Annotated in this window: 45 protein-coding genes and 2 pseudogenes (2 of these 47 running past the window's edge); 24 read left to right on the top strand and 23 right to left on the bottom strand. The window is 72.9% G+C overall.

The window, feature by feature from the left end:
* Positions 1–467 (bottom strand): annotated as a pseudogene (locus ACIQAK_RS17465) (hypothetical protein); its annotated part reaches 439 nt to the left of the window's first position; the annotation flags it as partial.
* Positions 464–3205, bottom strand: a complete 2742-nt coding sequence (locus tag ACIQAK_RS17460) for a prenyltransferase/squalene oxidase repeat-containing protein (RefSeq protein WP_401848294.1) — start codon at positions 3203–3205, stop codon at positions 464–466. The gene ACIQAK_RS17460 and the pseudogene ACIQAK_RS17465, both read right to left, overlap by 4 nt.
* Before the next feature lie 235 nt (positions 3206–3440).
* Between ACIQAK_RS17460 and pgm the strand changes: the two genes are divergently transcribed.
* Positions 3441–5081 (top strand): phosphoglucomutase (alpha-D-glucose-1,6-bisphosphate-dependent), encoded by a 1641-nt coding sequence (pgm, locus tag ACIQAK_RS17455; protein ID WP_366389489.1) that lies wholly within the window; start codon positions 3441–3443, stop codon positions 5079–5081.
* 43 nt (positions 5082–5124) lie between these two features.
* Here pgm and ACIQAK_RS17450 read toward each other — a convergent pair.
* From ACIQAK_RS17450 to ACIQAK_RS17425, 6 genes and pseudogenes are all read right to left on the bottom strand, one after another.
* A pseudogene (locus tag ACIQAK_RS17450) lies at positions 5125–5559 on the bottom strand (transcription termination factor Rho); the annotation flags it as partial.
* Between the two features lie 155 nt (positions 5560–5714).
* Entirely contained in the window at positions 5715–5954 is a 240-nt protein-coding gene (locus tag ACIQAK_RS17445) for a phosphopantetheine-binding protein (protein WP_366389490.1), read from the bottom strand.
* Positions 5951–6583, bottom strand: a complete 633-nt coding sequence (locus ACIQAK_RS17440; RefSeq protein WP_366389491.1) for an isochorismatase family protein — start codon at positions 6581–6583, stop codon at positions 5951–5953. Before ACIQAK_RS17440 ends, ACIQAK_RS17445 begins: the two co-directional genes overlap by 4 nt.
* A 48-nt stretch (positions 6584–6631) precedes the next feature.
* Positions 6632–8275, bottom strand: a complete 1644-nt coding sequence (locus ACIQAK_RS17435) for a (2,3-dihydroxybenzoyl)adenylate synthase (RefSeq protein WP_366389492.1) — start codon at positions 8273–8275, stop codon at positions 6632–6634.
* Complete coding sequence (gene dhbC, locus ACIQAK_RS17430) at positions 8272–9477, bottom strand: isochorismate synthase DhbC (protein ID WP_366389493.1); 1206 nt, start codon at positions 9475–9477, stop codon at positions 8272–8274. The genes ACIQAK_RS17435 and dhbC overlap by 4 nt, the downstream gene beginning before the upstream one ends.
* A 90-nt stretch (positions 9478–9567) precedes the next feature.
* Positions 9568–10398 carry a 2,3-dihydro-2,3-dihydroxybenzoate dehydrogenase gene (locus tag ACIQAK_RS17425; protein WP_366389494.1) on the bottom strand — a complete coding sequence of 277 codons (831 nt, stop codon included), beginning with the start codon at positions 10396–10398 and terminating at the stop codon, positions 9568–9570.
* A 102-nt stretch (positions 10399–10500) separates the two neighbouring features.
* Between ACIQAK_RS17425 and fhuB the strand changes: the two genes are divergently transcribed.
* On the top strand, positions 10501–12894 hold the full coding sequence (fhuB, locus tag ACIQAK_RS17420; protein WP_366389495.1) for a Fe(3+)-hydroxamate ABC transporter permease FhuB: 2394 nt from the start codon (positions 10501–10503) through the stop codon (positions 12892–12894).
* A gap of 14 nt (positions 12895–12908) precedes the next feature.
* Positions 12909–14192 carry an enterochelin esterase gene (gene fes, locus ACIQAK_RS17415; protein ID WP_366389496.1) on the top strand — a complete coding sequence of 428 codons (1284 nt, stop codon included), beginning with the start codon at positions 12909–12911 and terminating at the stop codon, positions 14190–14192.
* A gap of 112 nt (positions 14193–14304) precedes the next feature.
* Here the strand turns inward: fes and ACIQAK_RS17410 are convergent, their stop codons facing one another.
* Genes ACIQAK_RS17410 through ACIQAK_RS17400 form a run of 3 tightly spaced genes read right to left on the bottom strand, consistent with a single transcriptional unit; the run spans position 14305 to position 23317 of the window.
* A complete protein-coding gene (locus tag ACIQAK_RS17410) occupies positions 14305–15771 on the bottom strand; it encodes a DHA2 family efflux MFS transporter permease subunit (protein ID WP_366389497.1) in 1467 nt (488 codons plus the stop codon).
* Positions 15768–15974: an MbtH family protein gene (locus tag ACIQAK_RS17405; protein ID WP_366389498.1), complete on the bottom strand. Its 207-nt coding sequence runs from the start codon at positions 15972–15974 to the stop codon at positions 15768–15770. Before ACIQAK_RS17405 ends, ACIQAK_RS17410 begins: the two co-directional genes overlap by 4 nt.
* Positions 15975–15979: 5 nt before the next feature.
* A complete protein-coding gene (locus tag ACIQAK_RS17400) occupies positions 15980–23317 on the bottom strand; it encodes an amino acid adenylation domain-containing protein (RefSeq protein WP_366389499.1) in 7338 nt (2445 codons plus the stop codon).
* Positions 23318–23454: 137 nt separating this feature from the next.
* Here ACIQAK_RS17400 and ACIQAK_RS17395 point away from each other — a divergent pair, with 137 nt between their 5' ends.
* Positions 23455–24663 carry a M20 family metallopeptidase gene (locus ACIQAK_RS17395; RefSeq protein ID WP_366389500.1) on the top strand — a complete coding sequence of 403 codons (1209 nt, stop codon included), beginning with the start codon at positions 23455–23457 and terminating at the stop codon, positions 24661–24663.
* Between the two features lie 66 nt (positions 24664–24729).
* On the opposite strand, the gene ACIQAK_RS17390 is transcribed toward ACIQAK_RS17395, so the two are convergent.
* Positions 24730–25743, bottom strand: a complete 1014-nt coding sequence (locus ACIQAK_RS17390) for an iron-siderophore ABC transporter substrate-binding protein (RefSeq protein ID WP_366389501.1) — start codon at positions 25741–25743, stop codon at positions 24730–24732.
* A 149-nt stretch (positions 25744–25892) separates the two neighbouring features.
* On the opposite strand from ACIQAK_RS17390, the gene ACIQAK_RS17385 reads away from it, so the two are divergent.
* Positions 25893–26684, top strand: coding sequence for an ABC transporter ATP-binding protein (locus ACIQAK_RS17385; protein ID WP_366389502.1), 792 nt, complete (start codon positions 25893–25895; stop codon positions 26682–26684).
* Positions 26685–26767: 83 nt separating this feature from the next.
* Here the strand turns inward: ACIQAK_RS17385 and meaB are convergent, their stop codons facing one another.
* The 3 genes from meaB to ACIQAK_RS17370 are packed head-to-tail and all read right to left on the bottom strand — an operon-like array spanning position 26768 to position 31875.
* Entirely contained in the window at positions 26768–27763 is a 996-nt protein-coding gene (meaB, locus tag ACIQAK_RS17380; RefSeq protein WP_366389503.1) for a methylmalonyl Co-A mutase-associated GTPase MeaB, read from the bottom strand.
* 12 nt (positions 27764–27775) lie between these two features.
* On the bottom strand, positions 27776–30013 hold the full coding sequence (scpA, locus tag ACIQAK_RS17375) for a methylmalonyl-CoA mutase (protein ID WP_366389504.1): 2238 nt from the start codon (positions 30011–30013) through the stop codon (positions 27776–27778).
* The gene (locus tag ACIQAK_RS17370) at positions 30013–31875 is read right to left on the bottom strand and encodes a methylmalonyl-CoA mutase family protein (protein ID WP_366389505.1); all 1863 of its coding nucleotides are present in this window, start codon (positions 31873–31875) and stop codon (positions 30013–30015) included. The genes scpA and ACIQAK_RS17370 overlap by 1 nt, the downstream gene beginning before the upstream one ends.
* A 290-nt stretch (positions 31876–32165) precedes the next feature.
* Between ACIQAK_RS17370 and ACIQAK_RS17365 the strand changes: the two genes are divergently transcribed.
* The 3 genes from ACIQAK_RS17365 to ACIQAK_RS17355 all read left to right on the top strand — a co-directional run bounded on the left by ACIQAK_RS17365 (position 32166) and on the right by ACIQAK_RS17355 (position 33863).
* Positions 32166–32687, top strand: coding sequence for a DUF6325 family protein (locus tag ACIQAK_RS17365; protein WP_366389506.1), 522 nt, complete (start codon positions 32166–32168; stop codon positions 32685–32687).
* A 93-nt stretch (positions 32688–32780) separates the two neighbouring features.
* Positions 32781–33578: a tyrosine-protein phosphatase gene (locus ACIQAK_RS17360; protein WP_366389507.1), complete on the top strand. Its 798-nt coding sequence runs from the start codon at positions 32781–32783 to the stop codon at positions 33576–33578.
* A 99-nt stretch (positions 33579–33677) separates the two neighbouring features.
* Positions 33678–33863: a hypothetical protein gene (locus ACIQAK_RS17355; protein WP_401848281.1), complete on the top strand. Its 186-nt coding sequence runs from the start codon at positions 33678–33680 to the stop codon at positions 33861–33863.
* 67 nt (positions 33864–33930) lie between these two features.
* Here the strand turns inward: ACIQAK_RS17355 and ACIQAK_RS17350 are convergent, their stop codons facing one another.
* Together ACIQAK_RS17350 and ACIQAK_RS17345 are read right to left on the bottom strand one after the other, a co-directional pair.
* Complete coding sequence (locus tag ACIQAK_RS17350) at positions 33931–34599, bottom strand: hypothetical protein (protein WP_366389508.1); 669 nt, start codon at positions 34597–34599, stop codon at positions 33931–33933.
* Positions 34596–35180 (bottom strand): hypothetical protein, encoded by a 585-nt coding sequence (locus tag ACIQAK_RS17345; protein WP_366389509.1) that lies wholly within the window; start codon positions 35178–35180, stop codon positions 34596–34598. Before ACIQAK_RS17345 ends, ACIQAK_RS17350 begins: the two co-directional genes overlap by 4 nt.
* A 201-nt stretch (positions 35181–35381) precedes the next feature.
* Here ACIQAK_RS17345 and ACIQAK_RS17340 point away from each other — a divergent pair, with 201 nt between their 5' ends.
* Entirely contained in the window at positions 35382–35876 is a 495-nt protein-coding gene (locus ACIQAK_RS17340; protein ID WP_366389510.1) for a GNAT family N-acetyltransferase, read from the top strand.
* A gap of 10 nt (positions 35877–35886) precedes the next feature.
* Here ACIQAK_RS17340 and ACIQAK_RS17335 read toward each other — a convergent pair whose 3' ends face one another.
* Positions 35887–36267: a VOC family protein gene (locus ACIQAK_RS17335; protein ID WP_366389511.1), complete on the bottom strand. Its 381-nt coding sequence runs from the start codon at positions 36265–36267 to the stop codon at positions 35887–35889.
* 225 nt (positions 36268–36492) lie between these two features.
* Here ACIQAK_RS17335 and ACIQAK_RS17330 point away from each other — a divergent pair, with 225 nt between their 5' ends.
* Entirely contained in the window at positions 36493–37026 is a 534-nt protein-coding gene (locus ACIQAK_RS17330; RefSeq protein WP_366389512.1) for a DUF6328 family protein, read from the top strand.
* Between the two features lie 6 nt (positions 37027–37032).
* Here ACIQAK_RS17330 and ACIQAK_RS17325 read toward each other — a convergent pair whose 3' ends face one another.
* Together ACIQAK_RS17325 and ACIQAK_RS17320 are read right to left on the bottom strand one after the other, a co-directional pair.
* Entirely contained in the window at positions 37033–37857 is an 825-nt protein-coding gene (locus ACIQAK_RS17325) for a VOC family protein (RefSeq protein ID WP_366389513.1), read from the bottom strand.
* 158 nt (positions 37858–38015) lie between these two features.
* A complete protein-coding gene (locus ACIQAK_RS17320; RefSeq protein WP_366389514.1) occupies positions 38016–38369 on the bottom strand; it encodes a DUF6479 family protein in 354 nt (117 codons plus the stop codon).
* Positions 38370–38457: 88 nt separating this feature from the next.
* Here ACIQAK_RS17320 and ACIQAK_RS17315 point away from each other — a divergent pair, with 88 nt between their 5' ends.
* The 8 genes from ACIQAK_RS17315 (at position 38458) to ACIQAK_RS17280 (ending at position 48400) form a co-directional block, all read left to right on the top strand.
* Complete coding sequence (locus ACIQAK_RS17315) at positions 38458–39423, top strand: LLM class F420-dependent oxidoreductase (protein WP_366389515.1); 966 nt, start codon at positions 38458–38460, stop codon at positions 39421–39423.
* An 89-nt stretch (positions 39424–39512) separates the two neighbouring features.
* Positions 39513–39902 carry a hypothetical protein gene (locus tag ACIQAK_RS17310; protein ID WP_366389516.1) on the top strand — a complete coding sequence of 130 codons (390 nt, stop codon included), beginning with the start codon at positions 39513–39515 and terminating at the stop codon, positions 39900–39902.
* 86 nt (positions 39903–39988) lie between these two features.
* Positions 39989–40549: a 2Fe-2S iron-sulfur cluster-binding protein gene (locus tag ACIQAK_RS17305; protein WP_366389517.1), complete on the top strand. Its 561-nt coding sequence runs from the start codon at positions 39989–39991 to the stop codon at positions 40547–40549.
* Entirely contained in the window at positions 40546–41556 is a 1011-nt protein-coding gene (locus ACIQAK_RS17300; RefSeq protein ID WP_366389518.1) for a xanthine dehydrogenase family protein subunit M, read from the top strand. The genes ACIQAK_RS17305 and ACIQAK_RS17300 overlap by 4 nt, the downstream gene beginning before the upstream one ends.
* 61 nt (positions 41557–41617) lie before the next feature.
* Entirely contained in the window at positions 41618–43714 is a 2097-nt protein-coding gene (locus ACIQAK_RS17295; RefSeq protein ID WP_366389519.1) for a xanthine dehydrogenase family protein molybdopterin-binding subunit, read from the top strand.
* A gap of 167 nt (positions 43715–43881) precedes the next feature.
* The gene (locus tag ACIQAK_RS17290) at positions 43882–44340 is read left to right on the top strand and encodes an ATP-binding protein (protein WP_366389520.1); all 459 of its coding nucleotides are present in this window, start codon (positions 43882–43884) and stop codon (positions 44338–44340) included.
* Positions 44341–44529: 189 nt separating this feature from the next.
* The gene (locus ACIQAK_RS17285; protein WP_366389521.1) at positions 44530–45942 is read left to right on the top strand and encodes an NADP-dependent succinic semialdehyde dehydrogenase; all 1413 of its coding nucleotides are present in this window, start codon (positions 44530–44532) and stop codon (positions 45940–45942) included.
* A 79-nt stretch (positions 45943–46021) separates the two neighbouring features.
* A complete protein-coding gene (locus ACIQAK_RS17280; protein WP_366389522.1) occupies positions 46022–48400 on the top strand; it encodes a phosphoketolase family protein in 2379 nt (792 codons plus the stop codon).
* Positions 48401–48614: 214 nt separating this feature from the next.
* On the opposite strand, the gene ACIQAK_RS17275 is transcribed toward ACIQAK_RS17280, so the two are convergent.
* Complete coding sequence (locus ACIQAK_RS17275) at positions 48615–49730, bottom strand: chemotaxis protein (RefSeq protein ID WP_366389523.1); 1116 nt, start codon at positions 49728–49730, stop codon at positions 48615–48617.
* A 152-nt stretch (positions 49731–49882) separates the two neighbouring features.
* Here ACIQAK_RS17275 and glsA point away from each other — a divergent pair, with 152 nt between their 5' ends.
* Positions 49883–51286 carry a glutaminase A gene (gene glsA / locus ACIQAK_RS17270; RefSeq protein WP_366389524.1) on the top strand — a complete coding sequence of 468 codons (1404 nt, stop codon included), beginning with the start codon at positions 49883–49885 and terminating at the stop codon, positions 51284–51286.
* On the opposite strand, the gene ACIQAK_RS17265 is transcribed toward glsA, so the two are convergent.
* Positions 51249–52067, bottom strand: a complete 819-nt coding sequence (locus ACIQAK_RS17265; RefSeq protein ID WP_366389525.1) for an endonuclease — start codon at positions 52065–52067, stop codon at positions 51249–51251. The two genes, glsA and ACIQAK_RS17265, sit on opposite strands and share 38 nt — an antisense overlap.
* Positions 52068–52342: 275 nt before the next feature.
* On the opposite strand from ACIQAK_RS17265, the gene ACIQAK_RS17260 reads away from it, so the two are divergent.
* From ACIQAK_RS17260 to ACIQAK_RS17250, 3 genes are all read left to right on the top strand, one after another.
* On the top strand, positions 52343–52555 hold the full coding sequence (locus ACIQAK_RS17260; protein ID WP_366389526.1) for a hypothetical protein: 213 nt from the start codon (positions 52343–52345) through the stop codon (positions 52553–52555).
* A 149-nt stretch (positions 52556–52704) separates the two neighbouring features.
* Positions 52705–53859, top strand: coding sequence for a methyltransferase (locus ACIQAK_RS17255; protein ID WP_366389527.1), 1155 nt, complete (start codon positions 52705–52707; stop codon positions 53857–53859).
* Between the two features lie 100 nt (positions 53860–53959).
* Positions 53960–55138: an acyl-CoA dehydrogenase family protein gene (locus ACIQAK_RS17250; protein ID WP_366389528.1), complete on the top strand. Its 1179-nt coding sequence runs from the start codon at positions 53960–53962 to the stop codon at positions 55136–55138.
* Positions 55139–55272: 134 nt separating this feature from the next.
* Here ACIQAK_RS17250 and ACIQAK_RS17245 read toward each other — a convergent pair whose 3' ends face one another.
* The gene (locus ACIQAK_RS17245) at positions 55273–56166 is read right to left on the bottom strand and encodes a S1 family peptidase (RefSeq protein WP_366389529.1); all 894 of its coding nucleotides are present in this window, start codon (positions 56164–56166) and stop codon (positions 55273–55275) included.
* A gap of 722 nt (positions 56167–56888) precedes the next feature.
* Between ACIQAK_RS17245 and ACIQAK_RS17240 the strand changes: the two genes are divergently transcribed.
* Entirely contained in the window at positions 56889–57314 is a 426-nt protein-coding gene (locus ACIQAK_RS17240) for a helix-turn-helix transcriptional regulator (RefSeq protein WP_366389530.1), read from the top strand.
* 5 nt (positions 57315–57319) lie between these two features.
* Positions 57320–57671, top strand: partial view of a VOC family protein gene (locus tag ACIQAK_RS17235; protein ID WP_366389531.1) — the 5' portion only. The gene runs 65 nt beyond the window's last position; 352 of the gene's 417 nt are visible here — the first part of the coding sequence; the start codon lies at positions 57320–57322; its stop codon lies beyond the right edge, outside the window.

Here is a 57671-nt window from a genome sequence, read left to right as displayed (position 1 = left end):
AGGTCCACGCTGCCCGGCCGGGGCCGGTAGCTCATGGCGCCGAGCTGGCTGTACTCCCAGGTGTTCTTCCCGGGGTTCGCGTGCCAGTACGACCAGTAGGCGGAGGCGGGCGGAGTGAGGACGCAGTCCTCCTGCTGGGGCGTCGGGTACTGCTTGCCGCCCTGGTGGCCGCTGTGGCCGATCCGGCAGATGAACGCCGGCCCGTCGTGCCCGGTGCCGGTGGTCTGCCAGCCGCCCTGGTTGAGCAGCTGGTAGCCCGTGGTCGGCGTCGTACCGCACGAGCGGTAGACGGGACCGCCCCAGTGACTGAAGTCGACGGCCAGGACGACGCCCGACGAGGTCGTGCACCGGCCGATCGGCTGCGGCGCCGCCGCTGCCGGGGAGGCGGGCGCGAGGAGCGCCGCACCGGTGAGACCGAGGACGGCCAGGGCATGGCCGAGGGTCCGGCGGAAGAAGCGGGTCCTCACAGGTCACCGCCCGCGGCCGTACGCCGGTTGCGGGCGGCCACGACCGTGCCGCAGCCCGCCAGGACGAGTGCGGCGGCCGCTCCCGCGAGACCGAGCGCCCGCACACCGGTCGAGGCGAGACTGCCGCCGGGACCACCCGCGTCCACGACGGTCCCGCCCGTGCTGTCCCCGGGCGTGACGATCACCGGGGCGGAGGAGGAGGGCACCGGATTCGGCGTCGTACCGTCCAGGCTGCGGGCCAGCACACCGAAGGAGATGCCGGTCGCACCGCTCACGGCCTGTGCGGAGGCGCGGAGGTTGGAGCCCCGCTGGCCCTTCTTGGCCGTGTTGAAGCCGCCGTCCTTGTTCTGCTGCGAGGCGAGGAACTTCACCGCCTTCCCGATCTGCTCGCCGTACTTCCCGGCGTCCAGGGACAGGCCCTGCACGGCCAGTGCGGCCGAGTTCACCGAGTTGCCGGAGGCGCCCGGGAACCCGCCGTCCGGCAGCTGCCGGGACGCGATCCAGGTCAGCGCCTTGTCCACGGCGCCGGCGTGGGCCTCGCCGGGGGTGAGGTCCAGCGCCATCGCGGCCATCGCGGTGGAGTCCACGTCCGAGTCGCCCGTCGTGGGGATCAGGCTCGGCCAGGCTCCCGAGGGATGCTGAAGCCCCGCGAGATAGGCGATCGGCCGCTCGGCGGCCCGCGCCTCGCCCGCCCGCACCTGGGCCATGATGCCGAGGGCCTGGCCGAAGACGGACTGCGCGTAGGTGTAGGCCCCCTCAGCGTCGCAGCTGACGTCCGGTTCGGCGCTCCTGCCGGCACAGACGGCGTCGGCCAGACCGGCGATCAGGTCCTTGCCGCCGAAGTCGCGCGGGTCGCGGTCGACGACCTGGGCGAGCAGGGCCGCCTTGCCCATCGAGCCGCCCATGGCGTACCGGGTGCCGACCTTGGTCCAGTCGTGCAGCGTACGGGCCTCGCGGTCCTTGCCGCCCTGGTCGAGGAAGTCCACCATCGTGCGCAGCGTGTCGTTGTCGTGGCCGGTCGCGGCCAGCGCGAAGGCGCCGTCGATGGTGAGGCCGACGTCGGCCCGCCCGATGGTGCCTTGCGCGTCGTCGTAGTAGCGGCCCCGCAGGAGGTTGACGGGGCTGGTGAGGAAGGCGACGCCCCTTTCGAGGTTCGGACCGCCGGCCGGCGGCCTCGTCGTGGCCGGCGGGGGAGCGGTCGGCGGCTCGGTGGGCTCGGGCGCCCTGGTGGTCAGGGTGACGAGGTCGGTGCCGCTGCCCGCCAGCACGGCGGGGGCCGTCGCGTAGAGGGCGCCGTCCGTGGCCCCCTCGTCGATCCCGAAGCCGCCGCCCGCGAGTTGCTCCCGCGACAGCCACCAGACCGCGGCGTCGGCGGCACGGACCTCACCGAGCGCGCGCAGCGCCTGCGCCGCGTAGGCGGTGGCCGGGACGGAGCCGGTGGTGGCCCCGTTGGACGGGGGGTAGGCCCCGCTCCTCAGCTGCGCCTTCTTCAGGTACGCGAGCATCCGGGCGACGGCGGTGTCGTGGCCGCCGGCCTCGGCCAGCACCTGGGCGACCAGGCCGGTGGTCATCGGGTCGCCGTCGCAGTACTCACCGGCGCTGATGAGGATGCTGGTCACCGAGCCGTCGTCGCAGATCAGCTGGGTCAGCCGGGTCACGGTCCCGGCCGGCGGCACGACCCCGCCCCGCAGCGGTGCCAGCACGGCCAGCGCCTGGCCGTCCCCGTACGTGGCGCCGTGGAAGTCGCCCTTCGCCGTGCACCCCGGGGCGGGGCCGGCCGGGCACACGTTCTTCTTCCGGTCGCCGAGCAGGTCGTGCCCGCCGACGTCGCGCGGGTCGCCCTCGGTGATCTCCGCGAGCAGCGCCAGCCGGGCGGCGGCGGTGGCGTCGGGCGCCTCCCTCGGGCCCGCCGGGTAGGCGTACGCGTCGGTGCCGGCGGCGAGGCGGGCCACCACCTTGTCCAGGGCCGGACTCCTGCCGCCGGCGGCGGCGAGCGCGTACGCGGCTTCGGTGGTGAGGAGGTAGTTCGGGGACTCGGAGCCCTCGTCCACCACGTGGGTGCCGCCGCGCAGCTGCTTCGCCACCCAGCGGGCCGCCGCCGGCACGTCGATCTTCCCCACGGGCACGCTCGGGCCGTCCGTCGGATCCGTCGGGTCCGGCGGGACGCCGCCGCCCGCGCGGACGTCGTCGGGGGTGAAGGCGGGCCGGCCGGTGGAGCCGCCGATGTCCGTGCCGCCGAACACCCAGGCGTCCACGTCCCCCGCCTCGGGCGTGCGGCTCATGGCGCCGAGCGAGCTGTAGGACCAGTTCGCCTGGCCGGGCGAGGCGATCCAGTACGACCAGTAGGCGGTGGCCTGCGGGGTGAGGACGCACTTCTCGGTGCGGGGAGTCGGGTACCGCGTACCGGAGTTGAAGGCGCCGTTGCCGATGCGGCAGATGAAGGCGGGCCCGTCGTGCTGGGTGCCCTCGGTGGTGAACCCGCCGTCGCGCAGGAGCTCGTAGCCGGTGGTCGGGGTGGTGTCGCAGCCGCGCACCACCCCGCCGCCGAACGGGCCGAAGTCGACCGCCACGACGGCGCCACGGGTGGCCGTGCACTGATCGAGGGGATCGGCCGCCGCCGGAGCGGCGCCGGTGACGAAGGCCACGCTCGCGGCGAAGGTCACCGCCGCCGCCGAGAACAGCGAGAGGAGTCTCCTGCCGGCCGTGCGCCGGTCGTGTTGCTGGACCTTCGGCGACAACGTGAAGCGTCTGCAGGGCCGCTGACCCCCGAGCCCACCGTGCCCCCGGTCCCGCCCCGGACCGGGGGCGCGGTGCTGTCCCGGCCGGGCCGCGACGGGGGGAAGGCGTGAACCCGTCACGCACCGATGCGGGGCAAGGGGACAGAATCGGGTACGGATCGGGGTGATCGTCCGCCCCGGGACGGCGGCCCGTTCCCCCCGGGCCGGTGATGACGAAGAAGCAAGAGGAGACCCGATGGTGCACGCACGGGCCGGGCAGCCGGCGCAGTCAGCGGACCTGGTCGACGTGGCACGGCTGGTGACGGCCTACTACGCCCTCCACCCCGATCCGGCCGAGCCCGCCCAGCGGGTGGCCTTCGGCACCTCGGGCCACCGCGGCTCCGCCCTAGCCGCGGCCTTCAACGACGACCACATCGCCGCCACCACCCAGGCCATCTGCGACTACCGGGCCCGCCAGGGCACCGATGGGCCGCTCTTCCTGGGTGCCGACACCCACGCCTTGTCCGAGCCGGCCCGGGTCACCGCCCTGGAGGTCCTCGCCGCCAACCGCGTCACCGCCCTCATCGACAGCGAGGACGGCTACACCCCCACGCCCGCCGTCTCGCACGCCATCCTGACGTACAACCAGGGGCGCACCGAGCACCTGGCCGACGGCATCGTGGTCACCCCGTCGCACAACCCGCCCGCCGACGGCGGCTTCAAGTACAACCCGCCGAACGGCGGCCCGGCCGCCTCCGACGCCACCTCCTGGATCCAGGACCGGGCCAACGCCCTCATCGAGGCCGGGCTCGGGGAGGTCCGCCGGATCCCGTACGCCCGCGCGCTGGCCGCCGACACCACCGGCCGGTACGACTTCCTGAGCCGTTACGTCGACGACCTGCCCTCCGTCCTCGACCTGGACGCCGTACGGGACGCGGGCATCCGGATCGGCGCCGACCCGCTCGGCGGCGCCTCCGTCGCGTACTGGGGGCGCATCGCGGAGCGGCACCGGATCGACCTCACGGTGGTCAACCCGCTCGCCGACCCCACCTGGCGGTTCATGACGCTGGACTGGGACGGCAAGATCCGGATGGACTGCTCGTCGCCGCACGCCATGGCCTCGCTGATCGAACAGCGTGACGCGTACGCCATCGCCACCGGGAACGACGCCGACGCCGACCGGCACGGCATCGTCACCCCCGACGGCGGCCTGATGAACCCCAACCACTACCTGGCCACCGCCATCGACTACCTCTACACCCACCGCGAGGGCTGGCCCGCCGGAACGGGCATCGGCAAGACGCTGGTCTCCTCCTCCATGATCGACCGGGTCGCCCACGACCTCGGCCGCACCCTGGTGGAGGTCCCGGTCGGCTTCAAGTGGTTCGTCGAAGGACTGTACGACGGCAGCCTCGGTTTCGGCGGCGAGGAGTCGGCCGGCGCCTCGTTCCTGCGCCGCGACGGCCGGGTCTGGACCACGGACAAGGACGGCATCCTGCTGGCCCTGCTCGCCTCGGAGATCACCGCCGTCACCGGCTCCACCCCGTCCCAGCGGTACGCGCAGCTCACCGCCCGCTTCGGCGACCCCGCCTACGCCCGCGTCGACGCGCCCGCCACCCGCGAGGAGAAGGCAGTCCTGGCCCGGCTCTCCCCGCGGCAGGTCAAGGCCGACACCCTGGCGGGCGAGCCGATCACCGCCGTCCTCACCGAGGCGCCGGGCAACGGAGCCGCGATCGGCGGCCTCAAGGTCTGCACCGACAGCGCCTGGTTCGCCGCCCGCCCCTCGGGCACGGAGGACGTCTACAAGGTGTACGCGGAGAGCTTCCAGGGGCCCGGACACCTCGGCCAGGTCCAGGAGGAGGCGCGCGCCCTGGTCTCGGAGGCGCTGGGCAGCTGAGTCCGTATGCCTTCGAGAGCCGGCCGCTTCGCGCGGCGGGCCCTCAGGCGCCCGGCACGGTGGGCTGTACCTGGCGGAGTAACGTGGCGTTGTCCGGGGTGCGGCGGACCTTGTCCAGCAGCGCCTCCAGGGCGCCATGGCCGTCCCGGGCGTGCGGGGCGCGGCGCAGCGCCCGTACGGTGGCCGGCTCGGCGGCGCCCGTCAGGAGCTCCTCGCGGCGGGTGCCGGAGCGGGCGATGTCGACGGCCGGGAAGACCCGCCGGTCCGCGAGCGGGCGGTCCAGGCGCAGTTCCATGTTGCCGGTCCCCTTCAGCTCCTCGAAGAAGAAGTCGTCGGCGCGGGAGCCCGTCTCCACCAGCGCGGTCGCCAGGATCGTGAGCGAGCCGCCCTCCTCGGCGGAGCGTGCCGCCCCGAACAGCTTCTTGGGGCCGGCCAGGGCCGCCGCGTCGACGCCGCCGCTCAGGGTGGCCGCCCGCGCTGGTGTCCAGGAGCCCGGCGGCCCGGACGGGGCGCGGCTCACGTACGACGGGGCGTTCGAGGTACGGCTCACCGGAAAACGCGCCGAGGCGGTGCGGCCCCGGTGCTGCCGGGTCCGCACCGCCCTCGGAAGAACTGTCTGCTGCCGCCGTCCGCTCAGGCGGTCACCCCGAGCAGCGGCGCCCAGGCCTCCAGGGCCGGCTTCTCGGCGAGATCGGCGAAGGCCACCTCGATCCCGTGGTCGCGGCGCCAGGCGGCGGCCAGGGACATCAGACGGACGGAGTCGAGCCCGTAGTCGGCGAGGTTCTCGTCGAGCGGGATCTCCTCCGGCTCCTCGCCGAGGATGTCGGCGACATCGGCGCGCAGCTGCTCCAGCGTCAGGGCCACAGCGGTCACTTCCCTTCGAAGACGGCTCGGGTGGTGGTGACGACGGCACACTTGCCGGCCGCCCAGCGCAGCGCCATCGCGTGGTCGTCGGCGGAGAAGTCCGCCACGGCGTCGGCCACCACGAACGCCTGGATGTCCTGCATCCAGGCGTCGCACGCGGTCATCAGGACGCCGATGTGGGCGTAGACACCGGTGAGGACGATCTGGTCGCGGCCCTGCTCGCGCAGCCGCTCCAGCAGATCGGTGCGGACGAAGCCGCTGTACTTCCACTTGGTGATGACGGTGTCGCCGCCCTCGGGCGCGACCTCGTCCGCGATGGCCGCCGCGTGCTCGTCGGCGGGCAGGCCGGGGCCCCAGAAGTCCTGCTGGAGCCCGCGCTCCCCGGCGCTCTGGCCGCCGGGCTGCGCGGTGTAGAGGACCGGCACGCCCAGGCGCGCCGCCTCCTTCTTCAACTCGGCGACATGCGCGAGGAGCTCGGGCACGGGAGCGGCCTGCCGGTCGTACGCCGACAGGAAGTAGTTCTGCAGGTCGTGCACGAGGAGCACGGCGCGCGCCGGGTCGACGGTCCAGTCGACCCGGTTGGCGGGCAGCTCGTCGGCGGCCGGCATGGGGTAGGGGGTGATGGCGGGCAGAGCCATGGTGGAGAGGGTTCCGTTCGAAAGGTGCGGGGACGTGCGGCGGAAACGTCAGAGGGCGGGAGCGGGAGTGGGAGCGGCGGTGCGGGCGGCGGCGTTGCGCAGGTCCTTCTTGGAGACCTTGCCGACCCCGGTCTGCGGGAACGCGTCGACGAACTCGACCCGGTCCGGCACCTTGTAGGCGGCCAGGCCCCGTTCCCGTACGAAGCGTTTGATGGCCACCGCCTTCAGCGGACCGGCGCCCGAGCGCAGGATCACGTACGCGCAGACGCGCTCACCCAGATACGGGTCCGGCTCGGCCACCACATTGGCGTCGTGCACGGCCGGGTGGGCGAGGATGTGGTTCTCCACCTCCTCGGCGGCGACCTTCTCACCGCCCCGGTTGATCTGGTCCTTGGCACGCCCCTCCACGACGATGTGGCCGGTCTCCGTGACCCGCACGACATCGCCGGTGCGGTAGAAGCCGTCCTCGGTGAAGGAACGGGCGTTGTGCTCGGGGGCGTTCCAGTAGCCGCGGATCGTGTACGGGCCCCGGGTCAGCAGGTGCCCCGTCCCGCCCGGCGCCACCTCGCGGTCCTCGTCGTCGACGACCAGGATCTCGTCGTCCGGCGAGATGGGCCGTCCCTGCGTGGTGACGATGGTCTCCACCGGGTCGTCCAGACGCGTGTAGTTGACCAGCCCCTCCGCCATCCCGAAGACCTGCTGGAGCGTGCAGCCGAGCGCGGGACGCACCCGGCGGGCCGCCTCCTCGCTGAACTTGGCGCCGCCCACGAGCAGCACGTCCAGGCTGCTGAGGTCGTGCGCGGAGCCGGGCGCGGCCTCGGTCCACAGCAGGGCCAGCGGCGGCACCAGGCCCGTGATGGTCACGCCCTCGCGCTCGATCAGCGGGAAGGCCACCTCGGGCGAGGGCTGCGGGCAGAGCACCACGCGCCCCCCGGCGTACAGGGTGCCGAGCGAACCGGGGGAGGAGAGCGGGAAGTTGTGGGCGGCGGGCAGCGCGACCAGGTAGACGCTGTTCTCGTCGACCCCGCAGATCTCGTTGGAACCCCACAGCGAGTAGATGTAGTCGTCGTGGGTGCGCGGGATCAGTTTCGGTACGCCGGTGCTGCCGCCGGAGAGCTGGAGGAAGGCCAGGTCGTCGGGGCGCGGCCCGCCGTAGCCGACCGGCTCCTCGGCCACCTCGGCCAGCGCCTCGAAGTCGCCGGGGTCCCCCTGGGCGACGAACACATGCCTCAGCGTGGGGACCTGGGCGCGGGTCTTCGCCGCCAGCTCCCGGTAGTCGTAGCCGCCGCTCTCGGCCGCGATGACGTAGGCGACCGCCCCGGTGAACTCGCAGAAGTAGGCGATCTCGGTCTCACGGTGGGCGGGCAGCGCGAAGACCGGCAGCGCGCCGATCCGGAACAGCGCGAAGACGACCTCGAAGAACTCGGCGATGTTGGGGAGTTGCACCACCACGTTGTCGCCTTTGGCGATGCCGCGGGCGAGGAACCCCGCCGCCAGCCGGTCGGCGCGCCGGTCGAGATCGGCGTAGGTCCACCGGCTCCCGGCCGCCGGGTCGACGATCGCGATCCGGTCCGGGTGCTCCTCGGCGCGCTGCCGCAGCATCTCGCCGAAGGTCTCCCCGCGCCACCAGCCGGCCGCCCGGTACTTCTCGGCGAACTCGGCGGGCCAGGTCGGTGCCGCTTGCGTACTCACAGCTCGGCTCCCACGGCGCTGAGGAAGGTGCGGAACTTGGCGCCGGTCTCGGCGGTCTCCGCCTCGGGCTCGGAGGCGGCGACGATTCCCGCGCCCGCGTAGAGGCGCAGCGTGCGTTCCTCGGCCTCGGCGCAGCGGATCGTGACGACCCATTCGCCGTCGCCGTGGGCGTTCCCCCAGCCGACGACACCGGTGAAGAAGCCGCGGTCGAACGGCTCGGTCTCCGCGATGACCTGACGGGCCGTCTGCGTCGGCGTGCCGCACACGGCGGGCGTCGGGTGCAGCGCCATCGCCAGGTCCAGCGCCGAGGTGCCGGGGGAGGAGAGGGTGCCGGTGACCGTGGTGGACAGGTGCCACATGGTCGCCGTGCGGATCAGCGTCGGCCGGGCCGGGACGGTCATCCCGGTGCAGTGCGGGGCGAGCGCCTGGTGGACGGCGTCCACCACGACGGCGTGCTCGTGGAGGTCCTTGACCGACTCCAGCAGCGTCGCGGCGCGGCGGACGTCCTCGGCGAGGTCGTCGCTGCGCGGGGTGGACCCGGCGAGCGGGTTGGCGACGACCTGGTTGCCGTGGCGGGAGACGAGCAGCTCGGGGCTGGCGCCGATCAGGGTGCGGGCGGGACCGGTCGGCAGGGCGAAGGTGTAGCCGGACGGGTCGCGACGGGCCAGGCGCTGGAGCATCGCGGGCAGGTCGAGCGGGACGCCGGAGGTGAGTTCCAGAGTGCGGGCCAGCACCACCTTGCTGAACTCGCCACGCCACATGCGGGCCACGGCGGCGGCGACGCCCTCGCCGTAGACCTCGGGCGCGGGCACCGGGCGTATCCGCCAGTCCGCGGTGGCGGAGAGGCCGGCGGGCAGGGCGATGAGCGGGTCGGAGGCGAGCGGCGGGGCGGTGCGCACCGACGCCGGCACGTTGAGCGCGGCGGGTGCCGTGTGGTCGAACGGGATGGCGCCGATCACCACGGGCGATTCCTGTCCGGCGGCGACGGCCTCGGCCAGGGTGGCGTCCACCCGGTCGGTCAAGGGTCTCTCGTCGTGCGGGACTTCGCGCCCCGGTCCGCGTGCGAGCAGGGTGCGTCCGGGCGTGGCGAGGAACGTGTCGCCCGGTGCGTAGGCGTCCAGGAGCGATGTGGCCGCTCCTACGGCGGGGTGGGCCGGATCGGCCGGGGGGACGTGCGTGGCGACCTGGGATGCCGTCGACACGGGGACTCCATTCTCGATGGTCCCGTCAGCGGGTGCGGGGGGCTGGTGGGAGGGTGAAGTGGGTCAGAGGGAACGTGCGGGGGCCGCCGGTCAGCGCAGGGTCGCGCCGCCGTCGACGTACAGCTCCTGGAGCGTGATGTGGCGGGCGCGGTCCGAGGCGAGGAACGCCACCGCGTCGGCGATGTCGGAGGGTTCGGCGATCCGGCCGAGCGGTATGCCGGTGCGGTACGTCGACGGGTCCCCGTCGATCACCCGCGCCTCGGCGCCCGGGTCGGTCCACAGCGCACGCTGCATGGCGGTGTCGGTGGAGCCGGGGGCGACGACGTTGCAGCGCACGCCGCTGCGGGCGAGTTCGAGGCCCAGACACTTGGTGAACATGGCGGCGGCCGCCTTGGAGGAGGCGTAGGCGGCCATGCCGGTACGCGGAATCCCGGCGGCGTTGGAGCCGACGGTGACGACGCAGCCGGCCTTCCGGGCCGCCATCAGCGGGGCGACGCTCTGCGAGACGTGGAAGACGCCGGTGGTGTTCACCGCGAAGGTGTCCGCCCAGTTCTGGGTGGAGAGCCCGGTCGCCGGACCGGTGCGCAGGATGCCCGCGACGTTCACCAGGATGTCCACCGGGCCCAGTTCGCGTTCGACGCGGGCCACGGTGTTCTCCACCGCGACACGGTCCGTGACGTCCATCACATACGATTCCAGACAGCCCGCCGACCGCTCGCCCGCCGGCAGTTTCTCCTGCCGCCGGGGCCAGTCGGCGGCCAGCGCCTCGATGCTGTGGCCGGCCCGGTCGGTGGCGGCCACCTGGGCGCCGAGGTCGGCGAGCAGTTCGGCGACAGCGGCTCCGATGCCCTGTCCGGCACCGGTCACCAGGGCCGTGCGGCCCTCGAACTCGCCACTTCTGCCCGGTATGTGCTCAGGCATGAAACAACCTCCCCCTGGGTGTTAGGTAAGGGTAACCTAAATTGAAACGACTGCCCAGAAGGGTGTCGAGCCGTCGATATGCGGTTAGGTTAGCCTCACCTTATGCAAACGCCGCACGCGGGGGCCACGGCCTCGGCTCCCGAACATGACTCCTCGACCGCCCAGTTGGACGGAGGGGAGAGCGAACGGAGGGCGAAGACACCGCCCGCCGAAGCGGAGGAACCCGCTCCGGAACCCGGCTCCAGACCCGGTTCCGTACCCGGTACGGAGACATCCCCTGGTACGGAGACATCCCCGGGTACGGAGACATCCCCGGGTACGGAGGCGGCCGTGGGCGCGCCTGCGACCGGTCGCCGGACCGTGGCGTTCGCCGTCGCCGGTCTCGCCGTGGCCGTCCTCCTGCTCAGCGGCCTCTCCCTCTCCATCGGCGCGGGCGAGGTCGGCGTCGGCGGCGTGCTCGACTATCTGCTCGACCGGGACGGGGCCCGCGACAACGCCCGCCTCTCCCTCGTCGTCGGCGACCTGCGCCTCCCGCGCACCCTCACCGCGCTGCTCGTCGGCGCGGCGCTCGGGGTGGCCGGATGCCTGCTCCAGGCGGTCACCCGCAACCCGCTCGCCGAGACCGGGCTGCTCGGCGTCAACGCGGGCGCCTCCCTCGGCGTCGTGGCGGGCATCGCGCTCCTCGGCTTCGACTCCGGTTACGCCTACCTGGTCTGTGCCTTCGTCGGTGCGGTGGTCGCCAGCGGCCTGGTCCTCCTCATCTCCGGACGGCGCGGCGGCGGCTCTCCCATGCGCCTGGTGCTCGCCGGTGCCGCGCTCGGCGCCACCTTCGGCGGGCTCACCAGCGTCATCGTCGTCAACTCCGCCGAGACCTACGACAGATTCCGCTTCTGGGTCCTCGGCTCCCTCGCCGGGGTCGAGGGCTTCGGCGAACTCGGCCGCCTGGCCCCCGTCCTCGCCATCGGATTCCTCGTCGCCCTGCTCGTCGCCCGCCCGCTCTCCGCCCTCGCGCTCGGCGACGACCTGGCCCGCAGCCTCGGCCACCGGCCGCCCGTCATCCGCACGGTCGTCGCCGTCGGCGTCACCCTCCTGACCGCCTCCGCCGTCGCGCTCGCCGGGCCCATCTCCTTCCTCGGCCTGCTCGCCGGATTCCTCGCCCGCGCCATCGCCGGCACCCGGCTGGCCGCCCGCCTCCTGCTCGCCGGACTCATCGGCGCCTGCGTGCTGGCGATGTCCGACGTCGCCGCCCGCGTGGTCTCCCGGCCCTTCGAAGCCCCCGTCTCCGTGATCGTCGCCCTCATCGGCGCCCCCGTCCTCATCGCCATCGTCCGCTCCCAGCAGCTGGCCACGATGGGCATGACGGAACCGGCCACCGAGGAGCGCGCCCCCGACCGCCCGCGCCGCCTCAAGCTCGCCCTGCCCCGCCCGAAGGGCCGTACTCCCAAGGCCGTTCGCGTCCGTCCGCCGGACACCCTCGTCGTCCGCCGCGGCCCGGTCTCCCTGCTGGTCACCCGGCGCGCCGCCCTCGCCGCCCTCGCGCTCGCCGCGGCCCTGCTGCTCGCCGTCGTCCTCTCCGCCTACGCGGGCCAGAGCGAGATGGGCGTGGCTCGCACCTTCCGCGCGGTCTTCGGCCAGGGTGACCGCTTCGACGTCCTGCTCGTCCAGAACTTCCGTCTCGGCCGCATCGTCGCCGGACTCACCGCCGGCGCCGCCCTCGGCCTCGCGGGCTGTCTCACCCAGACCCTGGCCCGCAACCGCCTGGCCACCCCCGAACTCCTCGGCGTCAACGACGGGGCCACCGCCGCCGTCCTGCTCTCCGTCACCCTCAGCGCCACCGGCACGTTCGGCGCCTGGTGGGCCGGACCGATCGGCGCCCTGGTCGCCGTCGTCGTCGTCACCACCGTCTCCGGCGGCCTCGGCCAGCGCGGCTACCGCGTCCTCGTCGTCGGCCTCGCGATGTCCGCCCTGGCCTCCGCCATCACCCAGGTCGTGCTCTCCCGCCGGTCTCTCAGCTCCGCCGGCTCGCTGTACGTCTGGACCTCCGGCAGCCTCAACGGACGCAGCTACTCCGTCGCCGTCCCCGTCCTCATCGGCCTCGCGGTCCTCGTCCCCATCAGCCTCGCCGTCGCCCGCCACCTGGGCGTCCTGCGCTTCGACGACGCCACCGCCTCCTCCCTCGGCTCCGCGCCCGGCCGGGTCCGCGCCCTCGCGCTGCTGCTGGCCGTCGGCCTCGCGGGCCTGGCGGTCGGCATCTGCGGTCCGGTCGGCTTCGTGGCGCTCGCCTCACCCGTCATCGCCTCCCGGCTCGCCGGCCCCCTGCGGGTCCCGCTGGTCGGCTCGATGCTCACCGGCGCCGTCCTCGTCGTCGCCGCCGACACCCTCGGCCGGATCGTCTTCGACGGCGTCGAACTCCCCGTCGGCATCGTCACCACCGTCCTCGGCGGCCCGTTCCTGCTCTGGGTCCTCCTCGGCCGCTCCGCCGCCACCCGCGTCTGAAAGGCGGCCCGCACATGACCTACCCACCGCGCCGCAACCCGCCCGCCCCTCCCGTCCCCGCGGGACCGACCCGAACCGAGGTGACAGCCGTGCGAAGCCCGCTGCTGCGTACGCTCCTTGAGGATGTACGCGCGGGCAAGCCCGACGCGGAGGAGGCGTTCTGGCGGTACGTCTCCGAAACCGGCGCCCCGCTCGTCGAACCCGACCCCGAGGGCGAGGCCGACCACCGGCTGGTCACCTTCGTCCGCCGCGAGGACCCCGCCCGCCCCGCCACCCACGTCCTGGCCCTGGTCCACACGGTGACCGACAAGGACCGGCACGCCGGCGACCTCGCCCCGCACCTGATGGAACGGGTCGAGGGCACCGGGGTCTGGGCCATCAGCCACCGGCTGCGCACCGACCACCGCGCCTCCTACCAGTTCCACGCCACCTGCGGCACCCGCGAGGACGCCCTGCGCGCCGACCGCCCCTCCTGGCGCCGGGTCCTCGACCAGGCGGAGCCCGACCCGCTCAACACCGGGGTCCCGCTGCCCTCCCGCGACGGCCGCAACCCCGCCTCCGTCCTCGAACTCCCCGAAGCGCCCGACCAGTCACGCACCCGCCGCCGCGACGACGTGGACCGGGGCGAGAGCCTCGACACCGAGGTGGACGGCCGCCGGATCACGGTCCACCTCCCGCCGGGACACCGCCCGGACGGCGGTCCGTACGCGCTCGCGGTGCTGCTGGACGGCGAGATGTGGGGGCCGGTGCTCGGCGTCGGCGACATCTTCGACAACCTGCACGCGGAGGGCGAACTCCCGCCCACCGTCGCGGTCCTGGTCGACACCATGGGCCGCCGCATGCAGGATCTGGCGTGCAGCGCCCCCTTCGTCGACTGGCTGGCCGACACCCTGCTGCCGTGGGCGGAGCGGGAGTACGGAGCCGGGGCGGACGCCGCCCGGACCGTCGTCGCCGGCCAGAGCGCGGGCGGTCTCACCGCCGCCTTCGCCGCGTTCCAGCGGCCCGACCGCTTCGGCCTCGCCCTCTCCCAGTCCGGCTCCTTCTGGTGGCCCGACGACGACCGCGACGGTGAATGGCTCACCGGCCAGTACGCCTGGGCGGAGCGCAGGCCCGTCACCCTCCATCTGGAGGTCGGCCGGCAGGAGTGGATGCTGCTGGAGGAGAACCGCAGGTTCCGCAACATCCTGCGGGCCCGCGGCTACGACGTGCGCTACCGGGAGTTCAACGGCGGCCACGACTACGCCTGTTGGCGCGGCGGCCTCGCGGACGGCCTGGCGGCCCTGCTCGGCCGTCCGTAACGCATCCGCACCCCTCCGCCCGGAACGCCGAAAGGGGCGGGGCGGCATCCCCCTCCGGATGCCGCCCCGCCCCTTCGCCGTACCCGCTCAGGCCCGGAGAGCCTCGCGCTCATCAGCCCTTGACGGCCGGTGCCTCTTCCGCCGCCAGCCCCTCGCTCGGCGGCGGCGGCGCGTCCTCGTCGAAGAAGGGCGGCGGCTGCGGAGCCTCGCGCGGCAGCCGCAGCGCTATCAGCGCCCCGGCCGCGACGAGCGCCGCCGTCACCCAGACCGCCGTACGGTAGGGGCCCGGGTCGTCGGCGGCCTCCGTCACATGGCCGCCCCCGATCACCGCCGCACAGGCGGCGATGCCCAGCGCACCGCCGAGCGTGCGGACGATCTGGAACAGGCCCATGGCCTGGCCCATGTCGGCGGGCCCGATCGACTCGAACCCGGAGATCTGCACGGTGAGCACCGCCGTACCGAGCACCAGACCGATCAGGAACATCAGCCCGCGCACGCTCCACGCGTTCTCCGCCACGCCCGGGATCGCGAGCGTCGCGAAGACCGCCGCCGCGACCAGCAGCGCCGGTACGGTCAGCAGCCGCGGGCCGAGCCGCGGCAGCAGCCGGTCCACCACCTGCGAGGCCAGCATCAGCCCCACCGCCTCCGGGAAGACGCTCAGCCCGGCATCGAGCGCCGAGGCGCCCAGGCTCGCCTGGTAGAGCAGCGGGAAGACGAACAGCACGCCCATCAGCCCGGCCGCGGTGACCCCGGCCAGCGCCGAGGCCGACCCGTACACCCGGTCGGCGAGCAGCCGCAGCTTCAGCAACGGCGTCTTCGCCCGCACCTGGTGGAGAACCGCCGCCACCAGCAGGACGGAGCCCAGGGCGGCGCTGACGGCGACGGCGGGCCGGGTCCAGCCCTGCGAGGGGCCGAAGCCGAGCGCGTACACCAGCAGCCCCAGCGCCGGGGTGGCCAGCCAGAAGCCCACCGTGTCGAACTTCCCCTCCGGGCCCTCGACATGCTCGCGCAGACCCAGGACGCCCAGCAGCACCGCCGCCGCACCGATCGGCACGTTCACGAAGAACAGCCAGTGCCAGGAGAGGTGTTCGGTGAGCAGCCCGCCCAGCGGCGGACCGAGCGCGGGCATCAGCGCCGTCGGCACGATCAGCACCTTGGCCAGCTTCATCCGCTCGTGCGGCGGGAACGCCCGGAACAGCAGCGTCATCCCGACCGGCGTCAACAGCCCTCCCGCCAGGCCCTGTACGGCCCGCGCCACCACCAGGGTGGTCAGGTCGGGCGCCAGACCGCAGACCGCCGAGGCGATCGTGAACGCGGTCAGCGCGCCGAGGAAGACCCGCTTCGTCCCGAACCGGTCGCCCAGCCACCCCGCCACCGGCAGCCCCACCGCGAGCGCGACCAGGAAGGCCGTCTCGACGGTGTTGGCCGCCGACAGGGGGCGGCCGAAGTCGCCCGCGATCGTGAACAGCGCCGGGTTCACGATCGTCGAGTCCAGGCCGTTCATGCACATCGCGGCCGTGTACACGAGGACGACGGCGATCCGGGGACGTATCCGGGGCCGGATCAGCAGCCCGCTCACCGGGCGGTGGTGGCGGCGACGGGGCCGGCCCAGTGCGCGCTGATCCAGTCCAGCGCCTCCTGGCGGACGCACGGACCGTGCGCCGTCGACCAGCCCGCGGGCACCGGCGCGAACAGCGGCCACAGCGAGTGCTGGCCCTCGTCGTTGGTCAGGACGAGGAACTCCCCGTCCGCGTCGAAGGGGTTGGCGGGTGCGTCACTCATCGGTGTCACTTCTCCAGCTCGGTGAGTCGGTCGGCGACCACGCCAGCGATGTGCGCGATCGGTTCGGGCAGGGTCATGTCCTTGTGCGAGCAGGCGACGTTCGTGTTGTCGATGCGCCCGCTCACATAACGAGTCCAGGTCTCCGGCGTCAGGGTGTCGTCGATGGTGTCCACCGTGGCCCGGAAGAACAGCACATCGCCGTGGAACACCCGGTGGTCGTAGGCGCGTACGAGGTCGTTGGTGTTGAGGTACACCTCGCCGAGCGCCTCGATCTTCGCGGCGGAGAGCGCGGCCAGGGGGGAGCCCTCGCGGCGCAGCACCTCCACCACGTTCGCGGTCGTCAGCTCCTTGTCGCCGAGGCTCTCGGGGCCGTAACCGCCCATGGTGAGCAGCGATTCGAGCGCCTCGGCCTGGTCGGGCACCGGCAGGTCGCGGAAGCCCTCGGCGGGGTACGCGTCGAGGATCGCCAGCAACTCGACCTCGTGGCCCGCCTCTTGAAGCACCGCCGCGATCGCGTGGGCGATGATCCCGCCGGTCGACCAGCCGAGCAGCCGGTAGGGCCCCTCCGGCTGGACCTCGCGGATGCGGGAGGCGTAGTGGGCGGCCAGCTCCTCCAGCGTGGTCGGCAGCGGCTCGTCCGCCGTCGCCTCACCGACGCCCTGGGCCTGGAGCCCGTAGATCGGCACGTCGGCCGGGAGATGGCGGATCAGACCGGCGTAGCACCAGCTCAGACCGCCCGCCGGGTGCACACAGTGGACGGGGGAGCGGTCGCCGGGGCGGGCCGGCCGCAGCGGCAGCAGGACGTCCAGCGGGTCCTCCTCGCGCGAGACGTCCAGTGCCGCGTCCAGCGCGGCGGGTGTCGGCGCCTGGAAGACCGTGCCGATCGACACCTCGATGCCGAACGCGGACTTGATCCGTCCCGCGAGGCGCACCGCGAGCAGTGAATGGCCGCCCAGGTCGAAGAAGTTGTCCTCCACCCCGGCCGACGGCAGCCCCAGCACCTCCGCGAAGATCGAGCAGAGCTGCTCCTCGCGCACGGTGCGCGGTGCCCGGCCCCCGCCGCCCACCGGACCACCCGGCGCGGGCAGTGCCTTGCGGTCCAGCTTGCCGTTGCCGGTCAGCGGCAGCCGGTCCAGCACCACCACCGCGGAGGGCACCATGTGCACGGGCAGCACCGCCGCCGCGTGCTCGCGCAGCTCGGACGGGACCGGGTCGGTGCCGGGCGCGGGAACCACGTACCCGACCAGCCGCTTGTCGCCCGGCGCATCCTCCCGGACCACGACGGCCACATCCGCGACCTCCGGATGTGCGGCCAGCACGGCCTCGATCTCGCCCAGTTCGATCCGGAACCCGCGGATCTTCACCTGCTGGTCACCGCGTCCGAAGTACTCCAGCGCCCCGTCGGCACGCCGCCGGGCCAGGTCGCCCGAGCGGTACATCCGGGCCCCGCTCTCCCCGAAGAGGTGCGCGAACGGGTCGGCGACGAAGCGCCCCGCCGTCAGGTCCGGCCGGCCCAGATAGCCGAGGGCCACACCCTGACCGGCGACGTACATCTCGCCGGTGACCCCGGGCGGGACCGGCTGGAGCCGGTCGTCCAGCACATAGACGCGCAGGTCGGGGATGTTGACCCCGATGGTGCTGGAGACCGCGGAGGCGGCCGTCTCCCGGTCGAGCGCCAGGTAGGAGACATGGACCGTGGTCTCGGTGATGCCGTACATGTTGACCAGCGTCGGCGCGTTCTCCTGGTGGCGCGTGTACCAGTCCGCGAGCCGCCCCAGCTCCAGCGCCTCACCCCCGAACACCACATACCGCAGCGCCAGGTCGCGCCCGGGGGCTTCCCGGTCGGCGGCGGCCAGCTGGTAGAACGCGGAGGGCGTCTGATTGAGGACGGTCACCTGCTCATCGGCCAACAGCCGCAGGAACGCCTGCGGGTCGCGGCTCGTCAGATGCGGTACGACGACGACCCGGCCGCCGTAGAGCAGCGCGCCCCACAGCTCCCACACCGAGAAGTCGAAGGCGTAGGAGTGGAACAGCGTCCACACGTCGTCCGGACCGAACGCGAACCAGTGCTCGGTCGCCGTCATCAGCCGCGTCACATTGTGCTGGGTGACCACAACGCCCTTGGGGCGACCGGTGGATCCCGAGGTGTAGATGACGTACGCCGGGTCCTGCGGGCACAGCGGCCGCGTCCGGTCCGCCTGGCTCAGCGGCCCGTCCGGGTAACCCGCCGCCTCGTCCACCGTGATCAGCGGCAGCTCGTGCGCGGGCAGCCGGTCCGCCGTCGCCGCGTCCGTGATCAGCGCGGCCGGACGGGCGTCCTCCAGCATGTACGCCAGCCGGTCCGCCGGGTAGTCCGGGTCCATCGGCAGATAGGCGGCGCCCGACAGCGACACCGCGAGCAGCCCCGCCACCAGGTCCGGCGAGCGCGGCAGCGCGAGCGCCACGATGGAGCCGGGGCCGATGTCACGGGCCGCGAGCAGCCGCGCCAACGACTGAGCGCGGGAGGAGAGCTGCGCGTACGTGAGCGACTCGCCCGCACAGCTCACGGCCACCCGGTCCGGGTGACGGCGCGCCGCCACCTCGTAGACCTCCGCGAGGGTGAGCGGCACCGGGCGGTCCGCGGGTACGCCGTTGGCCTCGACCAGGGCGCGGTGCACCTCGTCCTCACCGAGCACGGGCAGCAGCCCGACCGGCGTCTCCGGCTCCGTGGCCGCTGCGGTCAGCAGCCGGGCCAGCCGGTCCGCGAGCGCCTGGGCGGTCGCCCGGTCGAAGAGGTCCGTGCGGAACTCCAGGAAGCCGGCGATCCCGCCGTCCGCCAGCTCACCCGCGTTCAGGGTCAGGTCGAACTTCGCGGTGCCCGACGGTACGGCGGCGAGCCGCGCGGTGGCGTCCGGACCGAAGGCGGCGGGCCCGTCCGCGATCGACTGCCAGGCCAGCATGACCTGGAACAGCGGGTGCCGGGCCAGCGAGCGCGGCGGGTTCAGCGCCTCCACCAGGTGGTCGAACGGCAGCGCGTCGTGCTCGTAGGCGGCGAGCGTCGTCGTCCGCACCCGGTCCAGCAGCGCGCCGAAGCCGGGGTCGCCGGAGGTGTCGGTGCGCAGGACGACGGTGTTGGTGAAGAAGCCGACGAGCCCGGCCGTGGTGTCGTCGTCGCGGCCCGCCACGGGGGTGCCGAGCGGGATGTCGGTGCCGCAGCCGTGCCGGGTGAGGAGGGCGGCGAGGCCCGCCTGCACGGTCATGAAGACCGTCGCGCCGTGCGCCCTGGCCAGTCGGCGCAGCGCCTCGTGCGTGGCGGCGTCGAGCGCGAAGGGCACGGTGTCGCCCGCCGAGGTGGCGACGGGCGGCCGGGGCCGGTCGGTGGGCAGCTCCAGCTGGTCCGGCAGCCCGGCCAGCGCCTCGCGCCAGTGGGTGAGCTGGGCCTCGGCGAGCGGGGTCGGCTCGGCGGGGGTGCCCAGGAGCTGCTGGAGCCGGGCGGCGTGGTCGACGTACTGGCCGGCCAGAGGTGTGAACTCCGGGGCGTGGCCGGCGACGCGAGCGGTGTAGGCCGTGGCGAGGTCGCGGGCCAGAGGTGTGGTGGACGCGCCGTCGCCCGCGATGTGGTGGAGCAGCAGGAGCAGGGTGTGGTGGTCGGGCGACTCGCTGAACAGGACCGTGCGCAGCGGCGGCTCGGCGGCCAGGTCGAAGCAGTACCGCACCGCCTCGGTGAGATCGCTGCCGGGCTCCGCGAGACGCAGCACCGGACGGGCCGCCTCATGGCCCGGCGGAAGAATGACCTGGTGAGGAGCGTCGTCCCCGGCCGCTCCGGGGGCGTTGTCAGTGGGCGGATATACCGTTCTCAGTGTCTCGTGACGGTCCACCAGGTCGTGCAGGGCGAGCTGGAGCGCGTCCCGGTCCAGGGGGCCGTTGACGCTGAGGACGAGCGGGATGTTGTAGGTCGGGCTGGGGCCTTCGAGGCGGTGCAGGAACCAGAGCCGCTGCTGGGCCGGAGAGAGCGGGAGGGGACCGGTGCGGGGGAGCGGGGAGAGCGGTACGGACGCGATGGCCGCGCCACTGCGGGTGCGGACCTGGGCGGCGATGGCCGCGGCGGTGGAGTGGCGGAAGACGTCGGCGATGGAGAACGGGACGCCGAAGTGCTCGCGGACGCGGGCGGCCAGCCGGGCGGCGAGCAGGGAGTGCCCGCCGAGGTCGAGGAAGCCCGCCTCGGCGGCCGGGGGCTCCGCGATACCGAGGACGTCGGCGTAGAGGCCCCGCACGATCTCGGTGTGCGGGCCGCTCTCACCGACGACCTCCGCCCCGATGGCGGGGGCGAGCGGTTCGGGGTCGGGCAGGGCGCGGTGGTCCAGCTTGTCGTTGGCGGTACGGGGGAGGGCGTCCAGCAGCGTCACGGTCGCGGGGACCATGTGCTCGGGCAGGGCGGCGGCCAGGTGGTCGCGGAGGGCGTTCGGGGCGGGCGGCGCCTCGCCGTCCTTCGACGGGACGGCGTAGGCGAGGAGCCGCTTGCCGTGCCCGGTCTCCCGGGCGATGACGGCGGCCGCCGCGACCTGCGGGTGGGCGGCCAGCCGGGCCTGGATCTCGCCGAGTTCGATCCGGAAGCCGCGGATCTTCACCTGGTCGTCGCCGCGGCCCAGGAACTCCAGCGTGTGGTCCTCGCGGCGCCGCACCAGGTCCCCGGTGCGGTACATCCGGCCCCCGGACGTGCCGTGCAGCGCCCCGAACGGGTCGGCGACGAACCGCTCGGCGCTCAGGTCGGGGCGGCCGAGGTAGCCGAGGGCCAGGCAGGGCCCGGCGACGTACAGCTCGCCGGTCACTCCGGCGGGGACGGGACGCAGGGAGGAGTCCAGGACGTAGACCCGCGAGCCCCGCACGGGTCTGCCCTCGGGCCGGTCGGCGGAGTCGCCGGGGAGCCAGTAGTAGGCGTCGACGGTCGTCTCGGTGGGCCCGTAGAGGTTGACCGGGTGGACGGCGTCGGCGGCGGTCAGCCTCGCCCAGAGGGCCGGGGGCACGGCCTCGCCGCCGACGACCAGATGGGCGGGGTGGTGGCGCCCCTCGTCCAGCAGGCCTTCGGCGATGAGCGCTTCGGCGTAGGAAGGGGTGACATCGAGGTAGTCGACACGGTGGGTGTCGACATACGCGGAGAGGACCGCGGGGTCCCGGTAGGCGGCGTCGTCCAGCAGGTGCAGCTCATGGCCGTGGACCATCCACAGCAGCGGGTCCCAGGACGCGTCGAAGGCGAACGAGGCGCTGTGGCCGACTCGGAGCCGCTCCCGGCCGGTGCGGGCGACGGCCGGGGCGATGTGGTCGGTGAGGTGGCCCGCGCCGAGATTGGCGAGTGAGGCGTGGCTGACGAGGACGCCCTTGGGGCGCCCGGTGGAACCGGAGGTGTGGATGAGGTAGGCGGGGTCACCGAGCGCGGGCCCGGTGGGGAGCGGCCCGTCGGGGCAGCCGGCGAGGGCGTCGGCCGTCGCGGGCTCGTCGAGCGCGACGGTGGCCAGGCCGTACGGCGGCAGCGCGGCCAGCGTCGCGGCCGTGCCGACGACGCGGACGGGCCGGGCGTCCTCCAGGACGGCCAGCGTCCGGGCGGCGGGGTGGCCGAGGTCCAGCGGCTGGCAGACCAGCCCCGCCTTGAGCACGGCGAGCAGGGCCACCACCATGTCGGCGGTCCGGGGCAGCGCCAGCGCCACCGTGGCACCGGTCCCGGCCGAAGCCCCGGCCCCGGCCCCCGCCAGCAGGTGGGCCAGCCGGTCCGACGCGGCGTCCAGCTCGGCGAAGGTGAGGGTGGCACCGGTGCCCGCGTCGGCCTGCGCCTTCCCGGCACCGGCGTCGCTCCCGGCCGTGTCCGCCGACTTTCCGGCGCCCCGGAACGTCCCCGCGACGGTGGAGCGCACGGCGACGGCCTCAGGCGTCAGCGCGGCCTGCGCGGTGAACGCCTGGGGGACGGTCAGGGCGACGGCCGGCTCGGTGCGGCCCGCCGTGGCCTCGCGCACCTGGTCGCCGGTGAGCAGGTCCAGCGTGGCGACCGGCCGGTCCGGGGCGGTGAGCAGCAGCTCGGTCAGGCCGTCGAGATAGCGCAGCCAGGTCTCCTCATGGGCGGCGAGCCCCGCCTCTCCGTACGCGGTCGGGTCGGCGTCCAGCGTGAGCCGGAGCCCGCCGTCCGGCCCCGGGGCCGCGCCGACCGCCAGGCTCTCCACGGGGCCGGCGGCGAGGTTGCGCACGGTGCCGGGGAGCCCGGCGAAGTCCAGGGCGCTGTCGAAGGCCTTGATGTTGACCATCGGGCCGGTCAGCGGCGCGTCGGCCGACTCCAGGGCCAGATCGCGGCGGAGGTCGGCCTGCGGGTAGCGCTGGTGGCGGCGGACCGCGCGGATCTCCAGCACCACCCGGCGCAGCAGCTCCGCCCCGGTGTCCTGCGGGCGCACCGCGATGCGCAGCGGCAGCACGTTGACCGTCATGGCCGGGGTGCGCAGGGCGGCCGGGCCGCGCCGGTTGGTCAGCGGCAGGCCCAGCACCACGTCCTCGGTGCCGGTGAGCCGGTGCAGATGTCCGGCGGTCGCGGCGACGACGAGCTCGGCCCAGGTCGCCTTCGCGACGCGCGCCGCCCGGGAGAGCCGGTCCAGGGTGCTCGCGGGGAGGTCGGTGATCCGGTGCAGGAGGCCGCCGACGGCGCAGGCGTCGGAGGTGACGGGCGCGGCCTCGGGGGAGTACCCGGCCATGCGCTCCGCCCAGAAGGCGCGGTCCTCCGCGTACTCGTCACCGGCCAGATACGCCGTCTCGTCGTCGGTCAGCTCGCTCAGCGGGGCGAACCGGCTCTCGGGCGCGGCCTCTTCGGTGACGGCGGCCGAGTAGAGCTCGGCGACGCGGCGTCCGAGCAGCGAGAGCGCGTAGGCGTCGACGGCTATGTGGTGGACGCGCTGGTACCACCAGTGGCGGGTCTCACCGACGCGGATCAGCGCCTGCGTCATCAGCCCGTCGGCGGAGGCGAGGTCCACCGGCCGGGCCAGATCCTCCCGCATCCACGCCTCGGCCTGCTCCTCGGTCAGTTCGAGCCGGTGGACGACGAGTTCGGTGTGCGTGACGTGCTGCACCGGTGTGCCGTCCGCCTCGGCCAGCCGCACGGCCAGCGTGTCCGCCTCGCCGACAGCCTGCCCGAGCGCCCCGGTGAACAGGTCCCCGTCGAGCGGCCCGTCGATCTCCACACAGTCGGCCGTGTTGAGCTCCGTGCCGAGCGGTGCCAGTTGGTGTGCGTAATAGATGCCCGCCTGGGCGGCCAGGAGGGGCAGCGCCAGGGAGGGAGGGCCGCCGGGGTGCGCTGCCGAAGAGCTGGTCGGGCGGTTCGGACGCTCATACATGTGTGTGACGACTCCCCTGAAGGACAACGGACACCGGGCCACCAACCTCCCGGCATGCACTTAGGTAAGGCTAAGTTAACCTATTTCCAACACCGCAGGCGACCGTCCCCGGACGGTCCGGAACGCCAGGAGAGCCCATGACCGTCCTCGGAACCGAATGCGCCGCGACCCAGGACGGCGAGCGGCTCGGTGCCCTGCGGACCGCCGTCCGGGACACGGTCACGAAGAACGCGCAGGCCCTGCTCGACCTGAGCCGCCGCATCCATGCCGACCCCGAGACGGCCTTCGAGGAACACCGCTCCGCCGCTCGCTGTGCCGGACTCCTCGCCGCGCACGGCTTCGAGGTCACCGCGCCCGCCCACGGTCTGGAGACGGCCTTCCGGGCCACGATCGGCTCGGGACCCGTCACCGTCGCCATCGCCTGCGAGTACGACGCGCTCCCGGGCCTCGGCCACGCCTGCGGTCATAACCTGATCGCCGCCGCCGGGGTCGGCGCGGCGCTCGGCCTCGCCCCGTACGCGGACGAACTCGGCCTGACGGTCCGGGTGATCGGCACACCCGCCGAGGAGCGCGGGGCGGGCAAGGCACTCCTCCTGGAGGCCGGGGCGTTCGACGGGGTGGACGCCGCGATGATGGTCCACCCCTGCCCCTTCGAGCTGGCCGACTTCCGCTCGTTCGCCCTCGGCACCCTGGACGTCACCTACACCGGCCGCTCCGCCCACCCCAGCCTCAACCCGCACGAGGGCCGCAACGCCGCCGACGCGCTCACGGTCGCCCAGGTCGCCCTGGGCCTCCTGCGCCAGCAACTGCCGCCCCAGTGGCGGGTCCACGGCATCACGACCGCGGCCGGGACCTCTCCCAACGCGATACCCGACCGGGCCACCGCCACGTACGAGATCCGCGCGCTCGCCGCCGAGGACCTGCGGGAGCTGCGGCAGCGCGTCGAGGACTGCTTCCGGGCCGGAGCGCTCGCCACGGGCTGCGAAGTGACCCTGGAGCAGCCCGAACCCGACTACCTCGACTTCCGGGGCGACGCGGAGCTGCTCCGGCTCTGGACCGCCAACGCCCGCGAGCTCGGCCGCGCCGAGTCCGTCGAGCGCCCGCCCTTCGCCTGTACGGACATGGGTAACGTCTCGCACGTGGTGCCGTCCATCCATCCGGTGCTGGACATCAGCGGGGGCACCTGCGGGCCGCACGAGCCCGGGTTCGTCGCCGCCGCGGTCTCGCCGGCGGCCGAACAGGCCCTGCTGGACGGCGCGGTGGGCATGGCCTGGACCGCGGCGGACTTCGCGGCGGCCCGAACGGCCGTCCGCACGGCCGCCCGCACGGCCGACCCGACGCTCTGACCTGGCCCCGGCCCCGCGGCCCGGCCCGGAGCCCCGGGCCGGGCCGAACGGCGTGGCGGCGTACGCCTACTTGGCGGAGAGCGCCTTGACGTAGTCGTTCATCACGACGTCGGCCGCCAGCGGTCCGCCGCGGGTGGACCACACCGAGCCGTCGACCGTCACGACCTGCTTGTTCTTGACGGCGCCGAGCTCCTTGTAGGCCGGCTTGTCCTGGACGTCCTTGAGCGCCTTGGCGCCGTCCGAGGTCAGTGTCGACAGGAACAGCCAGTCGCCGTCGATCTCGTTGATCTTCTCCAGGCTGAGCGACGGCGTGTGCGCGTTGCCGTCCTTGTCCTGGGACTTGGGCCGCTTCAGCCCCATCTCCAGGGCGACACCGCTGGCGAACTGCTTGTTCTCCATCCAGCTCGGCCCGTCCGGGTTCCAGCGGACGATGGAGACCTCGGCGCCCTTGTTCTTGCCGAGCTTCTCGCCGGCGGCCTTGGCGGCGGTCTCGTGGTCGGTGATGAACGTGTTGGCCGCGTCCAGCTTGTTGACGGCGTTGCCGACACCGCGGAAGAACAGCTTCCAGTCGTCGGTCGGCGCCATCGTCACCAGCGTGGCCGGGGTGATCTCGCGGAGCTGCTTGAGCACCTGCTCGTCCTGCATGTCACCGGCGAGGATCAGGTCGGGCTTCGCGGCGACGACCTTGTCCATGACCGGCTGGAGCAGGTTGCCGACGACGTTGATGCCCTCGACCCTGTCCGCCAGGTAGGCCGGCGGCTTGTCCAGGCCCTGCCCGTTGGTGATGCCGACCGGCTTGATGTCCAGGGCGAGCACCGCGTCCAGGTCCTCCTGGGTGAGCGTCACGATGCGCTTCGGCTCCGCGGGTATCTCCACGGCCGCCCCCGTGGCGTCCTTGACGGTCCGCGTCTTGGGGGAGGAGGAGTCCGCCTTGGCGGACGTGTCGCCGGACGGCTTGCCGCTGCCGGAGTCGGAGCTCCCTCCGCAGGCCGTCAGGAGGAGGACTGCGGCGCCGAGCGTGGCGACGGCCTGGGCCGCTCTTCGGGAGGCGGTGCGGACGGGGCGGTGGTGCAGGGTCATCAAGGGCTCCGGAATCAACGGGACATGAAGCGACGAGGGTCTTTCGGCAGCACGGGGGCCACCGACGACCGCTCGGCGGGCTAAGGTTAGCCTTACTTTAGTGGTGTCAGGCAAGGTGATGCCCCATTTCTTCGGAAAGGCCGGTCCTCGTGGACATCCGTGTTGAACAGCTCACCGCTGGATACGCCGGTCATACCGCCGTGGACCGTGTCGACCTGACCGTCGGATCGGGACAAGTGGTGGCGATCGTGGGCCCCAACGGCTGCGGGAAGTCGACCCTGCTGCGCTGCGTGGCCCGCCTCCACCAGCCCCGCTCGGGCCGCGTGTTCGCCGGCGACGCCGACGTGTGGCAGCTGCGCCAGCGGGAGGCCGCCCACCGCATCGCCCTGCTGCCCCAGGCCCCGCAGGCCCCCGAAGCGGTGACCGTCGCCGGACTCGTACGGTACGGACGCCACCCGCACCAGGGGCTGTTCCGCCAGTGGTCGCACGAGGACGAGAAGGCGGTCACCCGCGCCCTGGAGGCGACCGGCACGACTGGCCTCGCCGACCGCCGCCTCGACCAGCTCTCCGGCGGCCAGCGCCAGCGGTGCTGGCTCGCCATGGCCCTCGCCCAGGAGACCCCGATCGTCCTCCTCGACGAGCCCACCAGCGCCCTCGACATCGGCCACGCCGTCGAGGTGCTGGACCTGGTGCGCGAGGTCGCGGCACAGGGCCGGACCATCGTCATGGTCGTCCACGACCTGGCCGGAGCCGCCCGCTACGCCGACACCCTGGTCGCCATGCGTGCGGGGCGGATCGTCGCCTCCGGGCCGCCGCGCGAGATCGTCGACGCCGCCCTGGTGCGGGAGCTGTACGGCATCGAGGCCGAGATCCTCACCGCGACGTCCGACGGCGCCCCCGTCGTCGTACCGACCGTGAGCGCGCCGCCCGTAGCCGTCTGAGCCCCCGCCGGACGGCAGCCCCCGGAAAACGCCGATGGGCCCCTCCGTCCAGGGGCCCATCGGTCCGTTCCGGGGTTCAGCGCTCAGGCGGGCTCGTCGCCCCGGAACACCCGCAGGATCTCCTCGGCCGCCAGCGTCGCCGTCAACGTGCCCTCGCGGACCCGCTGTTCGAGCTCCGGAGCCAGCTTCCGTACCGCCGGGTGGTTGCGCAGGCTGTCCAGCAGCTCGTCGCGGACCATGGTCCAGGTCCAGTCCACCTGCTGGTCGCGGCGCTTGGCCGCCAGCCGGCCGGTGGACTCCAGGACCGTACGGTGCTGCTCCAGCCGCTTCCACAGCGTGTCGAGCCCGGTCGACTCCCGGGCGCTGCACGTGAGCACCGGAGGGGTCCAGGCCGCGTCCACCGGGTGCATCAGCCGCAGCGCGCCCGCCAGTTCGCGCGCCGCCGAGCGGGCGTCGCGTTCGTGCGGACCGTCGGCCTTGTTCACCGCGATGGCGTCCGCCAGCTCCAGGACACCCTTCTTGATGCCCTGCAACTGGTCACCGGTACGGGCCAGGGTCAGCAGCAGGAACGTGTCGACCATGTTGGCGACCGCCGTCTCCGACTGCCCGACCCCCACCGTCTCCACGAGCACCACGTCGTATCCCGCCGCCTCCATCACCACGATGGACTCCCGCGTCGCCTTCGCCACCCCGCCCAGCGTGCCCGCCGTGGGGGAGGGGCGCACGAACGCGGCCGGGTCCACCGCCAACCGCTCCATCCGGGTCTTGTCGCCCAGGATGGAACCGCCGGTACGGCTGGAGGACGGGTCGACGGCGAGGACCGCCACCCGGTGCCCGAGCCCGGTGAGCATCGTGCCGAGCGCGTCGATGAACGTGGACTTGCCCACCCCCGGCACCCCGCTGATCCCGATCCGCCGGGCGGCCCCCGCGTGCGGCAGCAGCCGGCTCAGCAACTCCTGCGCCAGCACCCGGTGTTCGGCCCGCGTCGACTCGACGAGCGTGATGGCGCGCGCCACGAACGCCCGCCTGCCGTCGAGCACTCCCCGCGCGTAACTGTCGATGTCGATCTTGGCAGCCATCCGGTCAGCGGCTCACAGCTCGTGGCCGAGCGCGGCGCCGAGCCGCGTCACCAGATCGTGGGCCGCGTCCGGGATCACCGTCCCCGGCGGGAAGACCGAGGCCGCCCCCGCCTCGTGCAGGGCCTCGATGTCCTGCGGCGGGATCACCCCGCCCACCACGATCATGATGTCCTCGCGCCCCTCGGCGGCCAGCTCCTCACGGAGCGCCGGCACCAGGGTCAGGTGTCCCGCCGCCAGCGAGGAGACGCCCACGATGTGCACGTCCGCCTCGACGGCCTGCCGCGCCACCTCGCCCGGCGTCTGGAACAGCGGGCCGACGTCCACGTCGAAGCCCAGGTCGGCGAAGGCCGTGGCGATCACCTTCTGACCCCGGTCGTGGCCGTCCTGGCCCATCTTGGCGACCAGGATGCGCGGACGGCGCCCTTCCGCCTCCTCGAACGCGTCGACCAGTGCGCGGGTGCGGTCCACCGAAGGGGAGTCCCCTGCCTCTTTGCGGTACACACCGGAGATCGTACGGATCTGCCCGGCGTGCCGCCCGTACACCTTCTCCAACGCGTCCGAGATCTCCCCGACCGTGGCCATCGCCCGCGCCGCGTCGACCGCGAGCGCCAGCAGGTTGCCCTCCAGTCCCGGGCCCGGGCTGCGCTCGGCGGCGGCCGTCAGGGCCCGCAGCGCCTTCTGGCACACCACCTCGTCGCGCTCCTCGCGCAGCCGGCGCAGCTTCTCGATCTGCTGGGTGCGCACCGAGGAGTTGTCGACCTTGAGCACGTCGATCTTCTCGTCGGTCTCCACCCGGTACTTGTTCACCCCGATCACCGGCTGCCGCCCGGAGTCGATCCGCGCCTGCGTACGGGCGGCCGCCTCCTCCACCCGGAGCTTGGGGATGCCCGCGTCGATGGCCTTCGCCATCCCGCCGGCCGCCTCCACCTCCTCGATGTGCTGCCAGGCCCTCTCCGCCAGGTCGCGCGTCAGCTTCTCGACGTACGCGCTGCCGCCCCACGGGTCGATGACCCGGCAGGTCCCCGACTCCTGCTGGAGCAGGAGCTGGGTGTTACGGGCGATCCGCGCGGAGAAGTCGGTGGGCAGCGCCAGCGCCTCGTCCAGCGCGTTGGTGTGCAGCGACTGGGTGTGCCCCTGCGTCGCGGCCATCGCCTCCACACACGTACGCGTCACATTGTTGAACACGTCCTGCGCCGTCAGCGACCAGCCCGAGGTCTGCGAATGGGTGCGCAGCGACAGCGACTTGGCGTTCTTCGGGTCGAACTGCTCGACCAGCCGCGCCCACAGCAGCCGGGCCGCCCGCAACTTGGCGACCTCCATGAAGAAGTTCATGCCGATCGCCCAGAAGAACGACAGCCGGGGCGCGAACGCGTCGACGTCCAAGCCGGCTTCCTGCCCGGCGCGCAGGTACTCCACCCCGTCGGCCAGCGTGTACGCCAGCTCCAGGTCGGCCGTCGCCCCGGCCTCCTGGATGTGGTAGCCGGAGATCGAGATGGAGTTGTAGCGCGGCATCTTCTGCGAGGTGAACGCGAAGATGTCGGAGATGATCCGCATCGAGGGCGTCGGCGGATAGATGTAGGTGTTGCGGACCATGAACTCCTTCAGAATGTCGTTCTGAATGGTCCCGGCCAGCTTCTCGGGCGGTACGCCCTGCTCCTCGGCGGCCACGATGTACAGCGCCAGTACGGGGAGCACCGCGCCGTTCATCGTCATCGACACCGACATCCGGTCCAGCGGAATGCCGTCGAAGAGCTGGCGCATGTCGTAGATCGAGTCGATCGCCACCCCGGCCATGCCGACGTCGCCGGTCACCCGGGGGTGGTCGCTGTCGTATCCCCGGTGGGTCGGCAGGTCGAAGGCGACCGACAGGCCCTTCTGCCCGGCCGCGAGGTTGCGCCGGTAGAAGGCGTTGGACTCCTCGGCCGTGGAGAACCCGGCGTACTGACGGATCGTCCAGGGCTGGTTGACGTACATCGTCGGGTAGGGCCCGCGCAGGTACGGGGCGATGCCCGGGTAGCTGTGCAGCGCGTCCAGGCCCTCCAGGTCCTCGCCGGTGTAGAGCGGCTTGACCGTGATGCCCTCGGGGGTCTCCCAGAGCGGGGCCTCGGAGCCGTCGGCCGCCTTCACCACGGCCGCCTGCCACGCCTCGGCGGAACCGGCCGGGGGAGCGGGGGACTCCAGCGCGACCTCGGAGAAGTCGGGAACGGAGGGTTTCCCGGTGGATTTCGATTCCGCGGGCGATGTCTGCATCACGCCACTCCCATGCGGTCGAGTACGGAGGTGAGAACGGCGACCGTGTCGCAGCCCGCGAAGACGTAGGAGTCGACATCGGCGTACTCGCCGGGGCGTCCCGCGAGGAACACCTGCGCCGCGCCCGCCGACTTCAGCGCCCCGGCGACCCGGTCGGCCTGTTCGGCGTACAGGGCGTCCGAGGAACACAGACAGGCCACGCCCGCACCGGAGGCGTCGAAGGCCTCGCCGGCCGTCGCCGCGTCCACCGACACCGGCTCGTGCACCGCCTCGATCCCGCCCGCCCCGAAGAGGTTGACGGCGAACGAGACCCGCGCGGTGTGCGCGGCGGCCGGACCCAGTGCGGCGATGAACACCTTCGGGCGCTCGCCGGTCGCCGCGAGGTGAGCGTCCGACCGGGCGCGCAGCGCCTCGAACGCCTCGTCGCGCCTGACCCGGGGCAGACCGCCCGGAGCCCCCGCGTACGGGTCGGGCGCCGGCTCACGCTCCACCGGGCGCTCGGAGGGCATCGGGAACTCGCTGACCCCCGTCACCGGCTCCTTGCGTCGGGCCAGCTTCGCGCTGCGCGCCGCCCAGGTGGCGGTGAGCCGCTCGGCGACCATCCCGGAGCGCAGGGCGGCGGGCAGTCCGCCCGCCCGCTCGGTCTCCTGGAAGAACGCCCAGGCGGACGCGGCGAGTTCGTCGGTGAGCCGCTCCACGTACCAGGAGCCGCCCGCCGGGTCGATGACCCGGGCCAGATGCGACTCCTCCATCAGGATCGTGGAGGTGTTGCGGGCGATTCGCCGGGCGAACGCGTCGGGCAGCCCCAGCGCGTGGTCGAACGGCAGGACGGTGACGGAGTCGGCGCCGCCGACCCCCGCGCCCAGGGTGGCCAGCGTGGTGCGCAGCATGTTCACCCATGGGTCGCGGCGCGTCATCATGACCGGTGAGGTCACGGCGTGCTGCCGCTGCGCCCCGGCGCCGGGAGCCCCCGACACCTCGGCGACCCGCGCCCACAGCCGGCGCGCCGCACGCAGCTTGGCGATCGTCAGGAACTGGTCGGCCGTGGCCGCGTAACGGAACTCGAGCTGGGCGCAGGCCTCTTCGACGCCGAGCCCGGCCGCCGTCAGCGCCCGCAGGTAGGCGACGCCGGTCGCCAGGGAGAGCCCCAGCTCCTCGGCGGCCGAACCGCCGGCCTCGTGGTACGGGAGCGCGTCCACGGCGATGGCCCGCAGCCCGGGGTACTCCTGGCCGCAGACCCGCGCCCAGTGGACGGCGGCGGCGAGGTCCGCCTCGATACCGGTCCGGGCCTCGTGGCCCAGCGGGTCGGCGCCCAGCGTGCCGCGGGCCTCGCCCTTGGCGACACCGCGCTCCTCGTACAGCCGCAGCAGCTCGCCGGCGGCGGCGTCCAGGTCGGCCGGGGCGTCGAGGACGACGGGCGCCAGGTCGAGGTAGACGCCGTCCAGGGCGCGGGCGAGCGAGCCCACGGGGACGCCCGCCGGGCCGCCGACGGCGAGCCAGAGCGAGGTGACCCCGTTCTCCAGATCGCCGAGCACCGCCTCGTTCAGCCGGGCGGGGTCGCTCAGGGCGTGGCGTTGGCGCACGTCCCATCCGCCCGCCGCGTTCCCTTCGGCCCGGCTGCCCCGGGTGAAGGGCGCGAAGCCGGGGAAGCCGGTGTCCGGCGAGGTGTCGTGCGCGGTGTACAGGGGCCGGGTGGTGAGCCCGTCCTCCAATGTCGTGGACAGCGCTTCCTCGGCGGCCGAGCCCGAGACTTCCTTGCCCGACTTGCGCAGAACGCCTTCGACGAGGCTCTGCCACTGGTCATGGGAGGGGTCGGGGAACGCGGCGGCCGGAGAGAGCCCGTCAGCAGGCTGGACCGTCATGCTCAGATGCTAGGCCAGCACGGGGAACGAGCAGCAGGGGCACGTGCTGTGACCTTGCCCTCTCCGGTCCGCACGTGATCGTTCACGTGGAGTGGCGACAGCGGTCCGACCCCGTCACGCGTTCCGGACCCCGGTCGAGCCGGGCGCAACACGGCCATGCTCGACAATGGGGTAATTCGACCGTTCATGCATATTATGTGCGAAGTTTCCTAGTTTCTTATGTAATCCCTGGAATGCCCGTATCCATCCCGGCGCCCTCGTGGCCGCCGGGATGCGGAGAGGACGCGACCGTGGCCGTCGGACCTGTGGAACACCTCGTCGTCGCCTTTCCCGGCCGCGGCTTCACCGGGGCCGTCGTGCCCGTCCTCGCCGATGCCGTGGCCTCCGGCGCGGTACGCCCCGGTGATCTGGCCTTCGTCCGCCGCGCCGAAGGCGGGGCGCTGGCCCCGGTGGAGCTGGGGGAACTCGACCCGCGGGGAACGGTTCCCCGCGATGCGGCTACGGGCGGGGCGGCCGTGGCGCTGGGCGCCGGGAGTCTCGAAGTGCTGGAGCGGGGCGTGCCGCGGGGCGAGGTGGTCGCACTCGTCGTCCGTGAGGACCTGTGGACCTCGCGGCTCGCCCGCGCCTTCCGGGAGGCGGGCGGCGCGTTCGTCGCCCACGAGCGCTTCGGCGGGGCGGGGGCCGGGGCGGGCGATGCCGGGGAGGAGGACGACATCATCACCCGGCTGGAACGGCTCGCCGAGCTGTGGCGACGGGACGTGCTCACCGATGCCGAGTTCGCGGAGCAGAAGGCGAAGCTGCTGGCGGACTGAGCTCCGGTCCCAAGGGCCGGTGGGCCGTTGGCCGGTGGGCCATCGGGCTTGCGGGACCCCAGGCGTTCTCATCAGGGAAAGAGGCAGTTCATCGTGCAGACCGCCCGGACCGTTCCGGCCGCCACCGTCGTCAATCTGCGTGACCTGGGCGGCATCCCCCTGGGCCGTGGGAGCCGGGTTCGGCAGGGGGTCCTGTTCCGCTCGGGGCAGCTGAGCGACCTCGACCCGGGCCGCGACCGGGCGGTGGCCGCGCTCGGCATCCGTACGGTCGTCGACCTGCGCACGGCCGACGAACGGCAGTGGGCCCCGGACCGGCTGCCGGACCGGGCCCGGCTCTTCGTCGCCGACGTCCTCGGAGACCACCCCGGCGTGGCGCCGGCCAGGCTCAAGGCGCTGCTCGCCGATCCCGACGAGGCGGAACGCGCGCTGGGTGGCGGCCGGGCCGAGGAGCTGTTCGCCGAGACCTACCGCAAGATGGTGCTCTCGCCCGGCGCGGCGGCCGCGTACCGGGCCTTCCTGGAGACCGCCGCGGACCCCGGCGCGCGACCGGTGCTCTTCCACTGCACGGCGGGCAAGGACCGTACCGGCTGGGCGGCGGCCGTCCTGCTGATGATCCTGGGGGCCTCGCGGGAGACCGTACGGTCGGACTTCCTCGCGGTGAACCCGGCCGTACGGGCCGCGTTCGCACCGTACGTCCAGAAGTTCCTGGACGGCGGCGGCGATCCGGCCGTCGCGGCGGCGATCGTCGAGGTCCGCCCCCGCTACCTCGACGTGGCGCTCGACGCGATGGACGAACGGTGGGGCGGCCTCGACGGGTATGTACGCACAGGGCTGCGCATTCCTGGACCCGCACTGGACCGGCTGCGCGAGGGGCTGGTCATCACCGGCTGAACCGCGGTGCGGACGAGGCGGTCCCCGGGTGTGACAAGGGTACCCCTAGGGGGTATGTTGACGGAGTCGGAATCCGCCGTCGTCCGCTGGGGGACAGCCATGAACACCGGATTGAGGATCGCGGCCTTCGTCGCCAGGGTCACCGCCGTCTTCGCCATCGCCTTCGGCGTCGGCAGGGTGGCGGGGCCTGACGCGGAGCCCACTCCCGGGCCCACCATCCATCAGCCCGCGAGCCATCGGCCCGCGATCCATCAGGGGGAGAGTCCCGGAGGGGAAGAACCGTGAGGGCCGGTCCGCCCCCTGCGTACGGGGTAGGACCGGCCCTCACGGCCGGGCGTCACGCGGTCACCGCTCAGAGGCGCACGAGACGTTCCGTCAGATCGCGGTACTGCTGGAGGGCGATCCGCAGATCCTCCGTACCCGCGTCGGACCGCTCGCCGTCGCGGTCGGCGCGCAGCAGCCGGGACCGCTCGGTCAGGGCGTGCGTGAGACCGGCGACGACCTCGTCGAAGGTCGCGTCGGCCTCCTGCACCGCCTGACGCGGGTTCTCCACGAAACCGGCCACCGCCTGGTGGATGCGCGCGTCGAACTTCTCCCGCTCCTCCTGGGAGAACAGCGGGCGGCCGGAGCCCTTGGCGGTGTCCGTGCCGCCGGAAGAGGGCGTCGTACGGCCGGTGTCCCTGCCGGGGGAGGAGGTGGTCGCCCGGCCGGTGTCCCTGTCCTCGTCCCTGTCCTTGCCGCCGGCCGAAGCCGTGGTCCGGCCGGTGTCCCGGGCGGCGTCCGTACGGGCGGGATCGGCGTGGGTCCTGTCGGCGGCGGGTGCGGACGCCGGGGCGGGCGCGCCGGTGGTGGTGCCGCTCGTCTGCGGGGGCCCGGCCGGCTCGGCGGCCGCCGGAGGCACGGGCGTACCGAGCGGGTCGCCTGGAGGCGTCACGGGCGGGACGCGCTCGGCCCCGGTCGACGGGGTGGGCCTGTTCGGCGTGTCACCGGTGTTCTCGGTGCCGTTCGGAATCTGCGTCATGATGTGCCCCGTCCCTTCGTGAGCTGTCGGTTGCCGTGTTCGCGTGCAGCCGGGCCGTCCGCGAGGAGTGCGTCGAAGAGGCCGCGGGCCTCGACGAAGGCCTCACGCATCTCCTCGGTGCCGGTGCCGTCGTTCCGCGCGGTGTGGATCCTGCGGTAGCCGTCGACATGGCGGGCGTGGTGGACCGAGAGCGCGTCGGTGCGGTCCTCGAAGCTCTCGCCGGCCGGGAAACCACGGTCGCGGGAGAGTTCGGCCAGCAATGCGTCGGCCTCGTCGAGCGCCTGCTGCGGCGACTCGACGAACTGCTCCTGGGTGCGGGCCCAGCGGGCGGTGTAATCCGCGCGGGCCGCCTCGGTCAGCGGCCGCTTCTCCAGGTCTCCGTGGCGCTTCACCCGCTCATCGAGCTCATGCTCGGCCGCCTTGGTGTCGCCGCCGTGCCGGGCGACCACCCGGTCGTACTCGGGGCCGAAACGACTGCGCAGTCCCCGGCCGCCGCCGGCCGAACGGCCGCGTACCACGAAGAAGTAGACGGCGGCGGCCACCACGAGGGCCACGGCGATGATGATGATCGCTGTTGTCACGGCTACCGCCCCCACCGCTCGTCGGCCGGTACGCAGCTTCCTTGTCGCACAGTCGTCAACCCCTCTCGGTCCCGGCCCGGCGGAGCAACCGCCGGGCGACGTGCAGGGGTCCGTGTACCCCCGAACAGCCGTTCATGCGGGCCCAGCCCTCCGGAGTGCTCCGTGTACCGGGCAAGCGCCTTCGTACGTAATACTCGACGTATGAGATCAGGCGTTACGCCCCCCGGACGCGGCCCGGTCCGGCGGGATCTCCTGATCCGCCGGGCCACGGCGAGGGACGCTCGCCGGCTCACCCGGCTGGTCCGGACCTCACGCGCCTACGAGGGACCGTACGCCCCGATGGTCGCCGGCTACCGCGTCGGGCCGGACTACATCGAGGCGCACCGGGTCTTCGTCGCCGCCGAGCGCGGCGTCGACCGGGTCCTCGGCTTCTACGCGCTGATCCTCCAACCGCCCGAACTCGACCTGATGTTCGTCGCCGACGAGGCGCAGGGGCTCGGCATCGGGCGGCTGCTCATCGCTCATCTGCGCGAGGAGGCGGAGCGGGCGGGCCTGACCGGAGTCCGGATCGTGGCCCACCCGCCCGCCGAGGGCTTCTACCGCGAGATGGGCGCCGAACCCACCGGCACGGTCCGCGCGAACCCGCCCGCGGTCATGTGGGACCGCCCCGAGCTCCTGCTCCCCGTCGGGCGCTGAACGCCCGCGCTCAGCCGCCGTAGGGGCGGGTGATGAGCTCCATGCCGTGACCGCTCGGATCGGGGAAGTAGACGCCCCGGCCGCCGTCGTTGTGGTTGATCTCGCCCGGGAACTTCAGATGCGGATCGGCGTAGTACGCGATCCCCAGCTCCTGGATCCGGGCGAACGCCGCGTCGAACTCCGCCTCCGAGATGAGGAAGGCGTAGTGCTGCGGAGTGATCGACGCTCCGGGGGCCGTGGCGAAGTCCAGCGTGACGCCGTTCGCCAGGACGACGGGGATGAACGGGCCCCACTCCGGGCCGATGTCCAGGCCCAGCAGATCAGCCAGGAACCGGGCGGACTCGCGGTTGTCGCGGGAATGAACGATGGTGTGGTGCAACTCGACCGACACGGTGGAATGCCTCCAACAGGCATCTCACGGGCTACCTCCACGCCTCACCCGGACGGTGACCGACGCGCGATGCCGTGGAAGGATCTTAGTCGGGCGGTGGGTTCCGGTCGAGTGGGTATCGCGGTCGGTCTTCGTGGGATTGACGACGCGGGGGCGGGGCATCTGTAGGCGACGAATCGAACGGGCGTATCAGTGCTCCCGTCATGTCGAGATGAGGAGGCGCCCGTGTCCGAGACCAACGGCAGAGGCCGCGAGGAGACCGAGGACGAGCGGGCGGACCGGCAGTGGTCCGAACTGCTCCAGGAACTGCGGGTCGCCCAGACCGGGGTGCAGATCCTGTTCGGTTTTCTCCTCGCCGTGGTGTTCCAGCCGAGGTTCGCCGACCTCACCGACGTGGACCGCGACATCTACATCGTCACGGTCGTGCTCGGCTCCGCGACCGTCGCCGCGCTCATCGGACCCGTCACCTACCACCGGCTGCTCACCGGGCGCCGGATGAAGCCGGAGACGGTCATCTGGGCCTCGCGCATGACCGTGCTCGGGCTGGTGCTGCTGTTCTGCACGATGTGCTCGACCCTGCTGCTGATCATGCGGGTCGCCCTCCACAACACCTTCGCCCTCTGGCTGGTCGGCGGGATAGCGCTGTGGTTCCTGGCCTGCTGGTTCATCTTCCCCGTCTGGGCGCTGGCCCGTGGCCGCTCCGGACCCCGCTCGGATGACTCGCGCGGGAAGAGCCCGTCCGCCGCTACGAAGGACTGAGTGCGCTCAGCTCCCCGGGCCGGCCGGACCGCGCACGTCGGTCACCGTGAACAGTGCGCCGTCGGGGTCCCGCAGGGTAGCCTCCCTGCCGCCGAGGACGGACCGCTCCTCGACCAGGGAGCCGCCCTGCCGTCCGGCCGCCGCGACCGTCACGGGAACGTCCTCCACCGGGAACTGCACCTGCCAGTGCGGGCGCACCAGCGGATCGACGGCGGCCTCCACCGCCCCGGAGCTGATCCGGGCCAGCGGCCGCCCCCCGCACCGCACGATGACCTCCTCACCCTCGTACGCGACGTCACAGCATCCGGGGCGTCCGTTCGCCCACTCGAGTACCCCGCCGTAGAAGATCGCCGCATCGAAGGCGTTGCGGGTCCGCAGCCGCAGCCAGGCGTGCGCGTGGTCGTCGGGGGCGGGCGGCGAGGCGGCCGGTTCGGTGCGTTCCCAGAGGCCGAAGGCGGCCCCGTCGCGGTCCGATGCCAGGACGCCGCGCCCCTTGCCGAGCGTCAGGGGCCCCACCGCCACCGTTCCGCTGCGCTCCCTGACCCGGGAGGCGGCCACGTCCGCGTCCGCCACCGCGAAGTACGGCGTCCAGGCCACCGCGACCTGGTACGCCGACGAGACGGCGAAGATGCCCGCGACCGGGATGTCGCCGCGTCGGGCCACGGAGAACTCCGCGCCGAGCCGCCCCGGGCGGAACGACCAGCCCAGTACCCCGGCGTAGAACCGCTGGGCGGCCTGGAGGTCCCGGGTCATCAAGGTGACCGAGCACGGCGCGGCGGAGCCTGTCAGGGGCGCGGCCGAGGGGGCCGTACGGGGCTCGCTTCCGGTCATGGTCCACTGCCTTCTCGCTGGTGTGCGGCGCACGGTGAGCCGCTGCGGTCCAGCACCCACCCTCGGCCGACCCGGCCGGTCGCGCAAACGCGGGCCGCCGCGGAAAGTCCGGTGGGCGGGCCGGAGTCCGGCCCGCCCACGCTGCTCGCTGCCGCTGGTCAGCCGCGCGGATGGTCCCCGTCGGTGCGGGGGTCGTCCTGGTGGGGCGGGAGCGGCTCGTTGCCGTGGTCGTCCAGCTGGTGCGGGGTGAGGGCACTGCCGTCGTCGGGGAAGCGGTCGGAGGAGTGCGGGTCGTGCGCGTCGATGTGGGCGCGTCCCTCCGGCTTCGTGGGCTGCTCGTGGGGCAGCGGCGGCGGCAGTTCGGCGTCCTTCTTGCGCTTGCCCAGTACGAAACCGCCGATCAGCAGGCCCACCACGGCGAGTGCGGCGACGGGGAAGACGATGGCCAGCGCGCCTGAGCTGTCGGCGAGCAGGGCGGCCAGTGACTGCGTGGCTCCGTTCGATGCATCCATGGTTGCCGCATACCCCGGAGGGAGGGTGTCAGTCGGCTGTTCACATCAATTCATGTTTTATGAGTATCTCAGGGGAAAAGCGTTTCGCATGGTGCGAATCGGCTACACGATGATGACCGAACAGACCGGACCACGAGAGCTCGTACGGGACGTGGTCGCCGCGGAGCAGGCGGGATTCGACTTCTCCGTCACCTCCGACCACTACTTCCCCTGGCTCCGCGAACAGGGGCACGCCCCGTACGCCTGGGCCGTGCTCGGCGCGGCGGCGCAGGCGACCGAGCGCATCGGGCTGATGACGTACGTGACCTGTCCGACCACCCGGTACCACCCCGCCGTCGTCGCCCAGAAGGCCGCGACGCTGCAGATCCTCGCCGAGGGCCGCTTCCGGCTGGGCCTCGGCTCCGGCGAGAACCTCAACGAACACGTCGTCGGCGCCGGCTGGCCCGCCGCCCAAGTCCGGCTGGAGATGCTCGGCGAGGCCATGGAGATCATCGGCGCCCTCTTCGACGGCGGGAACGTCAACCACCACGGCACCCACTTCGACGTGGAGAACGCTCAGCTGTGGGACCTGCCCGAGACCCGGGTGCCGATCGGCGTCGCGGTCTCCGGGCCCGTCTCCTGCGCCCTCGCCGGCAAGGGCGCCGACCTGGTGATCGCCACCGAGGCCAAGAGCGAGCTCCTCGACGACTTCGACCGCCACGGCGGCGCCGGAAAGCCCCGGGTGGGCCAGCTGCCCGTCTGCTACGACACCGACCGGGACGCCGCCGTCAGCCGCGCCCACGAACAGTTCCGCTGGTCGGTCGGCGGCTGGAAGGTCAACTCCGAACTCCCCGGACCGGCGAGCTTCGCCCAGGCCACCGAGCTCGTCCGCGAGGAGGACATCGCGTCGGCGATCCCGTGCGGGCAGGAAGTCGACGAGTTCGTCGACGCGGTGCGCGCCTACCGCGACGCGGGATTCACCGAGATCGCACTGGTCCAGGTCGGCGGGGAACACCAGCAGTCCTTCATCTCGTGGTCGGAGAAGACCCTCCTGCCCGCTCTGCGCGATCTGTAGCCCTCTTCGGCCCTCCCGTGTCGCCGTCGGCCCGATGCGGGGTCAGCCTGGAATTGACCCGAAGGCCGACACCCTATGGAAGGAACCATGTGAACAGCACCCCCGAACGAAGCGGCGAGAACTCCACGGCCGACCAGGAGGTGCTGGTGTCACTGAGCCGGTGCGACCTGGCGGACGCGCGGAGCGTGTTCGGCGTGCTCGGCAGCGCCTTCGATTCCGACCGTGACGCCGGCGACGAACCCGAGACGACGAGCGGCCCCCGCCCGACCGTCTGGGTCACCACCGTCGACGTGTCCGAACCGAAGGCCGCCGCGGAGCCCGTACGCCTCTCCGCCCCGGTCACGGTGGACGCCCAGGGCGGCTACTGGGCCGTCGACCGGCTGCGCACCCACCTCACCGGCGCGTTCGCCGTACGCGTCGTCGGCACCGCCGCCGGGGACCAGGAGCAGGAGGTCCGGCTGCGCTTGGACAACCGCTGACGCGTGCGCCGCCCCTGACGGGGGACACGGACGTCGAAGAGCTCGTGAGCAGGGTCGACAGGGCCCGTAGTGAAAGGTGTTCGAGCATGGATTCCCTCGCCCTCGGTGCGGTCACCGCACCGGGACCGGTCACCGTCGAACGTTCCGCCGTGACCCTGCACATCAACGGGGAGGAGACCGCGCTGACGCTCGACCACCGCACCACGGTCCTGGACCTGTTGCGCGAACAGCTCGGTCTGACCGGCGCGAAGAAGGGCTGCGACCACGGCCAGTGCGGAGCCTGCACGGTCCTCGTCGACGGCCGCCGCGCCAACAGCTGCCTGTTGCTCGCCGTCGCCCAGGACGGCTCGGCGATCACCACGGTGGAGGGTCTCGCCGACGGCGGGACCCTCCACCCCGTGCAGCAGGCGTTCGTCGAGCGCGACGCCCTGCAGTGCGGCTACTGCACCCCCGGACAGATCTGTTCGGCCGTGGGCATGCTCGGTGAGGCGGCCGACGGGTTCCCCTCCCACGCCACCGCGCCGGACGCCCTGACCGAGGCGCCCGCCCTCGGCGCGGAGGAGATCCGTGAGCGGATGAGCGGCAACCTGTGCCGGTGCGGGGCCTACCCCCGGATCGTCGAAGCCATCGAGGACGTGACGCCGTGAAACCGTTCGGCTATCAGCGACCCAGTACCACCGCCGAAGCCGTGCGGCTCTGCGCCGAGGGCGCCGGAGCCCGGTTCCTGGGCGGCGGCACCAACCTCGTCGACCTCATGAAACTCGGCGTCGAGGAACCCGGCCTCCTCATCGACGTCACCAAGCTGCCGCTGGACCGGGTGGCCCGCACCCCGGACGGCGGTCTGCGGATCGGCGCCACGGTGCGCAACAGCGACCTCGCCGCCCACCCCGACGTACGCCGTGACCACCCGGTGCTCTCGCAGGCGCTGCTGGCCGGGGCGTCGGGACAGCTCCGCAACACCGCCACCACCGGCGGCAACCTCCTCCAGCGCACCCGCTGCTCCTACTTCCAGGACGTCTCCAAGCCCTGCAACAAACGGCTCCCCGGCTCCGGCTGCCCCGCCCGCGAGGGCGCCCACCGTGACCTGGCGATCCTCGGGCACTCGGCGGAGTGCGTGGCCACCAACCCGTCCGACATGGCCGTGGCCCTGGCCGCGCTGGACGCGGCCGTGGTGCTGCTGGGCCCCGAGGGCGAACGGACCGTACCCGTCACCGACTTCCACCGGCTGCCGGGGGAGAACCCCGACCAGGACACCGTGATCAGGCCCGGCGAGCTGATCACCGAGGTGGTGCTCCCACCGCCGGTCGAGGGGGCCGTCTCCCGCTACCGCAAGGCCCGCGACCGCGCCAGTTACGCCTTCGCCCTGGTCTCCGTCGCCGCCACCCTCCAGGTGGACGGCGGCCGTGTGGAGCGGGCCACGCTCGCATTCGGCGGCGTCGCCCACCGGCCGTGGCGTGCCCGCAGGGCCGAGGCCGAACTGCTGGGCGCCCCCGCCACGCCCGCCGCCTTCCAGCACGCCCTGATCGCCGAACTGGCCGAGGCGCAGTCCCTGCGCGACAACGCCTTCAAGGTCGACCTCGTCCGCCGCCTCGCCGTCGACGTACTGGGCGAGCTCGCCGGTCCGCCACAGCCGCAGACCTCCCCGTCCGCCTGACCGCCGGGTCCCGCCCGACATCCGCACGCCCCCGCCCCACCGACCGGAGGACCCCGCCGCCATGTCCCACGCCCCGCAGCTCACCGGTGCGCCCGTCGTCCGCAGGGAGGCCCGGGACAAGGTCACCGGCACCGCCCGGTACGCGGCCGAGCACACCCCGCCCGGCACCCTGTACGCCTGGCCGGTCCCGGCCACCATCGCCGCCGGCCGGGTCACCGCCGTACGGGCGGTCGACGCGCTCGCCGTCCCCGGCGTGCACACCGTCCTCACGCACGACAACGCGCCCGAGCTCGCCGAACCCGAGGACCCGATCCTCGCCGTCCTCCAGAACGACCGGGTCCCGCACCACGGCTGGCCGATCGCCCTGGTCGTCGCCGACTCCCTGGAGGCGGCCCGGACGGGCGCGGGGCGGCTTCTCGTCGAGTACGAGAGCGCCGAGCACGACGTGATCCTCACCGAGGACCACCCGGGCCTCTACACGCCCGAGGAGGCCAACGGCGGCTTCCCCGCCGTCCGCAAGCGCGGCGACTTCGAGCGGTCCTTCGCCGCCGCCCCCGTCCAGGTAGACGCCACCTACCGCCTCACCCCCCTCCACAACCACCCCATGGAACCGCACGCCGCGACCGCGCAGTGGCAGGACGGACACCTCACCGTCCACGACTCCAGCCAGGGCTCCAACACCGTCCGCGAGAGCCTGGCCCGGGCCTTCGCACTCGACCTGGAGCACATCACCGTCGTCAACGAGCACGTCGGCGGCGGCTTCGGATCCAAAGGCACCACCCGCCCCCAGGCGATCCTGGCCGCCATGGCCGCCCGGCACACCGGCCACCCGGTGAAGCTGGTCTTCCCCCGCGCCCAGCTCGCGGAGGTCGTCGGCCACCGGGCCCCCACGATCCAGCGGGTCCGCCTCGGCGCCGACCTCGACGGCACCCTGCACGCCGTCTCCCACGAGGTCCTCACGCAGACCTCCACCATCAAGGAGTTCGTCGAGCAGGCCGCCGTACCCGCCCGCGTGATGTACGGATCACCGGACAGCACGACCACGCACCGGGTGGCCGCCCTGGACGTCCCCAGCCCCTCCTGGATGCGGGCGCCGGGCGAGGCGTCGGGGATGTACGCGCTGGAGTCGGCCATGGACGAACTCGCCTGCGCGCTCGGCATGGACCCGGTCGAGCTGCGGCTGCGCAACGACCCGGACACCGAACCGGACAGCGACCGCCCCTTCAGCAGCCGGGGCCTGGCCGCCTGTCTGCGCGAGGGCGCGGCACGCTTCGGCTGGGCCGGCCGCGACCCCCGTCCCGCCGCCCGCCCCGAGGGGCGCTGGCTGGTCGGTACGGGCGTGGCCTCGGCGACGTACCCCGTCATGGTCTCCCGGTCCACCGCGCGCGCCCACGCGGCGGCCGACGGCACCTTCCGGATCGAGGTCAACGCCACCGACATCGGCACCGGCGCCCGGACCGTCCTCGCGCAGGTCGCCGCCTCGGCGCTCTCCGTCGACGTCGGGACCGTGGACGTGGCGATCGGCTCCACCGACCTGCCCACCGCCCCACTGGCCGGCGGCTCCTCCGGCACGGCCTCCTGGGGCTGGGCCGTGCACAAGGCGGCCACCGAGCTGGCCGCCCGGCTCGCCGGCCACCGGGGCCCGCTGCCGGCCGAGGGGTTCACCGCCACCGGCGACACCGAGGAGGAGACCGCCGCGGACTCCCCCTACGCCCGGCACGCCTTCGGCGCCCACTTCGCCGAGACGGCCGTCGACTCCGTCACCGGCGAGGTCCGGGTGCGCCGACTGCTCGGGGTGTACGCCGCCGGGCGGATCCTCAACGCCCGTACCGCACGCTCCCAGTTCACCGGCGGCATGGTCATGGGCATCGGCATGGCGCTGACCGAGGGGTCCTCCATCGATCCGGCCTTCGGCGACTTCACCGCCAAGGACCTCGCCGCCTACCACGTCCCCGTCTGCGCCGACACCTTCGACATCCAGGCGCACTGGATCGACGAGGACGACCCCCACCTCAACCCGATGGGCTCCAAGGGCATCGGGGAGATCGGCATCGTCGGCACCGCGGCCGCCATCGGGAACGCGGTCCGCCACGCGACCGGGGCCCGGCTGCGCGAACTGCCGCTCACCCCCGACCGGCTGCTGCCCTACCTCCTGTGATGACATCCCCCTCCTCACCAGGGCGGACAGCTCATCTGTTGCGAGGACGGCGCACTCGGGTGACCCTGATGAGTGACCCAGAAGTGATTGTCCCTCACGCTTCGTGTTCGGGGGTCGTCGGTACGACGGGGTGAAGCATGTGGGCCTCGTGGTGAGGAGCCTCGACGATGACCGTTCCACTCGACCGGCGCTACGCGGTCGAACTGCAGGTGTCGGCAGAGCGCGTTTCCCAGGTGCGGCGCATCGTCGCCGCGCACCTTCGTCACTGGAGTCTCGAACTCCACGTCCGGCCGGTGTGCCGGGCCCTGGACGAACTCCTGAACAACGTCCACCGGCATGTCGGCGACGCCGACGAGTGCGTCGTCGAACTCCGCTGGACCGGACGGCACGTCACCGGGTCCGTCGCCGACAACAGTGCCCGGATGCCCCGGCTGCTGCCGGCCGGCGGCGGGCTGAGCCGGGTGATGGCCCTCAGCGACAGCTGGGGCACCTGCCGGACCACGGACGGCAAGGTGGTCTGGTTCACCCGCTACGCCCAGGCGCAGCAGACCGCGGGACTGCTGCCCTACCCCCCGCCGCCCGGCGTCCGCGAGTCCCGCCGCACCCCGCTCGCGGCGCTCGGGTAGGTCCCCGGCACGCGCCCCGCTCGCGGCGCTCGTGCACGTCCCCGGCAGCACCGCACACCCGGCCGACGCGGAACGTGCCCCGACCGGCACGCATGATCCGCGTCGGCCGGGTACGTGCGAGAGGGGCCGCGTTGCGCCCGACCACGTGGCGCGGCACCGTCGAGACACCGATGCAAGGAGGCCACCGCCATGCCCATCGCCACGGTCAATCCCGCGAACGGCGAACTGATCAGGTCCTACGACGCCCTGGGCGAGGAGGAGACCGAGCGCAGGATCGCCGCCGCCCACACCACCTTCCAGCAGTACCGCACCACCCCGTTCGAGCAGCGCGCCGCCTGGCTGAACCGGGCCGCCGACCTGTTGGAGGCGGACCGCGACACCATCGCCCGCACCATGACCCTCGAGATGGGCAAGCCGGTCACCGCGGCCCGCGCCGAGGCGGCCAAGTGCGCCAAGGCGATGCGCTGGTACGCGGCCAACGCCGAGCGCCTGCTCGCCGACGAGCACCCGAACCCCGACGACGTGCACGACTCCGGCGCGTCCCGGGCCCTGGTCCGCTACCGCCCGCTCGGTGTGGTCCTCGCCGTGATGCCGTGGAACTTCCCGCTCTGGCAGGTGGTGCGTTTCGCCGCTCCCGCGCTGATGGCGGGCAACGTAGGCCTGCTCAAGCACGCCTCGAACGTCCCGCAGACCGCGCTCTACCTGGAGGACCTGTTCCACCGGGCCGGCTTCCCGGCGGGCTGTTTCCGTACGCTGCTGATCGGCTCGGGCGCGGTCGACGCCGTCCTGCGCGACCCCCGGGTCGCGGCGGCCACCCTCACCGGCAGCGAACCGGCGGGCCGCGCCGTCGCGTCCACCGCCGGCGACGAGGTCAAGAAGACGGTGCTGGAGCTCGGCGGCAGCGACCCGTACGTCGTGCTGCCCTCGGCCGACGTGGAGAAGGCGGCGGCCACCGCCGTCACCGCGCGCGTCCAGAACAACGGCCAGTCCTGCATCGCCGCCAAGCGGTTCATCGTCCACACCGACGTGTACGACGCGTTCGCCGAGCACTTCACCGCCGGGATGCGCGCCCTGACCGTCGGTGACCCGCTGGAGGAGACCACCGACGTCGGGCCACTCTCCAGCGAGCAGGGCCGCACCGACCTGGAGGAGCTCGTCGACGACGCCGTCGAACGCGGCGCCACCGTCCTGTGCGGCGGCGGCCGGCCCGACAAGCTCGACGGCGGCCTGGAGAACGGCTGGTTCTACGACCCGACCGTGCTCGCCGGGATCACCCCCGCCATGCGCATCCACCGCGAGGAGACCTTCGGCCCGGTCGCCACGCTCTACCGGGTCGCCGACCTCGACGAGGCGGTGCACCTGGCCAACGACACGCCGTTCGGGCTCAGTTCCAACGTCTGGACCCGTGACGCGGGGGAGCAGGAACGGTGTGCCCGCGACCTGGAGGCCGGCGGGGTCTTCTTCAACGGGATGACCGCCTCGCACCCGGCCCTGCCCTTCGGCGGGATCAAGCGCTCCGGTTACGGGCGTGAGCTGGCCGGGCACGGCATCCGCGAGTTCTGCAACGCCACCACCCTCTGGTACGGCCCCGAGAATTCCTGAGCCCCGAGCCCTCGGTCCTGTGTTCCTACCCCCGAGGCAGCCCCACCCGCGCGCCGTCACCCCTGAGGAGACCTGCTCCGTGAGCGACACCCACAATCCGCCCACCCTCTCCGACGAGGAACTCGCCGCGCTGGACGCGCACTGGCGCGCGGCCAACTACCTCGCCGTGGGCCAGATCTACCTGATGGACAACCCCCTGCTCACCCGGCCGCTCACCCCCGAGGACATCAAGCCGCGGCTGCTCGGCCACTGGGGCACCTCACCGGGGCTCAACCTGGTCCACACCCACGTCAACCGCGTCGTCAAGGACCGGTCCATCGAGGCGCTCTGCGTGTGGGGCCCCGGCCACGGCGGCCCGGCCGTCCTCGCCAACGCCTGGCTGGAGGGCAGCTACTCCGAGACCTACCCCGACGTGCCCCGCACCACCGAGGGCATGGCCGCCCTCTTCAAGCAGTTCTCCTTCCCCGGCGGGGTGCCCAGCCATGTCGCCCCGGAGACCCCGGGCTCCATCCACGAGGGCGGCGAACTCGGCTACGCCCTCACCCACGCTTACGGCGCCGCCTTCGACCACCCGGACCTGCTGGTCACGTGCGTGGTCGGCGACGGCGAGGCGGAGACCGGGCCGCTCGCCGCGTCCTGGCACGCGAACAAGTTCCTCGACCCGGTCCACGACGGGGCCGTCCTGCCGGTCCTCCACCTCAACGGCTACAAGATCGCCAACCCGACGGTGCTGGCCCGGTTGCCCGAGGACGAGCTGGACCAGCTCCTGCGCGGCTACGGCCACGACCCGCTGTACGTCACCGGCGACGACCCGGCCACCGTCCACCGGGCGATGGCCGCCGCGATGGACACCGCCGTGGAGCGGATCGCCGCCCACCAGCGGGCCGCCCGCGAGGAAGGCGTGACCGAGCGCCTCCGCTGGCCCATGATCGTGCTGCGCACCCCCAAGGGCTGGACCGGCCCCAAGGAGGTCGACGGGCTGCCCGTCGAGAACACCTGGCGCTCCCATCAGGTGCCGCTCTCCGGGGTCCGGGACAACACGGAGCACCTGCGGCAGCTGGAGGCCTGGCTGCGCTCCTACCGCCCCGAGGAGCTCTTCGACGCCGACGGCCGGCCCACCGGACAGGTCCTCGCCTGCGTTCCCGAGGGGACGGCACGGCTCGGGTCGACCCCGTACGCCAACGGCGGTCTGCTCCTGCGCGACCTGCCGATCCCCGCCCTGGAGGACCACGCCGTACGCGTCGACAAGCCGGGCTCCGCCTCCCACTCGCCGACCCAGGTGCTCGGCGGGCTCCTGGAGGGCGTCATGGCGGCGACGGCCGAGCGCCGGGACTTCCGGGTGGTCGGCCCCGACGAGACCGCCTCCAACCGGCTGCAAGACCTCTACCGGGCGACCGGCAAGGCCTGGCAGGCCGAGACCCTGCCCACCGACGAGAACCTGGCCCGCGACGGCCGGGTGATGGAGGTCCTCTCCGAACACCTCTGCCAGGGCTGGCTGGAGGGGTACCTCCTGACCGGACGGCACGGGCTCTTCTCCAGCTACGAGGCGTTCGCCCACATCGTCGACTCGATGGTCAACCAGCACATCAAGTGGCTGCGCACCTCGCGCCGGCTGCCCTGGCGGCTGCCCATCGCCTCCCTCAACTACCTGCTCACCTCGCACGTCTGGCGCCAGGACCACAACGGCTTCTCGCACCAGGACCCCGGATTCGTCGACCACATCCTCAACAAGAGCCCCGAGGTCGTCCGCGTCTACCTGCCGCCGGACGCCAACACCCTGCTCTCGGTGGCCGACCACGCGCTGCGCAGCCGGGACTACGTCAACGTGATCGTGGCCGGCAAGCAGCCGACCTTCGACTGGCTCACCCTGGAGGAGGCCCGCGCCCACTGCGCCCGCGGAGCCGGAGCATGGGAGTGGGCCGGGACCGAGGACGGCAGCCGGGACCCGGACGTGGTGCTCGGCTGTGCCGGGGACGTGCCGACCCTGGAGGTCCTGGCCGCCGCCGATCTGCTCCGGCGCCATCTGCCGGAGCTGGCCGTACGCGTGGTCAACGTGGTCGACATGGCCCGCATCCTGACGCACGAGGAGCACCCGCACGGGATGCCGGACTCCGAGTACGACGCCCTGTTCACCCGCGACAAGCCGGTGATCTTCGCGTACCACGGCTATCCGTGGCTGATCCACCGGCTCGCCTACCGCCGGGCGGGCCACGCCAACCTGCATGTGCGCGGCTACAAGGAGGAGGGCACCACGACCACGCCGTTCGACATGGTGGTCCGCAACGACCTGGACCGCTACCGGCTGGTCATGGACGTCATCGACCGGGTGCCGGGGCTCGGCGTCCGCGCGGTCGCCGTACGCCAGGCGATGGCCGATGTCCGCACCCGCCACCACGCCTGGATCCGTGAGCACGGCGTCGATCTGCCCGAGGTGGAGGAGTGGAGCTGGGGCGGCTGAGGCAGTTGGGGCGATCATGGCGGATGTCACGCTGAGCGAGCGCCCCCGGGGCCTGGCCGGCGCCGCGGAGGCTGAGCGAGCGCACCCGGGGCCTGGCCGGGGCCGCGGAGCTCGCCCGGATGCGCCCCACCGCCTACCTGGTCAAACACCCGCGTCGGGTGAAGCCGCCTCCGTACGGTTGCCTGCGAAGCCGGCCGCGTAGCGCCCGCTCCCGTCAGAAGCGCAGCGCCGCCGCGATCCGCCCGTGCTCCGCCAGCGAGTCGTCCTCGACGAACACCACGTCGGCCCCGCCGTCCAGCGCCGCCTCGATTAGCTCGTCCACGATGTCCTCGCGCACCTCCTGGTCCTCGGACCGCGTGGTCCCCTCGGGCACCGGCTCCAGGTGCCCGTCGGTCACCCGCACGGTGCGCTGGAAGTGCTCCTCCACCGCGACCAGCCCGATCCGCCCCTCCCGCACGGCGGCCCACACCTCGTCGAGCCCGCCGGCGAACGCGTGCGCGCTGCGCGCGTTGTCCAGGCGCCCCTCGACATCGGCTGCCGCCTGCCGGGCCCCTTCCTCCAGCGCGGGCCGCAGCTCCTTCAGCACCTCGGCGGGCGGCAGATCGGCCGGCGCACCCTTGGCGACCCGTCCGACGGCGGCCTTCGAGCTCTCGCCGACGTCGTCGAGCAGGGAGAGGGCGGGCGGCAGCCCCATCACGTACAGCGGACGCGGATCCGCGGCCAGCAAGGCGCGCAGCTTCTCGTCGACGGTACGGAAGAAGTTCCGGGTGTCCTCGTCGGTGAACGTGCTGGGAGTGTCCCCGATCCGCTCCTCACGCTGCGGGTTGGGCGGCTCCTTCGGGGCGGTCAGCGGGAAACCGTCCCTCTCGCGCAGCTCGATTCCCCCGTCCGTGCCGTTCCACAGGGTGGCGTGGTCGGCGGCGACGGTGAGCGCCCAGTACGGACGGGCCCGGGCCTTCGCGGCGACGAGGTTGCGGGTGAGATAGGTGTCGCTGAGCACCACCCGTTCGGGCGCGGTGCGCGGCAGCTGCCAGACCTGGTGCTCGTCGGCCGTGGCCAGGACCACCAGCGAGTCCAGGGCCCGGCGCGGGTCCACCTCGTCGACAGCCCGGTCCAGCTCGGCCCTGATGGCGGTGGCGCTCTCCCGGCTCACCCGCGGATCGGTGTCCAGGCGGTGGACCGCCTCCGCCACCAGGTTGCGCAGCCGCACCGGGTCCTGGGCGTTGTCCGGGGCCGTGCGGTGGGTCGGCATGGTCAGGGACAGGGCCGGATAGGGCCGGGTCGCCCGCAGCTCCCGCAACAGGCCGGCGGTCAGGGCGTCCGTGTCCATCGTTCCCTCCCAGGGCTTCGAGCCACTCCCGTATGAAGCGGATGCTTCGACGAGTCAATTCATACCTTTTGATCCTAGGATGGGCGAGTTAGTGATCATGGGCTGCGGAGGTGCGCGATGGGCAGGGCGGACGCGGCTGAGGGACGACGCGGATGAGCGGCGCCGACGCGGTGACCGACTCGCTCCAGGGGCTGCGCGCCGAATTCGCGGACCTGCCGGGTGGCCGGCCGGCCGACTACATCCCCCAGCTGGCCCTCGCCGACCCGGACGCCTTCGGGCTGGCCCTGGTGAGCATGGACGGGCACCGCTACAGCGCGGGCGAGGCCGATACCCCCTTCACCCTCCAGTCGGTCTCCAAACCGTTCGTCTACGCCCTCGCGCTCTCCGTCCTCGGCCTCGACGAGGTGAGCCGGTGGGTGGGCGCCGAGCCGAGCGGCGACGCGTTCAACGCCATCAGCCTCGAACCCGGCACCGGCCGCCCCGCCAACGCGATGGTCAACGCCGGCGCCATCGTCACCACCGCCCTGGTCCCCGACGCCCCCGACGAACCCGCCTTCGAACGCGTCCGGCACTGCCTGGGCCGCTTCGCCGGCCGTGAACTGGACGTGGACGAGGAGGTGTTCGCCTCCGAGTCGATGACCGGTGACCGCAACCGGGCGCTCGCGTACCTGATCCGCTCCACCGGCACCATGCCCGTCGACCCGGTCCTGGCGGTGGACCGCTACTTCCGGCAGTGCGCGGTCCGCGTCACCGCGCTCGACCTCGCCACGATGGCCGCGACGCTCGCGTACGGCGGGGTCAACCCGGTCACCCGCGAGCAGGTCGTCTCCGCGGAGGTCGCCGCCCGGGTGCTCGCCGTGATGGCCACCTGCGGCATGTACGACGGTTCGGGGGAGTGGTTGCTGCGGATCGGGCTGCCCGCCAAGAGCGGGGTCTCCGGCGGTCTCATCGCGGTCGGCCCCGCCCGCTTCGGCCTCGCCACCTACAGCCCGCCGCTGGACACCACCGGCACCTCGGTCCGCGGCCACGCCGCACTCGGCGCGCTCTCGAGGCGGTACGGACTCCACCTGATGCTCAACCCCGCGCTCCCCGGCTCCACCGTCAGCCTCGTCACCACCGCCGACGACCTGCCGTCGGCGCCGTCGGCCGAGCACGAGAGGGCCCTGCACGAGAAGGTCGGCGTGGTCGTGGCGCAGGGGGCCATCGACTTCACGGCGGCCGAGCGCGTGCTGTACGCGCTGGACGAGTCGGGGCCCGAGCAGAGCGGCTCCGTCGTCCTGGACCTGCACGACGTCACCTCCGTGGACTCCGTCGCCCTGTCGATGCTGCACAGCGGTCTCGCCCGGCTCTCCACCGACGGCCGGCGCGCCGCGGTCGTCGACCCACGCGCTGTGCTCGGCCCGCCGGACGTCGTCCGGGACGGCACCGGCCAGGACCTGCCGCGCTACGCCACCCGCGAGGCGGCGGTGGCAGGCTGCGCGCAGGCCCTGGCCGGGGAGGGCTGGGACGGGACCGGGACTACCAGATGGCCCCGACCCACTCGGGGTGGTCGATGAACGGGTTCCGGTTGTGCTGGAACTGCTCGAATATGACGTCGTTACGGCGCTTCTCGAAGGCGTCCGGCGGGTCCTCCTGGCTCCACTGCTTCAGCACGGACAGCTTCCCCATCTTCGGGGCGGAGCCGTTGTTCACCCGGTCGTTGGGTTCGAGGTCGGCGAAGGAGTCGGTGCCCTCGTACCGCACCGCCATGTAGAGGATCATGCGGGCGACGTCACCCTTGACCGCGTCGCGCGGTTCGAAGGAGTCGCCGTCGGTGCGGTTGCCGGGTGCCTCACCCAGTTGGCCGCCGCCGTTGTCGAAGTCCTTGTTGCCCCGGGTGGAGTTGACCGAGACGTCCTCGGGGCGCAGATGGTGGATGTCGGTGCCCGGGCCCGTGGCCGTACCGAAGTCGCCGTGCGACTTGGCCCAGACGTGCTCGCGGTTCCACTGGTCGGCGTTTCCGCCGTTGTCGTTCTTGGACTGGGAGCGCCCGGTGTAGAGGAGGACCACGTTGGAGGAGTTGGCGGGGTCCTCGTCGGTGGCCTTGAGCGCGTCCCACACCTGGCCGTAGGAGAGCTTGGTCTGGTCGCTGATGATCGTGTGCAGTGCGGCCTTGAGCTCGGTGCCGGTCTTGCCCAGGGCGTCCTGGTAGTACGTGTCGTCGAGCGCGGCGGCGAGGGTGGCGGGACGGTCCGGCGGAGTGTCGGCGGGTGCGGTTGCCGCGGTGCCCGCGAGGACGGTGGCGGCGGCCGCGGTGGCCAGCAGCGGACGCGCGTAGAACAGGTGGCGACGGGACATGTGGGGTGTCCTCTCGGAACGCGGCCGCCTCGACGCCCGTCCTGGGTGGGGGCGGTCGTCGGGGCAGCCGGGCGATGTGTGGTACGCGGGAGCCTTCCACACGCACCGTGGCCCTCGTGTGAACGCTGTGTACCTATCATGTGCAGGTCAAGGTCGAGCAGTCCTCGTACGGCTGCCGGTTCACCCTCCCGGGTGGCCCGCCGGGTCCCGGACCCCTCGGATGCGGCCCGGCCGGTGCGGCGCGAGAATTGCCGCAAGGACGAGGAGGAGGCGGCATGAGCGAAGACCCCGAATCCGTATCCGCGGCCGTGCCCGAGGAGCTGGGCGTCACCCCCGACCGGCTTCTGCACACGGGTGCGAGCGACAGGCCGAGCGCGGAGGACCTGGTGCTCGCCTCCGGGCGGGACCTGACGCCCGACACCCTGGAGTGGGCCCGGCGCAAGCTGGCCGACGAGGGACGCTCGGCCCTCGACAAGCAGCTGCCCTGACACGGTGCGCGGCTCTCGCCGCGCGGACCGTGAGCGCCGGCGGCGAGCCCCGGGCGCGGTGCCCGGAGCCCGTCCCGCCGCGGCGGGACGGCCGGGGGTCGGGGAGCGTGTGGGGCGCCCCCGGTTCCCTCGGATAGCCTGAGTGGCATATGAACCGTCTGACGACCTCACAGGGCACTTTCGAGCTCGCCCGCTTCCCCGAGCACCCGAGCGATCCCTTCCGGGCATGGGACGCCGCCGACGAATACCTGCTCCGGCAGCTGACGGACCCCGGGACGGGTCCCGTCGACCTCACGGGCACGGTCGCCGTCGTGGGGGACCGGTGGGGTGCCCTGGCCACCGCGCTGGCCGCCCGCCGGCCCGTCCAGATCAGCGACTCCTACCTGGCCCGGCGCGCCACCCAGGCCAACCTGGACCGCAACGGCCTGGACCCGGACGCCGTGACGCTGCTGTCCTCGCGCGACACCCCGCCGGACCGGATCGACGTGCTGCTGGTCCGGGTGCCGAAGTCCCTGGCGTTCCTGGAGGACCAGCTGCACCGGATCGCCCCCGCCCTCCACGCGGGCACGGTGGTCATCGGCACCGGGATGGTCAAGGAGATCCACACCTCCACGCTCAAGCTCTTCGAGCGGATCGTCGGGCCGACCCGCACCTCCCTCGCGGTGCGCAAGGCGCGGCTCATCTTCAGCACCCCGGACCTCGAGCTGCCGCGTACGCCGAGCCCGTGGCCCTACCGCTACGAACTGCCCGCCGACGTCGGCCCCGTCTCCGGCCGCACAGCCGTCAACCACGCCGGGATCTTCTGCGCCGAGCGCCTGGACGTCGGCACCCGCTTCTTCCTGAAGCACCTGCCCACCCGCGGTGGCGCCGTCGAGGTCGCCGACCTGGGCTGCGGGAACGGCGTCCTCGGTCTCTCCGCGGCGCTCGCCGACCCCGAGGCGCACGTCACCTTCGTCGACGAGTCGTACGGGGCGGTCGCCTCCGCCGAAGAGACGTTCCGCCTGGGCGCACCGGAGGGGGCCAAGGCGGACTTCCTGGTCGGCGACGGTCTCTCCGCCCTCGCCCCGGGCAGCCTGGACCTGGTGCTCAACAACCCGCCGTTCCACTCCCACATGGCGACCACCGACGCCACCGCCCGCACGATGTTCGTCAGCGCGCGCACCGCGCTGCGGCAGGGCGGCGAGCTCTGGGTGGTCGGGAACCGGCACCTGTCCTACCACACCCATCTGCGCCGGATCTTCGGCAACTGCACCACCGTCGCGGGCGACCCGAAGTTCGTGGTCCTGCGCGCGGTCAAGCGCTGACGCCGAAGCGGCGCCGCCCGGCCCTTCCAGATTCTTGCAACACGTTCTACTGTGTGCGCCGCCGCACACGGACGACGCCGAGCGAGACCCTGGAGGGGCCGTGCACCCCGCATACACGCCTGAGCAACAGCGGTTGCGCACCGAACTGCGCACGTACTTCGCCGGCCTGGTCCCCGACAACGCCTACGCCCGCCGCGGCGCACCCGCCGCCCAGAAGCGCTTCTACCGCGAGACGATCCGCCGGCTCGGCGCCGACGGCTGGCTGGGGGTGGGCTGGCCCAAGGAGTACGGCGGCCGGGGGCTGACCCCGATGGAACAGTTCATCTTCTTCGACGAGGCGGCCCAGGCGGGCGTGCCGCTGCCGCTGATGGCGCTGAACACGGTCGGGCCCACCATCATGCGGTTCGGCACCGGTGAGCAGAAGGCGTACTTCCTGCCGAAGATCCTCGCCGGCGAGATCGACTTCGCCATCGGCTACAGCGAACCGGACGCCGGCACCGACCTCGCCGCCCTCAGGACCCGCGCGGTACGCGAGGGGGACACGTACATCGTCAACGGCCAGAAGATCTGGACCACCAACGGAGACACCGCCGACTGGGTCTGGCTCGCCGTACGCACCGACCCCGACGCCCCGCCGCACAAGGGCATCACCATGCTCCTGGTCCCGACGAGCGACCCCGGCTACTCCTGCACCCTGATCAACACGCTCGCCTCGCACGACACCACGGCCAGCTACTACGAGGACGTCCGCGTCCCCCTCTCCCACCGCGTCGGGGAGGAGAACCAGGGCTGGCGGCTCATCACCAACCAGCTCAACCACGAACGCGTCACCCTCGCCGCCCACGGCACCATGGCGGTACGCGCCCTGCACGACGTCCAGCGCTGGGCCGCCGGCACCGAGCTCACCGACGGCCGCCGCGTCATCGACCTCGCCTGGGTACGCGCCCTGCTCGCCCGCACCCACACCCGCCTGGACGCCATGAAACTGCTCAACTGGCAGATGGTCTCCGCCCTCCAGGACGCCACCCTCACCCCGCAGGACGCCTCCGCCGTCAAGGTCTACGGCTCCGAAGCCCGCCGCGACGCCTACGCCTGGCTGATGGAGGTCCTCGGCTCGGCGGGCCCCCTCAAGGAGGGCTCCGCCGGCGCGGTCCTCCACGGCGAACTGGAACGCGGCTACCGGTCGGCCGTCATCTTCACCTTCGGCGGCGGCAACAACGAGATCCAGCGCGAGATCATCTCCTGGATCGGGCTGGGGATGCCGCGGGTGCGGCGGTGACCGGCCGCGACCCCGGGTGCGCGACCCGATGACGACGGCGGACCGCGCTCTGAGCGCGGTCCGCCGGGGTGCGTCACCGCACAGACCTTCGGGGGTTCGGTCGGCCGTCACCCCCGAAGATCCGGTGAGAGGTGCTAGAGGACCGTTGCGCCGTAGGCGCTCAGGGCCTCGGTGACGGGCTGGTAGAACGTCGTGCCGCCGGTCCGGCAGTTGCCGCTGCCGCCCGAGGTGAGGCCCAGTGCGGTGCTCCCGGAGAAGAGCGAGCCGCCGCTGTCGCCGGGCTCGGCGCAGACGTTGGTCTGGATCATGCCGTACACGATGCCGCTGGAGCCGTAGTTGACCGTGGCGTTGAGGCCGGTGACCGTACCGCCGCGCAGCCCGGTGGTGCTTCCGCTGCGGCGGACGGACTGGCCCACGAACGCGTTGCCCGCCGTGGTGATGTCCTGGTAGGACCCGTTGTACAGGTAGACCCGGCCATCGGCCGCGGCCGGGTTGGAGTGGCGGATGATGCCGTAATCGTTGTTCGGGAAGCTGGTGCCGGTGCGCGTGCCGATGGACCAGCTGGCGCTGATGTTGGTGCAGTGGCCGGCGGTCAGCGCGTGGGCGACGCCGTTGACCGACACGTTGAAGCCGAGCGAACAGCGGCTGCCGCCGGTGGTGATGGCCTCACCGCCGGCGATCAGCGGGGTGAACTTGCCGTTGGTGCGCTTGATGGTCACTGCGGCCTCGGAGTCGGCCAGCGCGCCCTTGACCTCGGCCAGTTCGGCCTTCGACACGGTGCTGTCGATGGTCACGACGATCCTGCCGGTGCTCGCCTCGGTGTACCAGGCGGTGCCGGCCACATCGGCTGCGAGCACGGCGGAGCTGGCGTCGGCGAGCTGCGTGGCGGTCGCCTTGGCAACGGGTTCCGGGGCGGCGACGGCCGAGGGTGCCGCCAGTGCGACGGCGGTCACCAGACCGGACGCCACAGCGAGGAGACGTGCTCGTCTGGAGGTGCTGCTGAGGGGGGAGAAGCGCTTGAAGGTCACGAGATCCTCCGCGGGTATGGGGGGATGGACAGCCCCCGTCGGGTGGGGTGGGGCGGTCGGTGCACAGGGTCCCCGCCCGACGACTCTTGGGCGTGAACCTGTCAACTTGCGCACTGGAATCGTTGACGGCGACGACTCCGGACGCAAGGTCGGCTTCCGGCCCGCGAGCCCTGAATGACGCGGAGGCTAATGGGTCACCCGGACCCGATTTGTCGCGCAACCCTCAGGGGTCTGGTCACTTTGTCATCTCTTTACTAAAAGTTACCGCAGGTTACATGATGAGCGCTGCAATACACCGCCCGGAAGCCCCTCAAGGGCGACCCGCGTTGCGCGTGAGTGCGGTGTTCTGCCGGGCGCTGTGAAATCCGCGACCGGGACACCCAAGCGGCACTTCGCTGAATCACCCGCAGAGCAGTGCTGGCTGAATCCTTGCCTCCGCCCCCCGACGCGGGGACATCTGCGGTCTGGATACGTCCGAAGGTGCCCCCTTGCGGCATAGCCCGGTGTGTGCCACCGCGGCTGGTCGCCAGAGCAGGGGCCGCGGCGGCGGGTGCTGTGCGGGTGCTCGCGGTGCCGTGGGAGCCGGCGGCACGACCCGGTGGCCGGTCCTTCGTGCCCGGAGAATCCCGCCAGCACGGTGCCCGGGCCGGGAGAGGGGCGGGCGGTCTGCCGGGTGCCCCGGGCCCCCTCGTACAGCGAGGCCCCCGTGGGATGATGCCAGGGTGACACTGGAGGACCTCGTCCGGCTGCGCCGGGCCCGTGACCGGATGGACCGTGACTACGCGGAGCCCCTGGACGTCCCGGCACTGGCGCGCGGCGCGCACATGTCGCCGGGCCACTTCTCCCGCAGCTTCCGCGCCGCGTACGGCGAGAGTCCGTACAGCTACCTCATGACCCGCCGGATCGAGCGGGCCAAGGCGCTGCTGCGGCGCGGGGACCTGTCGGTGACCGAGGTCTGCTTCGCGGTCGGCTGTACGTCCCTGGGGTCGTTCAGCTCCCGCTTCACCGAGCTGGTCGGAGAGAGCCCCAGCGCGTACCGGGCGCGCCCCCATGAGGCGGGCGCCGCCGTTCCGGCCTGCGTCGCCAAGATCCACACGCGACCGGTCAGGAATGGAGAAGCGCGAGGGGCACCCCCGCCCGTAGCGTGATGCACATGGACATCAAACTCGCACAGACCTTCATCGCCGTCGACGACCACGACCAGGCGCTCACCTTCTACCGGGACGTTCTCGGCCTGGAGGTACGCAACGACGTCGGGTTCGAGGGGATGCGCTGGGTGACGGTCGGCTCCCCGGCGCAGCCGGACGTCGAGATCGTCCTCGAACCGCCGCTCGCCGACCCGAACGCCCCGGCCGCCGACCGGCAGGCCATGGCCGAGCTGCTGGCCAAGGGCCTGCTGCGCGGCGTGATCTTCTCCACCGACGACGTCGACGCCACCTTCGAACGCATCCGCGCCGCGGGCGGCGAGGTGCTCCAGGAGCCGATCGACCAGCCGTACGGCGTCC

It is taken from the genome of Streptomyces sp. NPDC088706 (genome assembly GCF_044752765.1).
Taxonomy (GTDB): Bacteria; Actinomycetota; Actinomycetes; order Streptomycetales; family Streptomycetaceae; genus Streptomyces.
Note: the sequence above shows the minus strand (reverse complement) of the source record. Positions and strands in the feature narration are given on the sequence as shown.

Coding starts and splice junctions, on each gene's coding strand:
- pgm (WP_366389489.1), top strand. CDS start 3,441: ATGGTGCACGCACGGGCCGGGCAGCCGGCGCAGTCAGCGGACCTGGTC.
- ACIQAK_RS17440 (WP_366389491.1), bottom strand. CDS start 6,583: ATGGCTCTGCCCGCCATCACCCCCTACCCCATGCCGGCCGCCGACGAG.
- ACIQAK_RS17425 (WP_366389494.1), bottom strand. CDS start 10,398: ATGCCTGAGCACATACCGGGCAGAAGTGGCGAGTTCGAGGGCCGCACG.
- fhuB (WP_366389495.1), top strand. CDS start 10,501: ATGCAAACGCCGCACGCGGGGGCCACGGCCTCGGCTCCCGAACATGAC.
- fes (WP_366389496.1), top strand. CDS start 12,909: ATGACCTACCCACCGCGCCGCAACCCGCCCGCCCCTCCCGTCCCCGCG.
- ACIQAK_RS17405 (WP_366389498.1), bottom strand. CDS start 15,974: ATGAGTGACGCACCCGCCAACCCCTTCGACGCGGACGGGGAGTTCCTC.
- ACIQAK_RS17400 (WP_366389499.1), bottom strand. CDS start 23,317: ATGTATGAGCGTCCGAACCGCCCGACCAGCTCTTCGGCAGCGCACCCC.
- ACIQAK_RS17395 (WP_366389500.1), top strand. CDS start 23,455: ATGACCGTCCTCGGAACCGAATGCGCCGCGACCCAGGACGGCGAGCGG.
- ACIQAK_RS17390 (WP_366389501.1), bottom strand. CDS start 25,743: ATGACCCTGCACCACCGCCCCGTCCGCACCGCCTCCCGAAGAGCGGCC.
- meaB (WP_366389503.1), bottom strand. CDS start 27,763: ATGGCTGCCAAGATCGACATCGACAGTTACGCGCGGGGAGTGCTCGAC.
- scpA (WP_366389504.1), bottom strand. CDS start 30,013: ATGCAGACATCGCCCGCGGAATCGAAATCCACCGGGAAACCCTCCGTT.
- ACIQAK_RS17370 (WP_366389505.1), bottom strand. CDS start 31,875: ATGACGGTCCAGCCTGCTGACGGGCTCTCTCCGGCCGCCGCGTTCCCC.
- ACIQAK_RS17355 (WP_401848281.1), top strand. CDS start 33,678: ATGAACACCGGATTGAGGATCGCGGCCTTCGTCGCCAGGGTCACCGCC.
- ACIQAK_RS17350 (WP_366389508.1), bottom strand. CDS start 34,599: ATGACGCAGATTCCGAACGGCACCGAGAACACCGGTGACACGCCGAAC.
- ACIQAK_RS17340 (WP_366389510.1), top strand. CDS start 35,382: ATGAGATCAGGCGTTACGCCCCCCGGACGCGGCCCGGTCCGGCGGGAT.
- ACIQAK_RS17325 (WP_366389513.1), bottom strand. CDS start 37,857: ATGACCGGAAGCGAGCCCCGTACGGCCCCCTCGGCCGCGCCCCTGACA.
- ACIQAK_RS17320 (WP_366389514.1), bottom strand. CDS start 38,369: ATGGATGCATCGAACGGAGCCACGCAGTCACTGGCCGCCCTGCTCGCC.
- ACIQAK_RS17315 (WP_366389515.1), top strand. CDS start 38,458: ATGGTGCGAATCGGCTACACGATGATGACCGAACAGACCGGACCACGA.
- ACIQAK_RS17305 (WP_366389517.1), top strand. CDS start 39,989: ATGGATTCCCTCGCCCTCGGTGCGGTCACCGCACCGGGACCGGTCACC.
- ACIQAK_RS17295 (WP_366389519.1), top strand. CDS start 41,618: ATGTCCCACGCCCCGCAGCTCACCGGTGCGCCCGTCGTCCGCAGGGAG.
- ACIQAK_RS17290 (WP_366389520.1), top strand. CDS start 43,882: ATGACCGTTCCACTCGACCGGCGCTACGCGGTCGAACTGCAGGTGTCG.
- ACIQAK_RS17285 (WP_366389521.1), top strand. CDS start 44,530: ATGCCCATCGCCACGGTCAATCCCGCGAACGGCGAACTGATCAGGTCC.
- ACIQAK_RS17275 (WP_366389523.1), bottom strand. CDS start 49,730: ATGGACACGGACGCCCTGACCGCCGGCCTGTTGCGGGAGCTGCGGGCG.
- glsA (WP_366389524.1), top strand. CDS start 49,883: ATGAGCGGCGCCGACGCGGTGACCGACTCGCTCCAGGGGCTGCGCGCC.
- ACIQAK_RS17265 (WP_366389525.1), bottom strand. CDS start 52,067: ATGTCCCGTCGCCACCTGTTCTACGCGCGTCCGCTGCTGGCCACCGCG.
- ACIQAK_RS17260 (WP_366389526.1), top strand. CDS start 52,343: ATGAGCGAAGACCCCGAATCCGTATCCGCGGCCGTGCCCGAGGAGCTG.
- ACIQAK_RS17255 (WP_366389527.1), top strand. CDS start 52,705: ATGAACCGTCTGACGACCTCACAGGGCACTTTCGAGCTCGCCCGCTTC.